Consider the following 55,847-nt stretch of genomic DNA (forward strand, 5'->3'; position numbering starts at 1 on the left):
GAGGTTCCGTTGCACGGCGGCCATGGATTTGAGGGTTCCCGCCTCGCCCAGAGTGTCGGCGGCGTGCCGGTAGCAGGCCAGGGCTTCGCGGTAGCGGTCCAGGGCCTTGTCCTGGGCGCCCGCATCTCGCTCCATATGGCCCAGGGCGCGGTGCACATGGCCCAAACCGGAAGGATCTGCCGCCGATTCATAAAGGTCCAGGGCCGACTGATAGAAGGAGCGGGCCCCCGCCCCATCACCCTCGCGCTGGGCCAGATGGGCCAGGCGGACCAGGATCGATCCCTGTTCGCGCTGGTCGCCGCCCTGGGCATAAAGTTGGCGGGCCTCCACATAGGCCTGGCGGGCTCCGTTGCCGTGGCCGGTTTCCGCTTCGATATCGCCCATGCGGGTCAGCGCGTCGGCCTCGCCCCGCCCGTCGCCGGTCTCGTGATAGAGCAGGCGGGCCCTGAGACAGCACTCCCTTGCCCGCTGTTTCTCACCCGAAAGCCACAGGGTTTCGGCCTCGTCGAGAACACGGTCGGCTTCGCTTCGGGTCATGGAAGTCCCCTTTTCGAAATTTGCGACACAAACAGCCTAAACTTCTATCGGAGCGCTACCAAATATTCCTTTGATGTAAGCGCGGGGGGGAATAAAAATCAGGTATGAGGTTGGCCCTTATCCTTGCTTTTGTCGTCCTGGTCGGCCCGCAGGCCGTGATTGCCGCCGACTGCACCCAGCCAGCGGCCCCCGGGGTGGATTGGCAGCGCTGTTACATGGACGGCCGCGATTTCACGCGGCACGACCTGAGCGGGGCGCGGCTGCGTGAAACCAGCTTCCAGCGGGCCAAGCTGGAAGGGGCTGTGTTGGTGAAGGCCGACGGCTATCGCGTGCGGTTTGTCAGCGCCGTTCTGAACGGCGCCCGTCTCGATGACGGTCTGTTTAGCGACGCTGATTTCACCAAGGCCGATCTTGGCGGCGCGTCCCTGGTCCGGGCCGATCTTCGCCGCGCGCGGTTCTTTCATGCCTCGCTGCGCGGTGCCGATCTGACCGGCGCCAAGACCTTGGGGGCGGAATTGTTGAATGCCGATTTGTCCGGAGCCCGCTGGACGGACGGAAAGACCATTTGCGCCGAGGGCTCCCTCGGTCAATGCAATTGAGGTTCAGGTCACGATGAAGAGCCCGGATTCCCTTGATGTCGCCGCCCATTGCGCCCGTGCGGCGCTGGCCATGATGGAGCGGAACAAGGTCCCGCCCCATCCCGAGAATTACGCCATCTGGTATTCCTATGTGGCGGGGCGCAATCCCGATCTGACGGCGGCCATCGACGCGATTTTGAACGCGGGCAAGAAATTCACCCAGAAAATCAATGACGAGCTTTACGAGCGCTTTGCCGTCTTTCCCCAAGACACCGCCGAACTGCGCGAGGTGGGCCAGCGGGTCGAGGAGGCGGTGGGGCGTGTGCTGGAATATCTCAGCAATGCCGGTCAGGGAACCGCCAATTACGGCGCCGCCCTGGAGGATTTCAGCGGCAAGCTGGCCAGTGGGCCTTCGGCTGGCGCGCTCAGCGAACTGATCTCGGGCATGCTGGCCGAGACCAAAGTGATGGCCGATCTGAACCGTCAGCTGGAACTGCGCCTGGAAAACTCCTCGGGCGAAGTGGCCCGGCTGCGCAATCAGTTGGACGATCTGAAGCGCGAGGCGTCCACCGACGCCCTGACCCAGCTGGCCAACCGCAAGCTGTTCGATCATTCCCTCAATCTGGCGGTGCTCGACGCCCAGGCCTCGGAAGCGCCTCTGTCGCTCCTGATGATCGACATCGACCATTTCAAGCAGTTCAACGACACCTATGGTCATCAACTGGGCGATCAGGTGCTCAAACTGGTGGCGCGGTCGCTGTCCGAAATCGCTCAGGCCAAGGATACCGCCGCCCGCTATGGCGGCGAGGAATTCGCCGTGATCCTGCCCGCCACGCCGTTGGAAAAGTCGATGGAAGTGGCCGAAGCCATCCGTAATCAGGTTTCCACCAAGCGGCTGACCAACCGCCGCACCGGCCAGGTCCTGGGTCAGGTGACCCTGTCCATCGGCGCCGCCCGGCTGAAAGATGCCGAGCCCGCCGATTCCCTGGTTCACCGTGCCGACGAGGCCATGTATCTGGCCAAGCGCGACGGCCGGAACCGGGTCAAGAACGAAATCGATCTGGAAAAGGCGGCCAGCGACGCCGGGAAATAGATGCGCCGCTGGACCCAAAGGGCCGTCCTCTGTATTACTGCTGGGGCACGCGGCCGGGTGGGGGCGCCGCGCTCACAGGTGAACTGTCCGAAATGATTCTGGAACGTCGCGTCATCGTCTTTCCCAGGGCCGATTTTCTCGATGCCATTCGCCGTTATGGCGAGCGGATCGGCAAGATGCTTCCCGATACGGCCCCGGATCTGCTCAGCTTCGACCCTGCCCAGGACATCGCGCTCACCATCCGTTTTCCGGCCGTGTTCGCGGGCGGTTCGGCCAAGGACTTCATCTTTTCGCGCGATGACGTGGGCCAGGCGCTCACCCTTTATTGCCGCGAGCGCAAGGTGCCGCTGCCCAAGAACTCGGCCAAGCAGATCGAGAAGTTCAAGGACGGCGCGGCGCTGACCATGCAGATCGGCGGCGCCGGTCTGCACATCATGGTCATCGACGACCAGGAAGTGATGCGCAACATCATCAAGAAGCTGCTGGGCAAGGCCAATCCCGCCCAGATCTCCGAGGCCAATGACGGTTTGACGGCGCTGGATATGCTGCGTTCGGGCGATGTGGACCCCGATGTCATCATCTGCGACCTGCATATGGAGAACATGGACGGCATCGAGTTCCTGCGGACTTTGCGGAACGAGAAGGGCAATCTCAACAGCCGCAAGCCCGTGCTGATCCTGACCGGCGACAAATCCGAACAGGCCCACGAGATCACCCGCCAGGTGGGGGCCTCCAAGGTGCTGACCAAGCCCATCGGCGCCGACGATCTCATCCGCCAGATCAATCTGGTGCGCGGCCATTTCGAGGCCGGGCGGCCTTAAGGCGTTTTTTCTGGAGGCGGCATGGGGATCTTCCGCTATTGCCGCCTGTCGTTGCGAAGCCTGCTGATCCTCATCGAGCAGTTCCCCGTCTTTTTGCGTCTGTCCTGGCTGTGCATGACGGTCAGCCTGCTGGGGGCGGCGGTGTCGTCGCGCCATGTCATGGCGGGCGGAATCACCGATCTTCTGGCGCGGGGCGTCTTCGTGGTGGCCTGGCTGCGTCTGGTGGGGCTGGGCGAGGTTCCGTCCAGCCGCCATTATTTCCGCCTCGGCCGCCGCGAGAGCTTCGGCGCCCTGGCCTGGGTGATGGCCGAGATATTCGTCACCTTTCCCGCCCAGGTGATCGCCGCATCCCTGGCCATCGCCACCGGCGTGCCCATCGCCGATTCGGTGATGGTGCTGGCGGGCCTGTCCAATCTGCTGTTGGGCGGGTTCTATCTGGTGCCCGCCGATGCGGCGCTGGAGCGCGCGGGCAAGTCCGGGGATCTGGGCTGGCGGGTTCCCGATCTGATGATCCGGGGCGGACTGGCCTTAGGGATGGCGGTGTTCATCTGCTGGCTGCCGCTCAATCTGTTGCAGGAGGGGGTGCGGCTGCTGCCCGAGATGGATCTGGCCGAGGGGCTCGCCTTGCGCGACGCCGCCATGGTGCCGGTGCGCTATTTGGGCATGGCGCTGACGGCGGGAACCCTGGCTCTGGCCTGGAACAGCCTGATGGCCGAGGAAACGGCGCAGGACTAGCCCGTAACCTATCTGGCCGCCCGCATATCGGCGATGCCTTCGCGGGCCAGGGCGTCGGCCCGTTCGTTTTCCGGGTGTCCGGCATGGCCCTTGACCCAGTGCCAGGACACTTTGTGCCGGGCGGCGGCCTCGTCCAGGGCTTTCCACAGATCGTCGTTCTTCACGGGCTTCTTATCGGCGGTCTTCCAGCCCCGCGCCTTCCAGCCGCGCAGCCATTCGGTCATGCCCTTCTTGACGTATTCGCTGTCGGTGTAAAGATCGATGGCGCAAGGCCGGGTCAGGGCGTTCAGGGCCGACAGCACCGCCATCATTTCCATGCGGTTGTTGGTGGTCTGGGGCTCGCCGCCCTTCAGTTCCTTCTCGATCCCCTTGAAGCGCAGAATGGCGCCCCAGCCGCCGGGACCGGGATTGCCGGAACAGGCGCCGTCGGTATAGATCTCGACGGTTTCGGGTTTAACGGCCGCTTCGCTCATTCGATACCGTACTGGCCGGGTCCGGTGACGCCCTGGTGAAAGCGAAGCTTGCGGTAATATTCCATGGGGTCCTTGCGCTTGACCATGGCGCCCGCGGGCGTGTTCAGCCAGTCATAGCTGCGCGTCAGCAAGAAGCGCATGGCCGCGCCGCGGGCCAGCAGCGGCAGGGCCTGCAACTCCTCATCCGACAGGGGGCGCACCTTGCGATAGCCGTTGAGCATCAGGCGCGCCTTGGTGGCGTTGAAGGCGCCGTCGTCCTCGAAGCACCAGGCGTTGAGGCAGATGGCAATGTCATAGGCCAGGATGTCGGTGCAGGCGAAGTAGAAATCGATGATTCCCGACAGCCTGTCTCCGATGAAAAAGACATTGTCGGGGAACAGGTCGGCATGGATCAGCCCCACCGGTAGAGTCTTGGGCCAATGGGATTCCAGATAGGCCAGTTCGTCCTCGATCATCTCTTCCAGGTCGGATTTGATCTCGGCGGCGCGCGGCCGGATGGCGTCGAACAACGGCCGCCAGCCCGCGACCGACAGATTATTGGCTCGGGTCAGGGGGAAGTCGGCACCGGCCCGATGCATGCTGGCCATGGCGGGGCCCAGTTCGGCGCAGTGGCCAAGCGTAATGCGTCGGCTCCACATGCCTTTGAGGAAGCTGACGATGGCGGCCGGGCGGCCGCACAAATTGCGCAGCGCCTTGCCGTCGCGCCCCTTGATGGGGGTGGGGCAGGCCAGGCCTTGGGCCGCCAGATGCTCCATCAGACCCAGGAAGAACGGCAGTTCTTCGGGGTTAACCCGCTTTTCATAGAGGGTGAGGATGTAGTTTCCCTGCTCGGTCTGCAGCAGATAATTGGTGTTCTCCACCCCTTCGGCGATGCCCTTGCACGACACCACCTGGCCGATATCGTATTCGGCGGCGAAGTCTTCCAATTCGTCGTCGGATACCTCGGTGTAGACGGCCATGCTCTCTCGACTTCGTGCTGGGGGAGAATTGGGCGGAAAGTACGATGTTTCCGCCCAAGACGCCAGAGGGCAGAGCCTATTCCGACAGGGCCTGGGGCAGTTTGAAGGTCACGGTCTCGGTGGTGACGCGGATTTCCTCGATGGTGACGTCGAAGCGCTCGCGCGCGGCGGCCACCACTTCCTCCACCAGGATTTCAGGGGCCGAGGCCCCGGCGGTGATGCCGAGGCGATCGACACCGTCCAGCAGGCTCCAATCCACCTCGGCGGCGCGCTGGACCAGGACGGAACGGGCGCATCCGGCGCGTGCCGCCACTTCCACGAGACGCGACGAGTTGGAGGAATTGGGCGAGCCGATGACCATCAGGGCCTCGCATTTAGGGGCGATGGTCTTGACCGCGGCCTGGCGGTTGGTGGTGGCGTAGCAGATATCCTCGCGCTTGGGCCCGACGATTTCGGGGAAGCGACGCTGCAGCACCTCGGTCACGGCCGCCGCGTCATCCACCGACAGGGTGGTCTGGGTGATATAGGCCAGCATGGAGGCGTTCTTGGGCGCCACCTTCTCCGCCTCTTCGGGCGTTCCCACCAGCAAGACGGTGCCATCGGGCACCTGGCCGATGGTGCCGATGACCTCGGGGTGGCCGGCATGGCCGATCATGATGATCTGGCGACCCATGGCGTGGTGCAGTTCGGCTTCGCGGTGGACCTTGGTCACCAGGGGACATGTGGCGTCCAGCGAGGTCAGGCCCCGGCGGTCGGCCTCGGCCGGAACCGTCTTGGGCACGCCGTGGGCCGAAAACACCACGGCGGCCTCGTCGGGGACCTCGTCCAGTTCCTCGACGAAGACGGCTCCCTTTTGGGCCAGGGACTCCACCACGAAGCGGTTATGAACGATTTCGTGCCGGACATAGACCGGCGCACCGTATTTCTCCAGGGCCCGCTCGACGATGTGAATGGCACGGTCGACGCCAGCGCAGAAACCGCGCGGGCTGGCCAGCACCAGGGTCAAGGGCCTCTTGGTAACGCTTGTGCTCACAGTATCGCTCTCCGCAATGGCTTTGACATGGGGTTGGCGGCTTGTATCAGCGCCCCGGCTTCACTACAGTCAGGGGCACCTTTACCAGATCATGTGGCTCTTAAGGAAGTTTGGCATGAACACCCCTCGCATCGCCCGCCTGCTGCTTTTCGTTCTGGCGGCTCCCCTGCTGCTTTCGGGGTGTGATTCCTGGAGCCGCGTCAAGGGCAGGACGCCGCCGCCCTGCCCGCCGGTTTACATCATGTCCGACGCCGCCAAGATGATCAAATACCGGGCCGGGAGCGGGCGCGACCTGACCGACGTTGAGATGGAAGGCGAAGTCGTCGCTTTCAAGGGCGACTGCGTCTATGACGCCAAGGGCGGTGAGGTTACGCTGCAACTGGGCTTCGAACTGCGGCGCGGCCCGGCGGCTGCCAGCCGCACCCTGGACGTCACCTATTTCGTCGCCGTGCCCAAATTCTATCCGGCGCCCGAGGCCAAGGGGGTGTTCACCTTCCCGGTAACCTTCCCCGATACGGTGGACCGGATCCGTGTCACCGATGACGAAGTGGTCATGCGTCTGCCGGTCAGGACCAAGGAACTCATTGATAATTATGAGGTCTATATCGGGTTCCAACTGACCCCCGAAGAGATGGAGTCGAACCGGCGCACCAAGCGCTAGGGGGCGTCGACTCTTCGTTGACTCCCTCGCCGGGCTGACTAAGATGTGCCCGCACAGATGATCCCCGTGGGAGAGACCGGCCTGAAATTCAGGTTGGCGCCGAAGGAGCAACCGCCCCTGGAAACTCTCAGGCAAAAGGACCGCGGGGGGATGAAACTCTGGAAAGCGTGCCGCAGGACCGGCTAAGGTCGGGCGGCCCACCGACGATGAAAGCCGCCTTGGCCTCTCTTTTGGCCGTGCGGTGAATCTTTCAGGTTCCCAGACAGAGGGGGGCAAGCCGGGCAAGGCCACAGCCATGTCCGGAGCCCTTCACATCCCGCGCGGGTAATCCGCGTAAGGAGGAACCCGGTGACCCAGTCTGATACCCCCTTACTGACCGTTCCCTTGGATGCCCTGCATCGCGAGCTGGGGGCCAAGATGGTGCCCTTCGCCGGTTACGCCATGCCGGTGCAATATCCCGCGGGCGTGCTGGCCGAACATCTGCACACCCGTTCGGCGGCCGCGCTGTTCGACGTCTCCCATATGGGCCAGGCCGAGATCAAGGGAGCCCGCGCGGTCGAACTGCTGGAGAGCCTGGTGCCGGGCGATATCCGGGCTTTGGGCCTGGGCAAGACCCGCTACAGCGTCTTCACCAATGACCATGGCGGTATTCTCGACGATTTGATGATCAGCAAGCTGGCCGAGGATCATCTGTTCCTGGTGATCAATGCCGCATGCAAGCATGCCGACTTCGCCCATCTGAAGGCCCATCTGGAGGGCAAGGTCGAACTGCGGATGATCGAGGACCGCTCGCTGCTGGCGCTGCAAGGTCCCGGCGCGGCCGCCGCCATGGCCACGTTGTGCCCCGAGGCCGGGGCCATGACCTTCATGACCATCGCCGAGGTCACCGTGGCCGGCATCAAGTGTCTGGCCACCCGCTCGGGCTATACGGGCGAGGACGGCTGGGAGATTTCCGTGGCCAATGCGGATGCGGAAAAGCTGGCCCGCGCCATCCTGGCCGCGCCGGGCGTCATGCCCGCCGGTCTGGGCGCGCGCGACTCGCTTCGCCTGGAAGCGGGCTTGTGCCTCTACGGTTCGGATATCGACACCACCACCACGCCGGTTCAGGCCAATATCGCCTGGATCATGAGCAAGCGCCGCAGGGCCGAGGGCGGCTTTCCCGGTGCCGCCGTGATTCAGAAGCAACTGGCCGAGGGCGCGCCCACCTTACGCGTCGGCATCCAGCCCGACGGCAAGGCTCCGGCCCGCGCCCATACCGAGATCACCGACGAGGCGGGCAACCGCCTGGGTGAGATCTGCTCGGGCGGCTTCGGTCCGTCGGCGGGCGGCCCGGTGGCCATGGGCTATGTGCCCGCCGCCTTCGCGGGCATCGGGACCAAGTTGAAGCTGGTGGTGCGTGGCAAGGCCATGGACGCCCATGTGGCGGCCCTGCCATTCGTGCCGCATCGTTATTTCAAAGGCTGAGGGGATCTTTCCAAATGAGCAGCAAGCGTTTCACCAAGGATCATGAGTGGATCGAGGTCGAGGGCGATATCGGCACCGTCGGCATCAGCGACTATGCCCAGCACGCTTTGGGCGACGTTGTCTTCGTCGAGGTTCCCGATGCGGGCCGCGATTTGGCCAAGGGCGCCGAGGCCGCCGTGGTGGAATCGGTGAAGGCCGCGTCCGAGGTCTATTCCCCGGTGTCGGGCATCGTGACCGCTGGCAATCAGGCCATCGTCGACCAGCCCGGCCTGGTCAACGAGGCCGCCGAGAGCACCGCCTGGTTCTTCAAGCTGAAGCTGACCAATCCGGGCGAGGTCGGCGACCTGATGGATCAGGCCGCCTACGACGCGTATCTCAAGACCCTGGAATAGGCTTTTCCTCATGCGCTACCTGCCGCTGACCGAGTCCGACCGCCGCGCCATGCTCGACGTGATCGGGGCCAAAAGCGTGGATGATCTGTTCCGCGATGTGCCCCCATCCGCCCGGCTGGCCGGGCCGCTGCCCCTTCCCTCCCATCAGGGAGAGATGGAGGTGGAGCGCGCCTTCACCCGCATGGCCGGCAAGAATCTGTCGGCGGGTTGCGCGCCCTTCTTCATCGGGGCCGGTGTTTATCGCCACCACATCCCGGCGGCGGTGGACCAGTTGTTGCTGCGCGGCGAGTTCCTGACCGCCTATACGCCCTACCAGCCCGAAGTGGCCCAGGGCACGCTGCAGATGCTGTTCGAGTTCCAAAGCCAGGTGGCGGCCATCACCGGCATGGATGTGGCCAATGCCTCCATGTATGACGGCGCCACGGCCACGGCCGAGGCCGCCGTCATGGCATGCCGCATCACCAAGCGGGCCAAGGTGATCGTTTCGGGGGGCGTACACCCCCATTATGCCGAGACGGTGGAAACCTCGCTCCGCTACACCGAGATGGAGGCCGATGTTCTGCCCCCCGATCCCTTGGGGATGGAGGACATGATCGGCCGGGTGGACAGCCAGACCGCCTGTGTCATCGTCCAAAATCCCGGTTTCTTCGGCACGGTGCGTGACCTGCGGCCGCTGGCGGCGCTCTGTCACGAGGTGGGGGCTTTGCTGGTGGTGATGGTGGCCGAGCCCACCAGCCTGGGTCTGATCGAGTCCCCCGGCGCCATGGGCGCCGATATCGTGGTCTGCGAGGGCCAAAGCCTGGGCATGGGCATGAATTTCGGCGGGCCGGGTCTGGGTCTGTTCGCCACGCGCGACAAATATGTGCGCCAGATGCCCGGCCGTCTGGTCGGCCAGACGGCGGATGTGGACGGCCGCCGGGGCTGGGTTTTGACGCTCTCGACGCGAGAGCAGCATATCCGCCGCGAGAAGGCGACCAGCAATATCTGCACCAATTCGGGGCTGTGCGCCCTGGCCTTTTCCATCCACCTGACCATGCTGGGCGGCAGCGGTTTCGGCCGCCTTGCCGAGTTGAACCATGTGGCGGCTACCCGGCTGGAGCAGAAGCTGCGCGCGGTGAAGGGTGTTAGGGTCCTGCCGCAAAGCTATTACAACGAATTCGCCATCCATCTGGGTGACGATGCCGATGCGGCGGCCGTGGTCGATGCCCTGGCCGACAAGGGGATTCTCGCGGGCGTTCCCGCCTCGCGCTTCTATCCCACCTGGCCGGAGTTGAAGCCGGTGCTGATCCTGGCCGCCACCGAAACCAATACCGAGGACGACATGGACAAGCTTGTCGCCGCCCTGAAGGAGGCTGTGTGATGAGCGAGACCATTTCCGGCAACCGCGCCCTGCAGATCGAAGAGAAGCTGATCTTCGAACTGGATAATCCCGGCTGTAATGCCGTCGACCTGCCCGAGCCCGCGCCGTTCGATCTGGAACGTCTGGGCGATGCGCCGCGCCGCGGCCGGGTGGCGTTGCCCGATCTGTCCGAGCCCCAGGTGGTGCGCCACTACACAAGGCTGTCGCAAAAGAATTACGGCATCGACACCGGCTTTTATCCGCTGGGCTCGTGCACCATGAAGCACAATCCGCGCCTGTCGGAGAAGGTGGCGCGCCTGTCCGGTCTGGCCGATCTGCACCCCTTGCAGCCGCAAAAGACCGTTCAGGGCGCGCTGGAGGTGATCGATTCCCTGGCCCATTGGCTGAAGGAATTGACCGGCATGCCCGCCGTGGCCATGAGCCCGGCGGCCGGAGCCCACGGCGAATGGTGCGGCCTGATGGCCATCCGTGCCGCGCACGAGGATAAGGGCGAGAATCATCGCCGCCGCGTCCTGGTCCCGGAAAGCGCCCACGGCACCAATCCGGCCTCGGCGGCCATGTGCGGCTTCACCGTCGATCCCATTCCGGCCCTCGAGAACGGCCGGGTGGATCTGGCGGCCCTGAAGGCCAAGCTGGGACCCGACGTGGCTGCCCTCATGCTGACCAATCCCAATACCTGCGGATTGTTCGAGACCGAGATCGTCGAGATCGCGGCGGCGGTGCATGGGGCGGGGGCCTATTTCTACTGCGACGGCGCCAATTTCAACGCCATCGTCGGCCGGGTGAAGGTCGCCGATCTCGGCATTGATGCCATGCATATCAACCTGCACAAGACCTTCGCCACGCCGCACGGCGGCGGCGGTCCCGGCGCGGGTCCCACCGTGCTGTCGCAGGCTCTGGCGGCCTATGTCCCGGTGCCTTACGTGGTGCACGGGCCGAAGGGGCTGGAACTGGTGGAAGGCAAGCGCGACGGTGCCAAGCCCTTCGGCCGGGTCAAGGGCTTCCACGGCCAGTTCGGGGTCTTCGTCCGCGCCCTGGCCTATATCCTGTCCATGGGTTCGGACGGACTGCGTCAGGCGTCGAGCGACGCGGTGCTGAACGCCAATTATCTACTGGCGTCCTTGAAGGACGATCTGTCGGCCTCCTTCGAGGGCCCTTGCATGCATGAGGCGCTGTTCGACGACCGCTTCCTCAAGGATAGCGGGGTGACCACGCTGGACTTCGCCAAGGCGATGATCGACGAGGGTTATCACCCCATGACCATGTACTTCCCGCTGGTGGTGCATGGCGCCCTGTTGATGGAACCCACCGAGACCGAGTCCAAGGAAACGCTGGACCAGTTCATCGCCGTGGTGAAGGGGCTGGCCGCCAAGGCAAAGGCGGGCGCGGCCGAGGAGTTCAAATCGGCTCCCCGGCTTACCCCCCGACGGCGTCTGGACGAGACCCTGGCGGCGCGCAGTCCGGTGCTGCGCTGGAAACCGGCGGCGGAGTAGCGCCAATGGTGACGGGGCGGGGGAGAGCGATCCTCGCGTCCCGTCACATTGCGCCTCGGAAACACACCAACGCTCACTTGCTCCCCGCCAACCTTTGGCCTAGGCTTCGAAGCTGGAATTAAAGGGGATGGGAATGTCGGAAAAGGACGATCTTGGTAAGTCCAGCGACATGTATGTCGCCTTCGCTTTTGCTGCGGCCGACGTTCTTGTGGAACTGGATTCCCAGGGCAACACCTTGTTCGCGGTCGGCGCCGCCATGGCGCTACTGGGGCGCGGCGCCAAGGCTCTGACCGGCCAGCCGCTCTCCAAGATCATTCATCCCGGCGACCATACCGCCCTATCCCAGGCCTTGAAGCAGATGACGGGCGGGGAAAGGGTGCGCAACGCCATCATCCGCATCCTGCGGCCCGACGGCAAAGGGGCCGAGGTATCGCTGTCGGGCTATCGCCATCCTAGCAAGCCCGACATGTTGATGGTGGCGCTGGGCCATCCGGGCGGCTTCCACGCCCATAAGGAGGACCGGGTCGGCGAGACCGGGTTGCTGGACAAGGACAGCTTCCAGGCCATGGCGGCCAGCCTGCTGGAAAGCGCCGCGCCTGACGACCCCTACCAACTGACTCTGGTCGAGTTGCCCAAGATCGACGCGCTTAGCGGCGATGCCGAGGCGCAGGAAGCCCTGAACACCGAATTGGGCAATCGACTGCGGGCCTTGTCGGTGGGCGGCGACGCGGTCGGCCAGTTGGACGAAGGCAAGTTCGGCGTTTTGCACTCGGCGGCGGTGTCGGCCGATTCCATCAGCCAGTCGGTGACCCAGGCCGCCGCCGTGGTTCTGCCCGATGCGGCGCCCATCCAGGCGACCTTGGCCACCTTGGTCCTCGACGTGGCCGATGTGCCGCCTGAGGAGGCCGCCCGCGCGCTCACCTATACACTGAACCGATTCGCCCTCGAGGCGGAGAACGGCGGCAATCTCGCCGATCTCATGAAGGATCTGCAGCCTCGTCTTTCGGCGACGGTCAAGCAGATGAACGATGTCCGCAACACCGTGACGGGCGGGGATTTCGACCTTTTGTTCCAGCCCATCGTCGATCTGTGGACCGGCGTGGTGCATCATTTCGAGTGTCTGGTGCGCTTCAAGGGCGAGGACAACAAGTCGCCCTACGAGACCGTGACCTTCGCCGAGGACACGGGCATGGTCGGCATGCTGGACATGGCGCTGCTGGAACGCGCCATCGCCTTCATGCGCTCTTCCGTCGCCAATAACGACTCCTTGAAATTCGCGGTCAACTTGTCGGGCTATTCCTTGTCTGATCCCACGGTGGTCCGCCGGTTGAAGGAAATTCTCACCACCACCACCGATCTCAGAAAGCGTCTGGTGTTCGAGATGACCGAATCCGCCCAGGTCCGCGACCTGAAGGCGGTTAACGACGTCATCCAGATCATCCGCAAGCAAGGCCACGAGGTCTGTTTGGACGATTTCGGCGCCGGTCATGCCGCCTTCCACTATCTGCGCGCCCTGAAAGTGGACAACGTCAAGATCGATGGCTCCTATATCAAGGACGCCATGCGCAGCAACGAGGACGTCTCGTTCATCAAGGCCATCGTCGGCCTGTGTACCGAATTGGGCGTCACCACCACCGCCGAATATGTGGAAGATGCCGAGACCGCCAATCTTCTGAAGCTTCTCAAGGTTCGCTTTGGCCAGGGCTGGTATTTCGGCAAGCCGCTGCGCCCGTCCTCGGATGACATCCGTACCGCCTGGCGGACTCCGACCCTGGGATGGAACAAGGGGCTGCTCCACTTTACCAAGGGATAGGGCCGCCATGGGGCGCGTGGTTGCTTTCCTCGCCCCATTGCTGATCCTTCTGGCGGCCTGCGCGCCCATGCGCGCCGATTACGCCAGGCCGCCTTCCTCCGCCTTCGACCGCCCCCTGGAAACCTCCCTGGGCAAGGCCTTTGCGGCCGAGCAGGCGGGGCGGCCCGGTCAAAGCGGCTTTCACCTGCTCAATAATGGGGTGGGGGCGTTGATGACGCGGGCGGCGCTGATTGACCGCGCCGAGCGCAGCATCGATTTCCAGACCTTCATCTTCGATGCCGACGAGGTGGGCGCTTTCATCCTCGATCGCCTGATCGCGGCGGCGCGGCGCGGCGTCAGGGTGCGCATTCTGCTCGACGATTATGAACTCGGCCTCGACGACGGGTTGCTGGCCCGCCTGGATGGCGAGCCCAATATGGAGGTGCGGATCTTCAATCCGTTTCCCGACCGGGCGCGCTGGACCCGTTCGGCCCAGATGCTGTGGAATCTGGACCGGCTGGGACGTCGCATGCACAACAAGGTGCTGGTCGCCGACGGGCAGTTGGCCTTGCTGGGCGGGCGCAATATCTCCAACCACTATTTCGAGGGGCCGTCCGAGTCCAATTTCCGCGACATCGAACTCCTGACCACGGGGGCTGTGGCAACCCAGGCGGCGGCCAGCTTCGATTCCTTCTGGGCCTCGCCCATGGTCGGCGAGGTGCGGGCCTTCGACAGGGAGCCCGATGCCGAGGCATTGGACACTCTGCTGTCCCTTTTGGCCGGGGCCAGCGGTCCGGCGGCGGAATATGCGCGAAGCCGCGACCAGTATCTTGCGCGGCTCACCAATCCTGCGCAGATGATCTGGGCTCCGGCCCAGGTGGTGGCCGAGCCCCCCGACCGCCTGCCCGAGGGCGCGGAAAAATCCTCGGCCGAGATCGCCCGCGCCAATGCCATCGTCCGGCAGGGGGCGAAACATCAGGTGGTCTACGAAAGCGCCTATTTCATTCCCGGCGATAAGGGCGTTCAGGTGCTGGGCGATCTGGTGCGGCGTGGTGTCGGCGTTACCGTTCTCACCAATAGCCTGGCGGCCACCGATGTGGTGGCGGTGCATGCCGCCTATTCCCTCTATCGCCCGGCCCTGTTGGAGGCTGGCGTGCGTCTGTTCGAATACCGGACCGATGCGCGGCGGCCCGAACCCGCTGGTCATCTCGTCCATCTCGGCCGTTCGGATTCCGGCCTGCATGCCAAGATCGTGGTCTATGACCGCGTCACGGTCTGGGTGGGCAGCGCCAATTTCGATCCGCGCTCGCGCCATCTCAATACCGAGATCGGAGTGATGATCCACAGCCCGGAACTGGCCGAAAAGCTGCTGGCCGGAATCGAGCGGGATTTCGATCCCGCTCATTCCTGGCGGCTGGAGGCCAATCCCGGAGCCGCCACCGGTCCGGTGGCCTGGGTGGGGGAAAGGGACGGCCATATGGTCCGCCTGGAGACCGAGCCCGACGGCGACCTCTGGCGGGGCATTCGGACCCTGTTCTATTCGGTCCTGCCGGGCATCGAGGAGCTTCTTTAGTTTCCCCGCGCGGCGCTTTCGGCTAAGCATGATCCATGTCCACGTCCCAGATCCTTCAGGGCGACATACCGGTCGGCAATTGGATCGACCGTTATGTCCCCGCCGCCCTGCGGCCCTATTTCCGCCTGATGCGCCTCGACCGGCCCATCGGCACCTGGCTGCTGCTGTTTCCCTGCTGGTGGAGCATCGCTTTGGCCTCGGAGCGCTGGCCCGATCTGTGGCTGATGGCGCTGTTCGCGGTGGGCGCGGTGGTGATGCGGGGCGCGGGCTGCACCTTCAACGACTGGGCCGACCGGGAGTTCGACGGCCGTGTGGCGCGCACCGCGTCCAGACCCATTCCCTCGGGCGCGGTCAGCCCCAATCAGGCCCTGGCCTTTCTGGGCCTGCAGCTGCTGACCGGTCTTGTGATTCTGATGCAACTCAATGATTTCGCCATCGCGGTGGGCATCGCCTCGCTGCTGCTGGTCTTTCCCTATCCCTTCATGAAGCGCATCACCTATTGGCCCCAGGCCTGGCTGGGCCTCACCTTCAATTGGGGCGCGCTCTTGGGCTGGGCGGCGGTGAGCGGCCATATGGGCCTGCCCGCGCTGTTGCTCTATGCCGCCGGGCCGTTCTGGACGCTGGGCTATGACACCATCTATGCCCATCAGGACAAGGAGGACGACGCCATGATAGGCGTGAAGTCCACGGCGCTTCGGCTGGGCGATGCCACGGTCAAATGGCTGTGGCTGTTCTATCCCGCCACGCTGGTCCTGATCGGCGCGGCCGGATGGGCTGCGGGACTGGGCTGGGCGTTCTGGCCGGGCCTCGCCCTGGCTGGCGGGCATCTGCTTTGGCAGATCAGGAACGTGGATATCAATGACGGCGCCGATTGCCTGGACAAGTTCAAGTCCAACCGCCATTTCGGCTGGCTGGTCCTGGCGGCCATCATGGCGGGGAAGGTGCTGTGACCCCCGTCTCCGCCAGCTATGAAGCCGCCAGCGCCTTCATTCAGGCCAATACCGAAGTGGCCAGCCCGCCCGCCTGTCCCGAGATCAAGCTGTGGACGGCCACCGAGGTGACGCCCTTGTGGGAGGCCACGGAAGAGGCGCTGCTGCGCGTCAATCTGCCGCCGCCCTATTGGGCCTTCTGCTGGGCGGGGGGCCAAGCCCTGACCCGGTGGGTGCTGGATCATCCCGAGATGGTCGAGGGCAAGCGTGTGCTGGATTTCGCAGCCGGTTCGGGGGTGACGGCGCTGGCCGCCGCCAAGCTGGGCGCCGCCAAGGTGGAAGCCGCCGAGATCGATCCCATGGCCTGTTACGCCATCCGCGCCAATGCCGAGCTTAACGGCGTCCAGGTCGATGTGCTGGCCGACGATGTGGTGGGCAGCCCGTGCCGCTGGGACGTGGTGATGGCGGGCGATGTCTGCTACGAGGCCCCCATGACCGCCCATATCTGGCCCTGGCTGGTGAGCCTCGCCGCCGAGGGCGCCATGGTGGTGATGGCCGATCCGGGCCGTGCCTATCTGCCCAAGACCGGCTTGCTGCGGGTCGGACACTATACGGTGATCACCAGCCTGGACCTGGAAGACAAGGCCCAGCGCGACGTGGGTATCTATAAGATCGTCGGCTGAGGCCTATTCCCCCACGTTCAGCAAAGCGCCCCTGACCCTCGCCCCATGCCAGGCCCACAGGAACAGGCCAGCGCCCAGGGTGAGGTAGAAGGCGTTGAGCGCCAGGGCCGAGGCCAGCAGGTCGAGGCGCATACTGCCGTCGAACACCACGGCGCGCATGCCTTCGAACACATGGGCGGGGGGCAGGGCCCAAGCCACGGGCTGCAGCCAATTGGGCAGGGTGCTGATGGGGTAATAGATCCCGGCCAGGGGCGCCATGGCGAAGATCATCACCCAGGCCAGGCTTTCCGCGCCCAGTCCGAAGCGCAGCACCAGGGCGGAGACTCCCAATCCCACCGCCCAGCCGCTGACCATCAGGCTGAACCAGAAGGCGACCAGCGGCAGGCCCAGCGTGAAGATGGAATAGTGGTAAAGCGGAATGGCCAGCAGGGCGGCGGGCAACACGCCGATCACCGTGCGGATCAGGCTCATGGTCAGCATGGAGATGACCAGTTCGTGGGGGCGAAGCGGGCTGACCGACAGATGCCCCAGATTGCGCGACCACATCTCTTCGAGAAAGGACAGCGCCACCCCCAGATTGCCGCGGAACATCACGTCCCACAACAGAACGGCGCCGATCAGGATGCCGCCCGCCTGGGCCACCCAACTGGAATGCTCGGCGAAGAAACGGTTGGTGAAGCCCCACATCACCATGTTGACGGCGGGCCAATAGGCCATTTCCAACAGGCGCGGCCACGAGCCTTTCATGATGTAGAGATGGCGCAGGCACACGGCCTGGATGCGGCGGAGTGCGAGAGAGGTCATCCCTCATCCCCCCTGCGGCGGTCGCGAGCGATGTCCAGGAACACTTCTTCCATGGTGGCGCGGCCAAAGCGCTCGATCAGCGCGGAGGGTGAGCCCTGGTCGACGATGCGGCCCTCTTTCATCATCAGCACGTGGTCGCACATGCGCTCGACCTCGGTCATGTTGTGGGACGCCAGGACGATGGTGGCCCCGGTGCGGTCGCGGTAGGCCTGGAAATAGCTGCGCACCCAATCGGCGGTGTCGGGATCCAGCGAGGCGGTGGGTTCGTCCAGCAGCAGAAGATCGGGCTTGTTGAGCAGGGCCTTGGCCAGGGCGACGCGGGTCTTTTGGCCCGCCGACAGCTTGCCCGCCGGGCGGTCGATGAAATCGCCCAGGTCCAGTTCCTCGGTCAGTTCCCCGATGCGGTCGGCCAGATGCTTCACGCCATAGAGGCCGCCATAGACCTTGAGGTTCTGACGCACGGTCAGGCGGTGAGGCAGGTCCACATAGGGGCTGGAAAAATTCATGCGCGGCAGGACGCGATAGCGGTGCCGCACCATGTCCTCGCCCAGGACGGTGATGGAGCCGGAGGTGGGCAGAAGCAAGCCCAGCAGCATGGAAAGCGTGGTGGTCTTGCCCGCCCCGTTGCCGCCAAGAAGCGCGGTGGTCGATCCGGCGGCGATGGCAAAGCTGATTCCGTCCACGGCCTTCACGGGGCCGAAGCTCTTGAAGAGGGATTGAACCTCGATGGCGCTCAAGCTCTGGGCCGCGCCCTGAGACCCCGTTTGCGGGGATCGCCCTGGACCAGGGATTCGATGTGGCGGCCCTGGAACAAGGTGATGCCCACCGAATGGCCGTATTCGATGCCCGCCTGATTGTCGCAGCGGCACAAGATGATGCGCGTCACGCCGATACGGCGCAGCGCCTCGGTCTTCTTGTCCTTCTCCTCGGTCAGCGAGGGGTCCCAGACCAGCTTGATCAGATCGGCGCCCAGGCGCTCGCGATCGACGAAGGGAAGCTGCGAATAGGTCAGGCCGTCGATGCAGATGCGATAGCCGCGGTCATGGGCGAAATCGCGCGCGAAGAGATAGCCGCCCAGATCGGCGAAGATGTCCACCTTCTGCAGCTCCAGCACGATGGTGCCGCGCATGCCCGCCTTGACGTTGTCGTCGAAGATCAGGAATTCGGGACTGAGGATGGTGGAGACGTTGAGGTTGATGCTGATATCGCCTTCCAGCGTGCGGTCGTCGTGCTTGTTCAGCATGGCCAGGACGCGGCGGTCCAGGGTCTCGGTCAATTGCTGGAACAGCCAAGGACTGGAATTGACGTTGACGCTGGGAAACAGGGTCTGGCGCAGATCGGCGATGGAGATGAACAATTCGTGGAAGACCGGGGTGGGGGGCGACTTGCCCACCACGGCGCAGACCGCCTGGCGGCGCATCAGATTGGCAAGGTCGGCCTGGCCCAGGGAGCTTTCCACCCGGTTCAGCAGTTCCGGCGTGAAGGGGCTTCCCTTGGGCTTTTGTGCCTGAAGCTTGGCGTCCTGGGCGGTTCTTTCGGTGGCGGCGCTGCGCTTGGCGTTCTCGTCCTGAACCAGCTTCTGGGCCAGGGCCAGCAGCATGTCGTATTCCTTGTCCAAGGAATACCATGTGCAGAACAGCGCCTGATGGGTGCGCTGCTCCTCCATCACCAGGGGGTCGTCGGAGAACAGGAAACGCAGCTTGACCACCGAGGCCTCGACCTCTTCCTGGGCCTGGATCTTGTAGATCACCATCAGATCGGCATTGGCCATGGTGAAGACCTGGGCCTGCATCAGCTTGACCAGATTTTCAAAGGTATTGCCGGCGATGCGGGTGTGATGCTCGCGCCGGTTCTGGGCCTGGAGTCCCGAAAGGTGCACATGCACCGCCCGGCGGTCGAGGCGGTGGCGCTCCAGCCGGTGGATATAGTCCAGCAGGAGGCTTTCCTGGCTGTTGGGGCGGGGCATGCCTCCCGTTGGCGGCGCGTTCATCATCAGCGCAGCGCCTTCAGGACGGGAAACAGGTCGAGCATGTCGTTGTCGCCGCATTCGGCGCGCGGGCGGCCGTTGATGGCGCCATGGCGCTGGGTGCACTGGTTAAGCGTGCAGGCCGAGGATTTTTCGCACTGGGCCATGGTGACGGCGGAGATCATGGAATCCAGGAAGCGGCCCTGGAACATGCGGATGCCCTGGGCCAGACCCCAGGAGACCGAGGTCTCGGAATCACAGCGTGACAGGATCACCCGGTCGAATCCCACCGGCCCCAGGGCGGCCAGCAGTTCGGCGGTCCTGATGTCGTCGAGCATGTCATTGCTCCACGCCACCTTGACGTAATCGGTGTCGTAAAGCTCGGCATCCACGAATTGCAAGGTGACCGGGCTCATGCCGTCGAGGACCGAGCGATGCCCCCGCGAACGCAGGAGGTCGCGAGCGCGGAAGAAACCGTCCAGATCGTTGAAGATATCGAGAAGCTGGAATTCCACCACCACACCGGCGCGGCCGCGCACCGAGGCCTCGAACTGCTGGAACACCGGGGTCTGCACGGTGGCCATATTGAGGTTGACGGAAAAAGCCGACGGCATCTTGCGAAAGCCCACATCCTGAAGCACCGACAGGACGCGCAGGTCGAGAACCTGTGACAGATGCTGGAACAGCCAGCGATTGGCCAAGATGTTGACGTCGGGGGCCAAGACCTTCTGCAAATCCATGATGGACATGAAGAATTCCTGGAAGGCCACCTCGGCGTGCATGTTCTCGTTGATGCGGATACAGGCCTGGCGCCGTACCACGCCCGCAATGTCCGTTGCGCCGATGCGTTCCAGGACACGGGTCAGGTTCTTGGCGTTGAGGGGCTGAACCTGCGGGGCGGCGCGTTGATCGGCCACCGCCTTCTTGGCGTCGATGACCATCTGCCCGCACAGCGAGAAGAACGAGTCGTAATCGGCTTCCAGGTCGTAATAGCTGACAAAGCGGTCACCGCCCTCGGGGGACTCGGCATAGGTCAGCGGATCGGTGGAGAACAGGGCGCGCAGCTTATAGACGATGGCGTCCAGATCGGAAAAGCGGGCATCCTTGCAAATCAGGATGATGTCCGAATTGGTCATCAGGAACATCTGGCCGCGATAGGCATCGACCATGGATTCAAACATGCGGAAGGCAATGCGGATGCGCCCCTCCTCCCGATTGGCCGGGAGGAGGCGGGACAAATGCAGGCGTAACGCCACCCGGCCCTCGCGGATCCTGCCCACACGTTCGGCAGCATCGTAGAGAAGGCTTTCGGGCGTGACGACTTCCTGCTGTCTTCCTCCGAACGCGCCTGCGTTCATTGTCACTCCGTCATCAGCGGACCGAATTTTACGAAAAGTCGGTCGCAACCCCCATTGTGATCGGCCATATATAAAGGCCCGGTTACCTGGGTGCAAAAAAGTATCATCGGCGAGGCCCCGGCCATAGTGGAAATGATAGACGATTCTTCGCACCATCCTCATCGCGTTCCGTCCGGGACCCGCGTCTACGCCATCGGCGACATTCACGGCCGTCTTGATCTGCTGGACGAGCTGCTGGCGCGCGTCTGTGATGATGCCGGAGAGTCTCCGGCTTCGCGGGTCGTCGTGGTCTTTCTCGGCGATCTGATCGATCGGGGGGCGCAGTCTTGCGCAGTGGTCGAGCGGGTGATCGACGGAGCCCCCGCCCAGGGGCCGCTGGCGGGGGCGCGCTATGTCTGCCTGCGCGGCAATCACGAAGATACCATGCTGCAATTCCTGGCCGATTTCTCGGTGGGGCCGCGCTGGTTCCGCAATGGCGGGCTGGAAGCCATCCGTTCCTATGTGGGCGAGGTGGATTCCAGGCTGGCTCTCGATTACCCCCGGCTGCAGAAGATGCTCTACCGGGCGCTTCCAACCCACCATCTGCGTTTTTTGTCCTCCATTCCCACTTGGCACGAGGAGGGGGATTATCTGTTCGTCCATGCCGGGGTGAGGCCGGGTGTTCCGCTGGACCGCCAGGACCCCTTCGATCTGATGTGGATCAGGGAGCCGTTTCTCGGCGCCACCGAGACTTTGGGCAAGATGGTGGTGCACGGCCACACGGTGGTGGCCGAGCCCGAAATGCGCCCCCACCGGATCGGCATCGATACCGGGGCCTACCGGACCGGGCGTTTGACGGCGCTTGTGCTCGAGGAAGACCGGCAGCGCTTCCTGTCGACGTGATTCGGCTTGCATGGCGGGCCCCGTTGGGTTAGCAGGCATCAAGCCACCCAAGGACCCGTAAATCCCATGACCGAACTTTCCGCCCTCGTCGAACGTGTTGAGAAGCTGCGCGGCACCATGGTTCTGTGCGTCGGTGACGCCATGCTGGACCGTTTCGTCTACGGTTCGGTAGAACGCATCTCGCCCGAGGCCCCCATTCCCGTTCTGTGCATCGAACGCGAAACCGCCATGCTGGGCGGGGCGGGCAATGTGGTGCGCAATCTGGTGGCGGTGGGCGCCGCGCCGGCCTTCGTGTCGGTGGTGGGCGACGATACGGCGGGCCGCGAGGTCACAAGGCTGGTGGGCGAGCATGGCGAGATCGACCCTTGCATCGTGGTCGAACCCGGCCGCCAGACCACCATCAAGACCCGCTTCTTCGCCTCGAACCAGCAATTGCTGCGCGCCGACCGCGAGTCGCGCAGCCCCGTGGGCGATTCCATCCGTGCCCAGCTTCTCCAGCGGGTCGAGCGGCTTTTGCCCAAGGCCGGGGTGATGGTTCTGTCCGATTACGGCAAGGGCGTTCTGGCCGAACCCATCGCCGCCGAACTGATCCGCCGGGCCAAGGCGGCGGGCAAGCAGGTCATCGTCGATCCCAAGGGCACCGACTACACCATCTATGCCGGGGCCACATTGGTGACGCCCAACCGCAAGGAACTGCACGAGGCCACCGGTCTATTGGTGGACACAGACGAGCAGGTGGTTGCCGCCGCCCGTCTGCTGATCGAGACCTGTGGTTTCGAGGCGGTGCTGGTCACCCGCAGCCAGGACGGCATGTCCCTGGTCCGGGCCGACGGCCAGATCAACCATCTTCCCGCCGAGGCCCGCGAGGTCTTCGACGTGTCGGGGGCCGGTGACACCGTGGTCGCCACCCTGGCCGCCGCCTTGGCGTCCGGGGCGACCTTGCCCGAGGCCGCCCATCTGGCCAATGTGGCCGCCGGAATCGTGGTCGGCAAGGTGGGCACCGCCGTGGCCTATGCGGAGGAACTGGTGGTGGCGCTCCATCACGAGGACCTGACCCTGGGCGAGGCCAAAATCGTGCCTGTCAACGCGGCGGCGGAAATCATCGACCGCTGGCGGCGCAAGGGTCAGAGCGTGGGCTTCACCAATGGCTGTTTCGATCTGCTCCATCCCGGCCACGTCTCCATCCTGGCCCAGGCCAAGGGAGCCTGCGACCGGCTGGTGGTGGGGCTGAATTCCGACGCCTCGGTCCAGCGGCTGAAAGGCCCGACCCGCCCGGTCCAGTCCGAGGCCTCGCGCGCCACCGTGCTGTCGTCGCTGGCCACCGTCGATCTGGTGGTGATCTTTGGTGAGGATACGCCGATGGAACTGATCGAGGCCTTGAAGCCCGACGTGCTGGTCAAGGGCGCCGACTACACCATCGACAAGGTGGTGGGCGCCGATCTGGTGCAGTCCTGGGGCGGCAAGGTGGTGCTGGCCGAACTGGTCAACGGCCAGAGCACCACCAACACCATCAAGAAGATGAACGGCAATTGAGATGGCTGATTTAAGCCTAACCCAACTGGGTCAGTCCACGGCTCTGCCCGACAATCCGGACAAAGCCGTGCTGGAGACGGTGCCCAACCCCCATCCCGGCACGCTGTATCTGGTGCGCTTTACCGCACCCGAGTTCACCTCGCTGTGCCCCATCACCGGCCAGCCCGACTTTGCCCAGCTGGTCATCGACTACGCGCCCGAAGGCGCCCTGGTGGAAAGCAAGTCGTTGAAGCTGTTCCTGGGCAGTTTCCGCAACCACGGGGCTTTCCACGAGGATTGCACCATCGCCATCGCCAAACGGCTGGTGGCGGCCTGCGCGCCCAAATGGCTGCGCATCGGCGGCTACTGGTATCCCAGGGGCGGTATCCCCATCGACGTCTTCTGGCAGACCGGCCCTTCTCCCGAAGGCCTGTGGCTGCCCGATCAGGGCGTGGCGGGCTATCGCGGCCGGGGGTAGTCATTCCCGAGAACTGCTGTTCTTGAGGTTGCGGTGAGAGAGCCACAGAGACACAGAGACACAGAGAAGGCACAGAGAAACAAAACTATTTCTCTTTTCCTCTGTGTCTCTGTGTCTCTGTGGCTCTGTGGTGAATTCCCCGGTTCCACCCCATGAGCGCCGACGTCAAAGCCCTGATCCGCGCCAAAGCGCTTGAGCTTGGCTTCTCCGACGTCGGTTTCGCCCGCGCGCAAGGCTTGGCCCAGTGGAAAGCCGATCTTGACGCCTATCTGGCGGAGGGGCGTCACGGCACCATGGACTGGATGGCCGAGACCGCCGCGCGCCGCGCCGATCCTCAGATCCTCTGGCCCGAGGCCCGTTCGGTCATCGTGTTGGGCACCAATTACGCCCCTGCCGGGGATGCGCTGAAGCTTACCCGCATGCCTGAACGCGGCAATATCAGCGTCTATGCCCGCAATCGGGATTATCACGATCTGCTCAAGCGCCGCCTTAAGGCCCTGGGCCGCTGGATGGCCGAGACCTGGGACTGCCAGTTGAAGGTCTTCGTCGATACCGCGCCCGTGATGGAAAAGCCTCTGGCGGCCCAGACCGCGCTGGGTTGGCGCGGACGCCACACCAATATCGTGTCGCGCCGCTTCGGGTCCTGGCTGTTCCTGGGCGAGGTCTTCACCACGCTGGAGATCGCGCCCGATCTGCCCGAAGCCGATCATTGCGGCTCGTGCCGGGCCTGCGTCGATGCCTGTCCGACCCAGGCGCTGGACGGCGAGGGGCGCATCGATGCCAGGCGCTGCATCTCCTACCTCACCATCGAGAGCAAGGCACCGGTGCCCGAGGACCTGCGGCCAGGATTGGGCAACCGCCTTTATGGCTGTGACGACTGCATGGCGGCCTGCCCCTGGAACAAGTTCGCGCCGCCGACCACCGAGCGGGACTTTCTGCCGCGGGTGGAACTGACCGCGCCGAAACTGGCCGATCTGGTGCTGCTGGACGAGGAGGGGTTCCGCGAAGTCTTCACGGCCTCTCCGGTGAAGCGGGCTGGCTATGAACGGTTCATGGCCGGGGTGCTGATGGCCATCGCCAATGGCGGACAGGTGGGGCTTCTAAACGAGGCTGAGCGGCGGCAGAATGATCTGTCGCCGCTGATCCGCGATGCGGCCCGCTGGGCCGTCTTACTCCTCCGCGGCCAGGACCCGGGCAAGCTGTGACAGGGCCTCCTGGTGGCGCTCGTTGGTGATGGAGGTGAAGTTGCGGGCTAGTTCCAGACACATGCGCTGGCGGGCCGAAAGATCGCTGCCCCGGCGGTTTTCCAGTCCTTCATAGAAGAACCCGACCGGAACGCCCAACACCTGGGCGATTTCGAACAGGCGTCCCGCCGAGATGCGATTGATGCCGCGCTCGTATTTATGGGCCTGTTGGTAGGTGACGCCGATCAGGTCGGCCATCTGCTGTTGTGAGAGGCCCAGCATGATGCGCCGCTCTCGTATGCGGCCTCCCACATGCTTGTCCGTGTCATTGGCCCGGTTGGCGGGGCGGGCGGGTTTCGCCGTTGCGCGTGTCGGCATGGTGTTTGGTTGGTCTCTGATTTGGCCTCTACCAAGTAGCGGCCGCTTTGCTGTGTCAGGCATGGCTACCTTCCCCCGTGCATAATCGGAAATGGTTAGGCAAGCAACCCGAAACTGGAAGTATATCGGAAAGCCGAAATCAGTATTTATCGGGATATAGAGATGGGCTTTTCTTTACTGCGTATATTTCTGCGTATTTTGCGCAACCGGGGCGTTTGATCATTTCGGTTGAAGATGTTGCCCCATGCGGTTCCCGACCAAGCCATCTCCTGAATCACATATGGAGACTGCCCCTGGCCCGCACTAGATGCCGAAAACTGATTAGTGCTTAGGATATAGTCTGGGGGATTGGAAGAGTGCGCGCAGCGCGTGGCGCGGCTCCGGCGTCGGGTTTCGGACGGTAATCCGTGCGGGGCTCTAAACGCTGAGATCGACGCCGCGTCCCGAAGCCGCCGAAGGGTTGGGCGACAGGACTTCATATTGGGTATTGCCGGATTTGCCCGACAAGGCCGAGGCGCGGCTGGCGGCATCGGCATAGGCCGTGTTGCCATAGGCCGCGCTTCCGGCCACCGTGGAGGAACTGCCCGAGCCCGAGGCCGCCGCATCCTGGGCCTGAGCCAAAGCCTGGGTCAGGAAGGCGGAGGAGGGGCGCGGCGTATTGTCTTGGGCGCTTTGCTGGCGGCCGGTGTCCTGGGCCTGGCGACGTTGCTCGGACGCCGTTTCGGCGGCCTGGCGTTGCTGGGTGGAGGATTGCTCCTCGACCCCTGCATTGACGCGTGGGTCGAGCTGGTTGCTGACCCCCTGGGTGGCCGCCACGGCACCGGCGCGCGCCGCCCTGATCGCGTCGATCACATTCGCCGTGCTGCCCGAGCCGGTGATGGCGCCGATGGACAAGGGGTTCACTCCGCCAGAAACGTTAAGAAATTGATAATACGCCGGGTCCCGGGAATATTGCAATCAGGTGGAATCCCGGTATTCGTCGGGACAATTCCCTGAACGCCCGTCATCTGCGATGATTGGGGGGATGCATGATCGAGGACGATGCCATGACCGAACAGCCCGATGACGCGGCGGAGACCTTGCCAGCCAACAACCGGACGGCGCTGCGTCTGGTCGCGCGGGCGGCCCGCAAGGCGGCCCTGGCCACCAGCCTGGACGGGCGGCCCTATGTCTCGCTGGTGACGCTGGCCTTCGACCACGACCTGTCGCCCATTTTTCTGTTGTCGCGGCTGGCCGATCACACCCGCAACCTTCTGGTCGATGCGCGCGCGGCGGTGCTGCTGGACGGCACCGACGGTCATGCCAATCCCCAGACCGGGCCGCGGGTCACCCTGACGGGCAGTGTGGCCGAGGATCATGATCCCCGTCTGCGCCGCCGCTTTCTGGCCCGCCATCCCGCCGCCTCGCTCTATGCCGGGTTCGGCGATTTCGCCATCTGGCGCATGACCCTCGAGAGGGCGCATTTCGTCGGCGGTTTCGGACGTGCCGTCTGGTTCGACGCGCCGCTGGTCGCCGAGGAGGATGCGGCTTTCATGGCCCGCTCTGAGGAAACCCTGCTGGCCGAGATCAACGCGGCCCAGGAGCCTTTGCTGGCCGCTCTGGCGGCGGCGGCCGGGGACGAAGCCGGGGCGGGCTGGCGGCTCAGCGGACTTGACCCCGACGGTTGTGAGCTCGAGGCCGGGGAACGCACGCTCCGCCTGGCCTTCGCGCGGGCGCCCGGCGAAGCGAATTCGCCGCTCTCCTGCCTGCAAAGCCTTGTGGCAAGCCAACCAAAGTGATGCCAGTCCTGGCGGAACTTGGATCGCTTTTGCGGCGTCATTCTTTAACAATGAATGAATTTTTCCCACCAAGAGCATTGCTCGCGAGGCGTCGGGCGGCTATCTTCGCGTCCTCTTTCGCGGCGGCGGCGCAAATACCAAAGAAGCGCCTGACCGGCGGCCGGTCCAAGGAAGGCCCGATCGTTCCGGGGGTATCGTCCCCCGTGCGGCGGGAGGATCGGATCCTCCGGTCTACAACGGAGTAGGATGGAAATGACCAAGAGCGGTATTCCTGGCGGAACCACCATGAACGCCAAATTGCTGGCGTGGGTCGACGAGATGGCGCATCTGTGCCGCCCGTCGGGCATCCACATCTGCGACGGTTCCCAGAAGGAATACGATGCCCTGTGCGAGATGATGGTCGCCGGCGGCACCATGATCAAGCTGAACGAGAAGCTGCGTCCTGGCTCCTATCTCTGCCGCTCGGACCCCGGCGATGTGGCGCGTGTCGAGGACCGCACCTTCATTTGTTCGCACAATAAGAACGACGCCGGCCCCACCAACAACTGGGTCGAGCCGCGCGAGATGAAGGCCCGCATGTCCAAGCTGTATGACGGCTGCATGAAGGGCCGCACCATGTATGTGGTGCCGTTCTCCATGGGTCCTCTGGGCTCGGACATCGCCCATATCGGCGTGCAGATCACCGATTCCGCCTATGCCGCCGCCAATATGCGCATCATGACCCGCATGGGCCAGCCGGTGCTGGACATTCTGGGCAACGACGGTGATTTCGTGCAGTGCCTGCACTCGGTGGGCAAGCCCTTGGCCGAGGGCGAGAAGGATGTTGCCTGGCCGTGCAATCCCGACAACATCACCATCGCTCATTTCCCCGAGGACCGGCAGATCTGGTCGTTCGGTTCCGGCTATGGCGGCAATGCCCTGCTGGGCAAGAAGTGTTTCGCGCTGCGCATCGCTTCGGCCATGGCCCGCGATGAGGGCTGGCTGGCCGAGCACATGCTGATCGTCGGCGTGGAAAGCCCCAAGGGCGAGAAGACCTATGTGGCCGCCGCCTTCCCCTCGGCTTGCGGCAAGACCAACTTCGCCATGCTGGTTCCGCCCAAGGGCTTCGACGGCTGGAAGATCTACACCGTCGGCGACGACATCGCCTGGATCAAGCCCGGCCCTGATGGCCGCTTCTACGCCATCAACCCTGAGGCCGGTTTCTTCGGCGTGGCTCCCGGCACCGGTGCCGCCACCAATCCCAGCGCCATCGCGGCTTGCGCCAAGAACTCCATCTTCACCAACGTGGCCATGACCGATGACGGCGACGTGTGGTGGGAAGGCCTCACCGACGAGCCCCCGGCTCATCTGATCGACTGGAAGGGTAACGACTGGACCCCGGCGTCGACCACTCCGGCCGCCCATCCCAATTCCCGCTTCACCGCGCCGGTCGGCCAGTGCCCCAGCGTTGATCCCGATTGGGAGAATCCGGCGGGCGTGCCCATCTCGGCCTTCATCGTCGGCGGCCGTCTGTCCAAGAACGCGCCTTTGGTGGTCCAGAGCTTCAACTGGGCCCACGGCGTCTATATGGGCGCCACCATGGGGTCGGAGGCTACCGCCGCCGCCGTCGGCCAGGCCGCCATCCGCCGCGATCCCTTCGCCATGCTGCCGTTCTGCGGCTACAACATGGCCGATTACTTCAACCACTGGCTCAATATGGGCCGCGCCGTAAAGAACCCGCCGCCCATCTTCCGGGTGAACTGGTTCCGCCGCGACGAGAACAACAAGTTCATGTGGCCGGGCTATGGCCAGAACATGCGCGTTCTGAAGTGGATCGTCGACCGCGTGGCGGGCAAGGCCAAGGCCGTCGAGTCGCCTATCGGTCTCGTGCCCCAGTACGAGGACATGGACTGGAACGGTCTCGACTATCCGCGCGACAAGTTCAAGGAACTGATGCGCATCGACCGCGATGCCGGTGTCGCCGACGCCCGCAGCCAGGAAGAGCTGTTCGACAAGTTCTTCGACCGCGTGCCGAAGGAAATGCTGTTCGAGCGTGAACTGCTGAAGTCGCGTCTGTGGCGTGCTCCCGCCGTGTGGGAGATGGCCAGCGAGAAGATCTGACCGGTCTTTTGCGCACAAGACTGAAAACCCCCGCCCGGGACCGGGCGGGGGTTTTTTCGTGTCCGGTTCCGAAAAAACTGGGTCGGCCTATTCCGAAACTTTGCCGTCTGGCGTATTGGTCTGGGGCGCCTTGGCCGTATAGGGCGAGATGGCCTGGCCCATATTGCGCATCTGCAGGTAATCGTTGCCCGACCAGGAGTGGAAGCGCAACGTGCCGTCGGGGCTGAACATCAGACCGGCTTCGCCGCTTTTCACGTTCCAGCCGCCCCAGATATGCGACGCCATCGGGATGAAGTTGACCGGCCGCGTGTGCGAGCTTTGCGCCACATAGGTCAGCATGCGCGAACCGTCGGGCAGGGTCTCGTCACGATCGGGCGAACCCAACAGGGCGACCGCCTCGGCCAGGGTCGACTTGCCGCTTTGCAATTGGGTCAGAGACTCGGGGCTGGCACCCGAGCATCCCGCCAGCACCGCCGCCGCCGCCACTGTCCAGAACCGCCGCATGATCATCTCCCCGGAAAAATCAGCCTCAATATGGCGTAAGCGGGCGGACAGGGCAATCGCGTGGAACGGGTTGCATGGCGGATGCAATATCGTCGCCCTTGACTTGCGGCAGGCGGCGACCCAAGCATGGGGGCTTGGCCTTTCCCGTCTGGGGTGTTCCTCGCCATGAAGCTGCGCTATTCCACCACCTCGCCCTATGCCCGCAAGTGCTGGGTGGTTGCCGCCGAGACGGGGTTGGAGCCCCGCCTTGAATTCGTTCTGACCAATGCCTGGTCGCCCGATACCGATCTGCCCAAGGACAATCCCCTGGGCAAGGTCCCGGCCCTGATCACCGAAGGGGGCGAGGCGCTGTTCGATTCTCCGGTCATCTGCGAATACCTGGATTCGCTCCATGATGGGCAGAAGCTGTTTCCCGCCACGGGTGGCGCGCGCTGGGAACAGTTGCGCCTGGCCGCCCTGGCCGACGGTATCCTGGACGCCGCGCTGGTCAAGCGCCTGGAGGCCACCATGCGGCCCGAGGACAAGCGCTGGAGCGACTGGACCGACCGCCAGAGCCGCGCCATCGCCCGCGCTCTGGACGTGATGGAGGAGGAATGCGCCGGTTGGGGCCGCGACTTCCTGATCGGCCAGATCGGCGCCGCGGTGGCCTTGGGCTATCTCGATTACCGCTTCGCCGCCGAGGATTGGCGCGCGGGCCGTCCCAAGCTTGCCGGGTGGTATGCCGAGACGGCGAAGCGCCCCTCCATGGTCAAGTCCGAACCCAGGGACTGAAACCCATGTCCGCCGCCGAATCCGTTATCGCCCATCTGGGTCTGCAACCCCATCCCGAAGGCGGGCACTACGCCGAGACTTGGCGTCATGTGCCCGAGGGTGGCGGACGAGGGGCGGGGACGGCCATCTATTATCTGTTGAAGGCGGGAGAGCGTTCCCATTGGCACCGGGTCGACGCCACCGAAATCTGGCATTACCATGCGGGTGATCCGCTGAGGCTGCTGCTGTCTGCGGACGGATGTGGGACGCAAGGCGTGGTGCTGGGCCCCGACATCCTTGCCGGGCAGCGGCCCCAGGTGATCGTGCCGCCCGGATGCTGGCAGGCGGCGGTGCCCATGGGGGAGTGGACCCTGGTCGGCTGCACCGTGTCGCCCGCCTTCGATTTCGCCGGTTTTGAAATGGCCCCCAAGGGATGGAGCCCGGGACAATGACCATGCGTTTGCTTGCCGCCGCCTTTTCCCTGTCGCTGTTGGCCGCCTGCGCCGGTACGGACAGCGTCAGCAACCGTTTGCCGCCCGGCTTTGTCTCCAACGCCGCCGAGATCGTCGCCAACACCGATTGGGCCGCGCCGGAAGAGGTGCGGGTCACCATCGCCGATCACGCCTTCAAGCCGTCCGATTTGGTCTTTCACCGCGACCGGGCCACCCGGCTGGTGCTGGTCAACGCCACGGATTCCGATCACGGCCTCAGGGCGCGGTCCTTCTTCGCCGATATCGCGGTGGAAAGCGTTCGCGGCGGCGGCCAGACCACCAAGGGGCCCTGGATCGAATATCTTTCCATCCCGGCTGGCGAGACCAAGGAATTGTGGTTCGTTCCCGCCCGCTTCGGCGCCTATTCCTTCGAATGCAATGGCGTCGGCCACCCGTCCCTGGGCGAGCGCGGCGTGATCGACGTGGTGCGCTGAGATGATGACCAAGGTGGCCGCCCTGATCTTCGACGTGGACGGCACCCTGGCCGAGACCGAGGAGGCGCATCGCTACGCCTTCAACCGCGCCTTTTCCGAGGCCGGGCTGAGTTGGACCTGGAACCAGCCCCTCTATCGCCAGCTTCTGAAGGTTTCTGGCGGCAAGGAGAGAATCCTGGCCTTCGCGCCCGACGCCTCGCCCGAACTGGTGGCGGCGCTGCACAACCGCAAGAACCAGATTTATACCAAGATGGTGGCCAGCGGGCAGGTGTCATTCCGTCCCGGCGTGGAATCCCTGATCTCCTCGGCCCGCGCCCAGGGCCTGAAACTGGCCATCGCCACCACCGCCGCGCGGGTCAATGTGGAGGCGCTGCTGGGCGCGCGCAAAGCCTTCTTCCACACCATCGCCTGCGCCGAGGACGTGCGGAAGAAAAAGCCCGACCCGGAAGTCTACGCCCTGGTCTTGAAGCGCCTGGATCTGCCCGCCGATATGTGCCTGGTGTTGGAAGATTCCGCCAACGGCGTGACGGCGGCCACCGCCCTCGGCCTCAAGGTGGTGGTGACTCCCAGCCTTTACACCAAGGGTCAGGATTTCAAGGCGGCCGCGGCGGTGCTGCCCGATTTCGGCGGCATCACCCTGGCCCGGCTGATCGAACTCAAAGGGTGAATCTCACCTCGGAATTTGCCGATATTCACCCGGCATTAGGAACTTTCGCGCCATAAACGAGATCGGCGCCGCCCGGTTCCTTTGTCTCTCGCGCCGGAGCTGCGGCGGCCCCATATGTGCGAAGGTGTTTTTTGCGAGAAGGGCTCGACCCGCGCGGTGAAATCCGCGCCGACACGCTGAAAGAATTCCATCATGGCCGAATCCGTCGACATCTTGTTCATCAATCCCGGCGACCGCAAGCAGATCTACCAGGATCTGGGTGACGAGTTCTGCGGTATCGAACCCCCGGTCTTCGCCGGCCTGTTCGCCACCTATGCCCGGCAGAAGGGCGCGTCGGTGGCCATCTACGACACACCCGCCATGATGGTCCCCGCCGCCGAAGCGGCCAGGGTGGCGGTGGAGGAATACGCGCCAAAGCTGGTGGTGGTTCCGGTCTATGGCTTCCAACCCTCGGCCTCGACCCAGAACATGGGCTCGGCGGGCAAGATCGCCCGGCTGATCAAGGAGGCCAATGCCGATATTCCGGTGTTGTTCACCGGCACCCATCCGGCGGCCCTGCCCCGGCGCACCATGCTGGAAGAGGCGGTGGACTTCGTCTGCGACCTGGAGGGTCCGGTCACCATCTGGAAAACGCTTCAGGCCATCAAGGCGGGCCAGGACAGCTTCGCCAATGTCCCCAGCCTGTGGTGGCGCGATTCGGAAGGGCGCATTCAGGCCCCCGCCGAGCGCGAGCCGCTGGTCACCGACCTGGATGGCGAGATGCCCGGCATCGCCTGGGATTTGCTGCCCATGGACCGCTACCGCGCCCATAACTGGCACTGCTTCACCCATATCAACGAGCGCCAGCCCTACGCCTCCATGCACACCTCGCTGGGCTGCCCTTATCATTGCAGCTTCTGCTGCATCAACGCCCCTTTCGGCAAGCCCAGCTACCGGCTGTGGAGCCCCCAGGTGGTGGTATCCGAGATCGACTTCCTGGTGGAGCGCTACGGCGTCAAGAACATCAAGTTCGTCGACGAGATGTTCGTGTTGAACAAGCGCCATGTGGCCGGGATCTGCGATCTGCTGGCGACGCGCGACTATGACGTCAACATCTGGGCCTATGGCCGCGTCGACACCATGCATGACGAGTTGCTGGATAAGTTGAAGGCTGGCGGCGTCAACTGGATCTGCCTGGGCATCGAAAGCGCCAGCGACTATGTGCGCGACGGCGCGGAGAAGGTCTTCACCAACCAGGACGTCATCGACACGGTGCGCCGCATCCAGTCGGCGGGAATCCACATCATCGGCAATTACGTCTTCGGCCTGCCCGATGACACCATCCCGCGCATGCAGCAGACCATGGATCTGGCCCAGGAACTGAACTGCGAATTCGCCAATTTCTACTCGGCCATGGCCTATCCGGGTTCCAAGCTTTACGACATGGCGGTGGAAAAGAATCTGCCCTTGCCGCGCGAATGGCATCACTTCTCCCAGCATGGCTACGAGACCCTGCCCCTGGCCAATGATGCCCTGAGCGCCGCCGATATCCTCGGCTTCCGCGACAAGGCCTGGATGGACTATTTCACCAACCCCAAATATCTGGACATGGTGCGCGATGTGTTCGGCCAGGAAGTGGTCGACCATGTGGGCCGCATGACCCAGGTGCCGATGAAGCGCAAGATCCTGGGCCAGTGATGACGGCGCCCAAGCCGCCGGTCTTTCGGGTGGCGTTCTCCACGCCCTGGTTCGCCATCGAGGAGAGCGTGCCCGAGACTCCGGGCGATTTGCCCCATTACCGGCTGACCGCCTCGGATGGGGCGATCTGCATGCCCTTCACCCCCGAAGGCGACGTGCTGCTGGTGCGTCAGTACCGGCACGCCCTGGGGCGCCATACCCTGGAAGTGCCGTCGGGCGGACTGGATGGAGACGAGGGCTGCGCCGCCGCGGCCATCCGCGAGATCGCCGAGGAGACCGCCCATGCGGTCGCCGACGTGCGCCTGCTGGGCATCGCGCGGCCACAGCTCAACCGCAACACCCAGCGGGAGTTCTTCATGCTGGCCTTCGATGCGATGCCCATCGCGGGCGCCGAACCCGAGGCGGGTATGGAACTGGTGCGCATGACGCGGTTGGAACTGGCACAGGCCATCCGTACCGGCGTGATGGAACAGCCAGCGGCCATCGGGTTCATCGGGCTGGCATCGGTCAAGCTGGGCCTCGACATCCTGTCGGCGCCCATGGACGAGATCAAGGCACGGGCGAGGGCCCTGCCGCAGGGAGGGAAGGCAGATGAAGGTTGAGGTACAAAAGACCCCGCTGGACGGCGTGCTGCTGATCACGCCGCCCACCATCTTCGAGGATTTCCGGGGCCATTACATCGAGACCTACAACCGCGAGCTCTACAATGCGGCCGGGATCACCGTGGATTTCGTCCAAGACGACATCTCGGTGTCCCAGCACAACGTGCTGCGCGGCATCCATGGCGATGGCGGCACCTGGAAGCTGGTGTCGTGCCTGCATGGCCGTTTCTATCTGGCGGTGGTCAACAACGATCCCGACTCGCCCCAATACCGCAAATGGACGGGCTTCACCCTGTCCGACACCAACCGGCATCAGGTACTGATTCCGCCGAAATTCGGCAATGGCCATCTGGTCTTGAGTGACTGGGCCATCTTTCACTACAAGCAGAACAGCCAATACGACCGCTCGTCCCAGTTCACCATTTTGTGGAACGATCCGGCCTATGGCATCTGGTGGCCGCGCACCGACCCCATCTTGTCGCGCCGCGACCAGGGTCTGGACTGACGGATCCGCGAAGGGAGAATCGGGGTGGAAAAGAAGCGCGCGCTGATCACCGGGGTCACCGGCATGGTGGGGTCCCATATGGTGGACTTCCTGCTGGAGAACACCGACTGGGATATCTGGGGGGCGTGCCGCTGGCGCAGTCCGCTGGACAATCTGCGGCACCTGATGGGTCGCATCAATGCGCGCGACCGCCTGTTCCTCACCGATTTCGAACTGCGCGACACCATCTCCATGATCCGCATGGTCGAGGAGGTGAAGCCCGATTACGTCTTCCACCTGGCGGCCCAGTCCTATCCCAAGACCAGCTTCACCGCGCCCTTGGACACGCTGGACACCAATATCATGGGGACCGCCCGTCTGTTGGAGGCGTTGCGTCCCTTAGGCGATGGGCCGGTGATCCATGTCTGCGCCTCGTCCGAGGTGTTCGGCCGGGTTCCCGCCGAAAAACTGCCCATCGACGAGGAATGCACCTTCCACCCCGCGTCCCCCTATGCCATCTCCAAGGTGGGGACCGATCTGGTCGGGCGCTATTACGCCGAGGCCTATGGCATGCGGGTGATGACCACGCGCATGTTCACCCATACCGGTCCCCGGCGCGGCGATGTCTTCGCCGAATCCACCTTCGCCAAGCAGATCGCCATGATCGAGGCGGGAATCATTCCCCCGGTGGTCAAGACCGGCAATCTCAAATCCATGCGCACCTGGGCCGATGTGCGCGACGCGGTCAGGGCCTATTACCTGCTGGTCACCAAGGACCCTCAGCCCGGCGCCTATTACAATATCGGCGGCACCTTCTCGTGCACGGTAGAAGACATGCTGCATCATCTGCTGTCGCTATCGACCGTCAAGGATATCCGGGTCGAGACCGATCCCGGCCGGGTGCGGCCCATCGACGCCGATCTTCAAGTGCCCAACACCGCCAAGTTCAGGGCTCATACCGGCTGGGAGCCGGTCATCGCTTTCGAGAAGACCATGGCCGATTTGCTGGAATACTGGCGCGACGCCATCCGCTCGGGCCGGGTCTATCCCAACCGATGAGCATGGACGATCTTTCCGCCATCGTCCTGGCCGGGGGCAAGGGCACCCGCATCGCCGGGCTGTATCCCGACATTCCAAAGCCGATGATCCCCGCCGCTGGCCGTCCCTTTCTCCATTGGGTGACCGAGTGGCTGGTGCGTCGTGGCGTCAGTGACGTGGTGCTGTCACTGGGTCATAAGGCCGAGGTGATCGAGGACTGGGCCGCCCGCCGCAATGCCGAATTGAAGGGGAGGGCGCGGCTTGCCTGCCTGCGCGAGTCCCGCCCGCTGGGCACCGGCGGCGCGGTGATCGCCTGCCTGGATTCGTGCCGGGACTGGGTGTTGGTGATGAACGGCGATTCCCTGCTGGACGCCGGTATCGGCCCGCTGTTTCACCGGGTGCAAGAGGCAGGTCTGGACGGGGCGATCATCGGCGTCGACGTGCCCGACGCCTCGCGCTTTGGTTCGTTGACGGTTGGCGGTGATGGACTGCTGCGCGGTTTTGCCGAAAAGCGGCCGGGGGCGGGGTTGATCAATGGGGGTGTTTACATCTTCAGGAAGTCTATATTTGACGGATTTCAAAGAAATGAAGTGATGAGTATGGAGAGTGACATCTTTCCGGCTTTACTTGCGGCAAGCGCCTCCATAGTTGTTGATGTGTGTACTGGATCATTTCTTGATATCGGAACGCCTGAATCTGTCGTTCTTGCCGATGAATTCGTTAATATTCTGTTTTAATGGGGTAAGAGTTTATTAACGCTCTCGTTCTATCATTTATGTCTGCATCTTGATGTTTGTCATCCCCGATACGGAGTTGATGCGGTTTCGAGCGGGGTGGGGTTGCGATCGATGTCTTTCGTGGTGACGAAAACGCCGTTCCGCGTGTCGTTCTTCGGGGGAGGGACCGACTATCCGGCCTGGTATCTGGCCAATGGCGGGGCCGTTCTGTCCTCGGCCATCCGCCAGTACTGCTACATCACCTGCCGCTATTTCCCACCCTATTTTCCGCACATGCACCGCATCGTCTGGTCGCATATCGAGGTGGTGCAGTCCATCGGCGAGATCCTGCATCCAGCGGTGCGTGCCGCTTTGCCGGTTTATGGCTTCAATGATGATCGCGGGGTGGAGATCCATCACCAGGGCGATCTTCCGGCCCGCACCGGCATCGGTTCCAGTTCCTCCTTCGCGGTAGGCTTGATTCAGGCCCTGAAGACCATGCGGGGCGAGGCCATCGGCAAGCACGATTTGGCCCTGGCCGCCATCGACCTGGAGCGCAATATCCTGGGCGAGGCGGGGGGCTATCAGGATCAGGTGGCGGCGGCCTATGGCGGGCTCAACATCATCCGCTTCAATACCGACGGCTCCATCCGGGTCGAGCCGCTGGGTCTTTCGGCCGAGCGCAAGGCGGCGCTGGAAGGCCGTCTCATGCTGTTCTACACCGGCATGAACCGTTTCTCCGCCGAACTGGCCAAGAAGATCGTCGGCAATATGGACGCCAAGAACGAGCGGCTGCTTCGCATGCACGCCATGGTCGACGAGGCGGCGGCCATTCTGCGTCACGGCGATCTGGACGATTTCGGCCGCATGCTGGACGAGACCTGGCGTCTGAAGCGTGGCCTGGAAAGCGGCATCACCACCTCGGCGGTGGATGAGGTCTATGAAAAGGCCATGGCGGCCGGGGCGCTCGGCGGCAAGCTGCTGGGCGCGGGCGGGGCCGGTTTCATGGTGTTCTACGTGCCCGAGGGCGCCGCCGCCGCGGTGCGCCGCGCCCTGGGGCCGCTGATCAATGTGCCGTTCGAGATCGACGAGGAAGGCGCCCGCGCCATCGAGGATGGGCGGGGATAGAGCGCCGAGGAGGCTTGGAGCCCAGATGAGTGTCGTGAAAAGGACCCCGTTTCCGCTTCGCCTCCCCAATGACCGCCTCGAAGCGGTGCATGGGTCGCTGGATGCCGCCTTTGCCGCCCATGACTATGTCTATGTCGCCCGTTTCGGGGCTGAACGACCCGAATTGCGCGGCGCGGCGCTGATCTTATTGGGCAACCGGCTGGGTGGCGAGATCGTCCTGGACCGCCATGGCGTGCACAGCGCCTTTGCCTGTCTCTACCGCGCCTATGGCGCCTGGCGCGATGGCGACGAGGCCGCGGCCGAACGCTGGGTCGCCGAAGGTCTCGAACTGGGCGACGAGACCGGGAAGCTGGAACGTCTTCGGGCGCTGATGGCGCGCCAATCCTTCCGTGTGGTCTTCCATTCCGATTTCGGCCGTCCCGAACGGTTGTTCGGCTTCTTCGAAGTGCCGGGGGTGGAGATGATCCTTACCTCGCATATGCTGGGCGACGAGCGGACCACCCTGCCCATGGGCGAGCCCCTGTCCAGCCGCGTGCCGCCCGGCCTGCCGGTGGATCTGGTCCTGATCGACGACTTCAAGATGATGCCCGTGGGGTTGCGCGATTTCGGCGCGCCCGTGGTGGTCAATCCCCATGACCACGAATGGTATTACGAGATGCTCGACGAGGTGATGCCCGAGGTGGATCTGGTGGTCAATCTCAGCACCTGGGAAGAGGTGGAACTGAACCGCGCCTTTGGTGTCCAGGGCACCACCTTCTTCTATCCCCTGTCGCTGAAGGTTCCCCAGGTGAGCGGCCTCAAAAAGGCCTTCGACGACAGGCGCGAAAGGGAATGCGACATCGTCTTCACCGGCGGCGTGACCCACGACTTCTACCGCGACAAGCGCCAGCGCATCGTTTCCCTGGCCCGCCTCGATCCCAAATTCGAGGTTCGCGTGGTGGAGGGTTATCTGGAATACAGCCAATTCTATGGTCTGCTGTCCAATTCCCGCTTTACCATCAACAGTGTGCGCGCCACCAATTCACTGAGCATCCGGCCCTTCGAGTCCCTGGCCCATGGCGCCTTGCAGCTGGTCGAGGAAGAAAGCGGCGTGCCTTACATCTTCAGCGAGGACTTCGCCTGCTTTCCCCGCTACCGGCTGGAACATTCGGTGGCCGATATCGAGACCCATCTCAATAATTACGACGCCATCCTGGCCGAGTTCCTGCCCCAGGCGGAACGGCTGGAAGCGGAATTGAACGATATGATGCCCGATGCCGAGAATCTTCGGGCCCAGCGCTTCCTGCGCCACCTGTTCTTCATGACCGAGGTGGAGATGGGCGGCGTGCGCAAGGCGAATCAGCCTCTGGCCGAGCCGGTCGAGCGTGACTGGGTGGGAATCAACGAGCCCTGGCTGCTGGCCCAACGGCCCGATCAGGCCAAGCGCGTCTTTGATCAGGCCCGTTCGCCCTACTGGGTGCGCCGGGCCATCGCGGCCACTGCCGCCTTCAAGAACGATTGGATGGAGGCGTTCTACCGGACCGTCACCGAGGGGCTTGCGCAATTTCCCGATTCGCTGGGGCTGGAATATACGCGGGCCATGTGTTTGCGCCTGGGCGGTTTTCCCGAGACGGCGGAAAAGTCGTTGCGCAGGGTGGTGGACGGCGGTCTCAGCCTCAGGGCCAACGAAAGCTTTCCCCGGCAGCTTGACCGCCTTAACGGCTTTTACTGGCTGGCCGATGCCAAGGTCCGCGACCGCTGCCCCGCGCTGGAGCCTCTGGCGCCCGAGGCGACGGTCTGGCGCAGCTATGCCCTCAACCATCTCGCCGACATGGCCCTCGACCGGGCCCGCGCTCTTAAGGAAAGCGAGGCGGTGACGGAATATGTCCGCGCCGCAGCCCTTGCCGACCGTTCACTCTCCATGTTCGCAAACAATGAAGGTGCCCAGCGGCTTTATATCCGCGCCGCCTTTGGCCTGGCCGATAACGGCGTGGAGGAGTGGTTCGCGGTGTTCGGCGACAATCTGGCCACCGCCATCGACAACGACTATACCGCGCTTCACGATCTGTCGCCCCTGGCCATCCACCTGTACATGTCGCGCGGCCGGATCGCCGAGGCCCAGGGAGTCATCGACCGGTTGGGAGTCTTCCTCAAACGCACCGTCGTGACGCCGGACCTGTGCCCCGAGGCGATCGCCTTGGCCCGGCGGTATGGATTACCTCTGCGCGGCGTGGATCTCGCTGCCGCCGCCTGACTTGCAACACCACCACCCGGCCGCCAGAATCGCGGTGGACGTCCAAGGAGAAGCCATGAGTCCCCAGACCCTTCGCTACGGAACCGCTGAAATCGCTTCCCATTTCGGGGTGGCGCCCTCCGATCTGCCGCCCCAGGTGGTGACGCTGATCGAGGCCGCCGACTTTTCCCATCACCGCTTTGAAGGCGAGGAGCGCGACCGGCTGATCCTGCGCATCCTGCGCGAGTTGGAGCGCCCGCTGGAGGCGGCCGGAGCGCATCGCCACGCGCGCTGGGAAGCGGGGTGGAGCGAGAACCTGGAGGCCTTCCGCAGCTCGGGCTTCGACCTTGCCGCCCTGGTGCCGCGTTTCGTGCGCCGGGGCGAGCCGGTCCGCATGCAGGGCGACTACATCCAGCCGCACTCGCCCGATTTCGACGTGGATTATATCCGGGTGTTGGTCAGCTGGATCTATTGCCGCTATTTCGCCGACGCGACCGAGATCCATGAATTCGGCTGCGGCACCGCCCAGAATCTGGTGCCCGCCGCCCGTCTGTTTCCCGGCCGCCCGCTGTTCGGCTACGACTGGGCCTCGGCCAGCCGTGAGATCATCGCCGAGATGGCCAAGCATCACGGCTTCAACATCCAGGGCCGGGTGCTCGACATGTTCAAGCCCGGTGACGAGGTGAGGCTGGGCGACGGCGCCGGGGTGATCACCATCGGCTCGCTGGAGCAGCTGGGCACCGAGTTCAACGCCTTCCTCGATTTCCTGCTGGCGCAAAAGCCCCGCATCGTCGCCAATCTCGATTGCTTCAACGAATTGCACGATTCCGAGCGTCTGCCCGACGTTCTGGCCGAGCGTTATGACCGCAAGCGCAACTACCTCTATGGCTGGGTCACCCGCCTGCGCGAATTGGAGGCCCAGGGACGGGTTGAAATCCTGGATTTCCGGCGCACCTATGGAAGTCTGTTCCATGACGGCCACAGCTTCGTGGTGTGGAGGCCGAAATGACCGCCAAGCGCCGGGTCTATTTCAACGAATTCAACTTGTTGATGGGCAACACCACCTATCTGCCCCTGGTGTCGGGCCTGCTCAAGGCCTATGCCCTGACCCGCCCGGCCCTGGTGGATTCCTATGAGTTCATGCCCTTCCACTTTCACATCGAGGCGCCCGGCCCCATCGTGGACCGGCATCAAGACCCGTTCGTCGCCGCCTTTTCCCTGTCCTTGTGGAACGAGCAGCTAAGTCTGGACGTGGCCCGCAAGGTCAAGGCGCGCTTTCCCCAATGCGTCATCGTCATGGGCGGCGCCCAGGTGCCGCACCGGCCGGAAAGCTTCTTTGCCGCCCATCCTTTCCTGGACGTGGCGGTGAGGGGCGAGGGCGAGGAGGCCTTCGCCGATATCCTGGAACGTCTGGCAGAGGGGCGGCGCGACATGGACGGGCTGCCCGGTATTTCCTGGCGCACGCCCGAAGGTGAGGTCCGGATCGACCATTCGGAACGTCCCTTCCAGCGGGACCTGGATGCCTATCCCTCGCCCTATCTGACCGGCTTGTTCGACGACCTTTTCGTCAATCATCCCGACAAGAATTTCCAGGCCATCATCGAGACCAATCGCGGCTGTCCCTTTCACTGCACCTTCTGCTACTGGGGCAAGGGCGGGCTTAGCCGCAAATACCGCTATACCAGCCTGGAACGGACCTTCGGCGAGATCGAGTGGATGGCGGCGCACGGCATCCGTTATCTGTTCAATGCCGATTCCAATTTCGGCATGCACCGCCGCGATATCGAGATCGCGCAAAAGATCGTCGAGACCAAGCAGGCCAAGGGTTTCCCCGAGGCCTTCCGGTCCTGCTACGGCAAGAATACGGACGAGAAGATCCTGGAAATCGGCCGCTTGCTGCACAAGCACGGGCTGGAGAAAGGCATCACCATCAGCTACCAGAGCATCTCCCCCGAGGTGCAAAAGAACATCAAACGCGACAACATCAAACTGTCGGTGGCCGAGGGGCTTCAGCGCGCCTTCAACGAGGCGGGCGTGCCGGTCTATACCGAGCTGATCCTGGCCCTTCCCGGCGAGACGGCCGAAAGCTGGGTCAAGGGCATCGACACGGTGCTGGAGGCCGGGCTGAAGAACCAGCTTTACCTCTATATCTGCCAGGTGCTGCCCAATACCGAACTGGCCGATCCCGATTACATGGCCCAGTTCGGCATCCGCACCCACCGGGTCAAGGCCCTGCCGGTGCACGGCAGCGTGACCGATCCCGATTGGGTGACCGAGTTCGAGGAGATTCTGATCTCCACCAACACCATGTCGGTGGAGGACTGGCGGCGCATGCTGGCCTTCTCCTGGGCGGTGATGCTGCTGTTCAGCCTGAAGGCCGGGTTCTTCGTGATGCTTTGGCTGTCGGCGCGCCTGGGCGTGTCCTATTCCGCCTTCCCCCTGTGGCTGGCCGACCGCTCCTATGATGGCGGGCGCACGCCCTTGTTCGCCGACATCATCGCCGGTTTCTGGGCCAAGACCGACGACCTGCTGGCGGGCGGCGGACGCGGCACCGAGGTGGAGGGAACCGGCGGCATCTATTGGGAAGAGGAAGAGGCCGCCTGGCTGAAACTTGCCAAGGACCCGGCGCGGGGCTTCGCCGAAATGGGCGAATTGCTGGCCGAGTTCCTGAGCGGGCGCGGAGTCGCGTTCGACCCAGAGGAACTGGCCGAGGTGGTGCGCTATCAGAGTCTGGCGGTGCCGACCCTGAACACCGTGACCACGGGCGGAGCCCATGACTTCGTCTTCAACCTGCCCCAGTGGTTCGAACACTTCTTCGACGCCGCCCGCCCCGCTCTCGAGCGCAGCGGCGGCCGCCTGAAGGTCGAGCCCGTGGACTATGCCGGCGATCTGCCGCGCCTGGCCCGCGAAGTGCTGCTGTGGGGCCGCAAGAGCGGACGTCTGCTCAATCAGACGGGAGTGTGAGCGCCGCAAAAGAAAAGGCCCGCCGGAGTGATCCGGCGGGCCTCTTTTTGTCTGTCAGGCTCAGCCCTTGGCGAAGCCGACCAGGGAGTCGATGATCTGCTGGGCTCCGATGCCATACCAGTTGTGCAGGGCGTCGCGGCCGCCATAAGTGTAGCAGTAGCCCTTCTCCACCGGCAGGCCCAGACGCTTCAGCGGCACGGTCGCACCGGCATCGGCCAGGACTTCGGCGACGGCGCTGCCCATGCCGCCCGGCAGGAAGTGCTCCTCCAGGGTGGCGACCTTCTTGGCGCCCTTGACGGCGGCAAGCAGGGCCTGGGCGTTGACCGGCAGGCGATAGAGATCGACCACACCGGCGTCGATGCCCTTCTTGGCCAGAACCTCGGCGGTCTCCAGCGCGGCATGGGTCATGATGCCGGTACCCACCAGCATGATGTCCTTGCCGGGCCGCAGCACTTCGAGGCCGGGGCGGAAGTCGTGACCGGCCTTGTACAGGTCGGGCAGGGTCTGGCGGTCGAGGCGGACATAGTTGATCCGCCGTTCCTTGATGGAACGTTCGGCCACGTCGGCGGCCATCACGCTGTCCGAGACGCTGTCGATCTCGATGGTCGGGAAGGCACGCATCACGGCGATGTCTTCCAGCATGTGATGGGTGGGGCCCGAATCCTGGTAGCCGAAGCCCGCGCCCACGCCGACCAGGGTCAGCGGAATCTTCATCATGCAATTGTTGACGCGAACCTGTTCCAGGCAGCGCAGGGTGATGAAGGGGGCGATGGCGTAGGCGAAGACCTTCTTGCCCGCCATGGCGAGGCCCGAGCCCACCACGATGGCGTTCTGCTCGGCGATGCCAGCATTGATGAACTGGTTGGGCAGGTCCAGGCGGATCTTGTCCAGGGCCGGTGCGCCCATATCCGCCGAGATGATGATCACGTCACGGTCCTGGCGGGCGATCTCGTAGACCCGGGTCCAGAAGGCGTCGCGTTGGGGGAGATTTGAGGTAACGGCGCTCATCGGAGGAAGCTCCTTTCCAGGTCGGCCCTAGCCTTTTCAACCATGGCTCCGGTGGGAGCGGCTCCGTGCCAGATGGGTTCGTTGGACATGCACTCGATACCCTTGCCCTTGACGGTGTCGGCGATGATCACCATGGGCTTGGTCGAGCGGCGCGAGCGGGCATAGGCCAGCACGTTCATCAGCTCGTCGGTGTCGTGGCCGTTGATGCGCTCGACAGCAAAGCCGAACGAGGCCCACTTGTCGCCCAGGGGCTCGAGGCGGATCAGGTTCTCGGTGAAATCGGTCGTGCACAGATAATTGCGGTCGACGATGGTCACCAGATTGTTCAGCTGGTGATGGCCGACGAACATGGCGGTTTCCCAGATGGAGCCCTCGTAGAGCTCGCCGTCGCCCAGCAGGGTGACCACCAGATGGTTCTTGCGGTCCATGCGCGCCGCCAGGGCCAGACCGGCGGCCGAGCCGAAGCCCAGGCCCAGCGAACCGGCCGTGGTCTCGACACCGGGGACGGTGTGCTGCAGATGGACGCCGAAAATGCCTTCAGCCTGGGCGAACTTCTCCAGTTCCTTGGGGTCGAAGAAGCCGACATCGGCCAGGATGGCGTAGAGCGCCGGGCTGGCCTGTCCCTTGGACAGGATGAAGCGGTCGCGGCCCTCCCACTTGGGGTCCGTCGGATCGACGCGGAGGATGCCGCCGTGATAGAGGGCGACCAGAATCTCGATGCAGGACATGCAGGAGGTTACGTGACCAGTCCGGGCCTTGATGCAGGTCTCGAGGGTCATTCGCCTCAGCTTCTCGGATTTCTCCACGAGATCGGGGGCGCGGCTGTTTGAGCCGGCAGGGGTCTTGGACATGGTCCGGAATTCTCCTTCTGAGAACGAATAGCGGTTCCCGCGGGGCTGCACCCTGTGGGGGCGGCGCGACTGCGACCGACTTCGCCCTAGTTACGCATCGGGCTGCTTTACATTTCCTTACCCGGTATAAAAAATCCTGGGCTTAAGGCAGGGGTGGCGCCGCGTCCCGGCGCAGGCGGCCGGACAGGCCCGCCATGACGGCGGTCCCCACCGCAACCAGCCCGGCTTCCAGCCCTAAGGTTCCCGCCACGCCCAGCCCGGCGGCCAGGGTTCCCGCCGCCAGCCCGCCCAGGGCATCCATGCCGAAACGAAGCGCGGTGAAATAAGAGATCACCCGTCCGCGAATGGCGTCGGGGGCCATGGATTGCAGCAAGGAATTGGTGGAGACATTGACCGAGCTGATCCCCAGCCCGATGCAGAACGCCGCCGCCAGGGCGGGTTCCAGACGGGGGCTCAGCCCCAGGCCGCCCAATCCCAGCGCCGCGAAGACCCAGCCCATCACCACCAGGCGGACGAGCTGGTCCAGGTTGTGGCGGGTGGCCACCAGCATGGTGGCGGCCAGGGCTCCGCCGCCCGTTGCGCCCAGCAGCCAGCCCAGGGTGCGGGCATCGCCTCCGAAACTCTCCTTGGCCAGGATGGGCATGAGGACCACATAGGCCGAGCCCGCCAGATTCAACCCTGCCACGCTGAGCAGCAGGGTGCGGATGGTCCGGTTGGTCCAGGCGAAAGCCAATCCTTGCCGGAAGGCCTCGCCCAGTCCGCCAGGGGCGGTTGCGGGGGGCTGGGGCGGCTGGCGCCAGACGGCGAAGGCCACCCCCAGAAAGGAGGCGGCATTAATGGCGAAGCACCAGGATTCCGAGGTGAAGGCCAGGATCAGCCCGGCCAGGGGCGGGCCAATGAAACGGGCGGAATTGAACAGCGAGGCGTTGAGCGCGATAGCGGACCTCAGCAAGGCGCGGTCCTCGACCATGCCGCCCAGCATGGATTGGCGCAGCGGCGTATCGAAACTGTTCAGCACCCCGAACAGCGCCGCCAGGACCACCAGATGGGCGGGCGTCACCATGCCCAGCGCGGTCATGGCCGCCAACAAGGACGCCTGGGCGATCATCAACGCCTGAACCGTCAGGAACAGGCGGCGGCGGTCGAAGCGGTCGATGAACAGCCCGGCCAGGGGCGAGATCACCAGTTGCGGCGCCTGGGACAAAAAGGCGGTGACGCCCAGCAACACCGCCGAGCCGGTCAGGCGATAGACCAGCCAGCTCATGGCCACACTTTGCACCCAGGTGCCCAGGATGGAGAGCGCCTGGCCCGCGAAGAAGCTGCGGAACCGGGGGGCCTTGAGGGCGGCGAGGGCTTTAATAGCCGCCACGATCCGCTTGGGGCGCGGGCGCGATGTCCTTATAGGTGGCGGCCAGGGCCGACAATCCCCGCGCCAGCACCATGGTGTCGATGCCCACCGCGACGAAGGTCGCTCCGGCAGCCAGATATTTGCGCGCCAGAGTCTCGTCGGCGGCGAGGATGCCGCTGGGTACCCCCAGGTGGTTCAAGGTCGCCAGGGCCTTCTCGATCTCGGCCTGAACTTCCGGGTGCGACGGCGCTCCCAGATGGCCCAGCGAGGCGGCCAGATCGGCGGGGCCGATGAAGATGCCATCGACCCCATCCGTGGTGGCGATGGCTTCCAGATTGCGCAATCCGGTGACCGTCTCGATCTGCAGCAGCAGGCACAGTTCGTCCGACGCGGTCTTGAGATAGTCGCCGACGCGGCCCCAGCGTGACGCGCGCGCCAGGGCGGCGCCCACGCCCCGCACGCCCCGGGGCGGGTAATGCATGGCGGCGACAGTGGCGGCGGCCTGTTCCGGCGTATCGATCATGGGGACCAGCAGGGTCTGGGCGCCGATGTCCAGCAACTGCTTGATCAGCGCCGTATCACCGATCACCGGGCGCACAATGGGGTGGCTGGGATAAGGTGCGACCGCCTGCAACTGGGCCAGCAGCAGCGGCACGTCGTTGGGGGCATGCTCTCCATCGATCAGCAGCCAGTCGAACCCGGCACCCGCGCAGATTTCCGCCGTATAGGGATTGGCGAGACCGACCCACAGGCCGATCTGCTTGCGGCCTTCGGCCAGGGCGCGCTTGAAGGGGTTCTGGGGCAGTTGCATGACTGTCTCCTCCGACCAGTTCGTCATCCCAGATAGCGCTTCGCGCTTCCGGGATGACGAAAAGAAAAGGGTTAAACGAACCGGCAGGCGATGGCGCCCAGCGGGCCGTAATCCACATGGAAGGTGTCGCCCGCCCTGGCCGGGACCGGGCGGGTGAAGGACCCGGCCAGCACCACTTGGCCCGGCTCCAGCGCGATGCCGTGGGGCGCGAACTTCTTGGCCAGCCAGGAAATGCCATGCGCCGGGTGATTGAGCACACCGGCGGCCACGCCGGTCTCCTCGATGACGCCGTTCCTGTACATGATGGCCGCCACCCAGCGCAGATCCACATCCATGGGCTTGATCGGACGTCCGCCCATGACGATGCCCGCATTGGCGGCGTTGTCGGAGATGGTGTCGAAGACCTTGCGCGGGCGCTTGGTTTCGGGATCGAGGCGATGGCAGCGGGCGTCGATGATCTCCAGCGACGGGATGACGTAATCGGTAGCGGAGAGCACCTGGGTCAGCGTCACGTCGGGGCCTTCCAGCCGGTCCTTCAGGATGAAGGCCAGTTCCACCTCGACCATGGGGACGATGAAGCGCGCCATGGGAATGTCGGTGCCTTCGCCGAACACCATGTCGTCGAGCAGCGTGCCGTAATCGGGCTCGTCGATCTGCGACGATTGCTGCATGGCGCGCGAGGTCAGGCCGATCTTGTGGCCCACCACTTTGCGGCCCTCGGCAATCTTGGTCTTCACCCAGGCGCTTTGGATGGCATAGGCATCGCTCATGCCCATTTCGGGATGGTCGAGGGAAATCTGGCCGCATTGATGGCGGGTCTGCTCTGCCTGGTGCAGGCGGGCGGCGGCGGCGGCGATCTGGTCGGACGTGAGAGCCATGGGTCAAGCCTTCTTGAAACGGGCGTGGACGTTGTTCTTCTTGAATGTGCCACCCTCGTCGAACTCGTAGAGCTCCATGGAGAGCGCGAAATATCCCGACTCATACAGGGGCGCGAAGTGGTCCGTCATCATGGCGAACAGGTCTTCGCAGGTCTTTTTCTTTTCGGCCTCGGTCCGTCCCGCGCCGATCTTCAGCGTGCAGTGGACAAAGCCGTAATCTTCCTGGTCATCGGCCATGACATAGTCGGAAAGCTCGATGGCGCGGGCCCGGATGCCGCCGATGGGGAAAACGCCGCCTTGGCCGATCAGGACCTGATTGACCTTCTTCAGCATTCCCCGGATATCGGCGCGGTCCTTGATGTTGTCGGTGTACTCGGCGATGAAGTGGGGCATGGAATCCTCCCGCAAGGCGTGACCGGCACGGCACCGCAAGCCGTGCCGGTCTTTTGGACTCGGTCAGGCGGCCACGGGGAAGACCGCGTTCACCTGGCCGGTTCCGGCCGCCTCGAAATAGGGCGTGACGATCTCGACACCGCGGTCGTACTTGTCCCAGCCCAGGGCGCCAAGCAGCATGGCGGTGTCATGCATCAGGCCCTCGCCGTGGCAGGTCTTGGCGTAGAGCGGCAGCATGTCGGTGAATTCCTTGAAGCGGCCTTCCTTCCACAGGTCCAGAGCCCGCAGATCCACCTGCTTGTAGAACTCGTTGGAGATGGTGAAGAAGTGATCCATGGTCTTCAACGCGGTGTTCGGGTGGATCGCATGGGACAGCGAGCCCGAGGCGACAATGGCGAAATTGCCGTCCATGCGGCGGATGGCTTCGCGGATGGCCTCGCCCACCTTGGCCGATTCCATGTGGTCATGGACAGTGCACAGACAGGCCACCGACACGACCTTGAAGCCGTATTCCTTGGCGCCCATCAGCCACATGGGGATCAGGGTGCCGTATTCCAGTTCCAGGCTGGCAATGTGGTGCGAGCGCACGGTGACGCCCTTTTCCTCGGTGGCGATCTTGGCGATCAGATCGCTCATCTCGGGGTTGCCCTCGTGCTCATAGGGCATGTCGGCCAGCAGATGGGGGAATTCGTTGGAGGTGAACACACCCTTGAAATGGGCGTTGCCATTGATGTGATAGGCGTTGTTCACCAGCCAGTGGGTGTCGAGCACGATGACCGTATCGACACCCAGTTCCTTCATGCGCTTGCCCATGGCGCGATGGCCGTCCACGGCCGACTGGCGGCAGCCCTTGAACGGGCCGTCCTGCTCGGACAGATACATGGTGGGGACGTGAGCGACCTTCGCGGCGAAAACAAGATTACCCATTTCGAACTCTCCTCTCTCGTTTGAAACACAGCCCTGAACTGACTTTTCTTGAGGTCACACACCCCAGCGCGGGATGTGATGGTTCCCCTTGGAGACGCAGACGTTTTTCACTTCCAGAAACGCCTCGTAGGAATAGTGACCGCCCTCGCGGCCGGTCCCCGAACCCTTGATGCCGCCGAAGGGCTGGCGCAGGTCGCGGACATTCTGGGAATTGACGAAGACCAGACCGGCCTCGATGCCTTCGGCCATGCGGATGGCCTTGGCGCCGTTCTCGGTCCACACATAGGAGGCCAGGCCGTAGGTGGTGGCATTGGCGATCTTCAGCGCCTCGGCCTCATCCTTGAACCGGATGACGCAGGCCACAGGCCCGAAGATCTCCTCCTGGGCGACGCGCCAGGAATTGTCCACATCGGCCAGGACGGTGGGCTTCACGAAATTGCCGTTCTTCAGGTGAGCGGGCAGGCCCTCGGGCTCGCCCAGGCCACCGGCGACGACGCGTGCCCCTTCCTTGATGCCCAGTTCGATATAGCCGGTCACCTTCTTCCAGTGGTCCCGCGTGATCATGGGGCCCACATTGGTGGCCTCATCGAGGGGATCGCCCACCACCACCTTCTTGGTGCGCTCGGCCAGGGCCGCGACGAAGCGGTCGTAGATGCCGTCCTGGACCAGGATGCGGGTGCCGTTGGTGCAGCTTTCGCCGTTATTGCCGTAGACGGCGACGATGGCGGCATCCACGGCGCGCTCGAAATCGCAATCGTCGAAGACGATGTTGGGCGACTTGCCGCCCAGTTCCATGGAGTACTTCTTCAGCCCGCCGCTCTGGATGATGCGGTTGCCGGTGGCGGTGGAGCCGGTGAAGGACACGCCGCGCACATCCGGGTGCTTGACCAGGGCTTCACCCACCGCCGAGCCATAGCCGTGGACGATGTTGAACACACCGGCGGGAATGCCCGCCTCCAGGATCAGCTGTCCCAGGCGGTCGGCCGACAGCGGCGACAATTCGCTCATCTTCAAGACGGCGGTGTTGCCGAAGGCCAGGCACGGCGCCGTCTTCCAGGTCGCCGTCATGAAGGGCACGTTCCACGGCGAGATCAGGCCCACCACGCCCACCGGCTGATAGATGGTGTAGTTCAGGTGGTCGTTGGTGGGATAGGTCTCGCCGTCCACATGTTGGCAGGTGTCGGCGAAGAAGTAGAAATTGTCGGCGGCGCGCGGCACCAGCATCTTCTTGGTGCGCCAGTAGGATTGTCCCGTGTCCAGGCTTTCCAGCTTGGCGATCTCGTCCACATGCTGGTTGATCAGGTCGCCCACCTTGCGCAGCAGCTTGGCGCGCTGGGCAGGCGCCAGACCCGCCCATTTGGGGAAGGCTTCCTTGGCGGCCGCCACGGCCCTAGCCACCTCGGCCTCGCCACCGGCGGCGATCTGGCAGATCACCTCATTGGTGGCGGGGTTGAGATTGGCGATGGTGGAGGCGCTCTCCACATGCTTGCCGTTGATGAGATGCTTGATCATCGCGTTCAGCTCCGCTGGAAATAGGTTTCGTCGTCGACGATGAAATTGGTCAGGCGTCCGACGCCCTCGACCTCGGTCACCACCTCGTCGCCGGGCTTGACGTCGACGATGCCGTCGGGCGTGCCGGTCAGGATCAGGTCGCCGGGCGAAAGGGTCATGAAGGAGGACAGGTATTCGATCAGGGCGGGCACCCCGAACACCATGTCGCGGGTGTTGCCGGACTGGACCTTGGCCCCGTTCACATAGGTGGATATGTCGAGATTCATGGGATCGGCCACGTCGTCCCTGTCCACCATCCACGGCCCCAGCACGGTGCAGCCGTCACGGTTCTTGGTCCGCAGATTGGGGCGGTAGTAATTTTCCAGGAAATTGCGGATGGCATAGTCGTTGGCCACGGTGTAGCCCGCCACGAAGTCATAGGCGTCCGCCGCCTTGACGTCGCGGGCGGTGCGGCCGATGACCACCGCCAGCTCGCATTCGTAATGCATGAAACCGGCCTCGGCGGGCTTACGCGTCACGGCGCGGTGACCGATGAAGGTGCCCGGCCCCTTGATGAAGGCCAGGGGCTTCTCCGGCGCCTTGAAGGCCAGTTCCTTGGCGTGGTCGGCATAGTTGATGGCCAGCGCGAAACTGGTGCCGGGCGACACGGGCGGCAGCCACACCACCTTGTCTTCGGCCACTCGGCGTCCGTCGGCCAGGATCACCGTGTCGCCCTCGACCTGGGCGTCGTGAATGGCGCCGTTATAGGCTACGCGTGCGCGCTTCATGCTGCGCCCTCCTCGATGGTGCATTCCAGGGCGCCCAGGCCCTCGATCTCGATGCGCACATGGTCACCGCGTCCGGCAGTGGGCACCGCGCCGACCGGATAGCCCAGCGTCAGCACATCGCCTTGCCCCAGGTTCATGAAGGCGGTGACATCGGCCACCAGTTGCGGCGCCGGGCGAACAAGACTGTCCAGGCGGCGCTCGGCTTTCAGCTCGCCGTTGACGAAGGTCTTGATCACCAGATTATGCGGATCGGCGATCTCGGCCTTGTCCACCACCCAGGGGCCGACGGGGCAGGCGCCGTCGAAGCACTTTTCCTGCACTGGCGGGCGATAGACGCTGTCATTGGGCACCGAGAGGTCGAGCACGATGGTGTAGCCGCCCACTGTGTCCAAAGCCGTCTCGGGATTGGCTCTTGCGGTCTGGCGCTTGAAGACGAGGCCCACCGAGGCACCCAGTTCCACCCGCTCGGCATAGGCGGGCAGGCGCACCCGTCCGCCATGGCCCAGATGGGTGTTCTTGGGCTTGAAATAGAGCACCGGCACGGTGGGCGGGGCCTTGTACGGGTCGGCGTTCAGCCGCTCGCCGAAGCGCTCCATGGTGGAGACCTCGTTTAAGAGCGGGCCGTAGATCCAGCCCGTCACAGCCGGAGCGAAGGAGCCCTCGGCAATGGCCAGTCTGCGGCCGCCCAGATCCAGGCTGGTTCCGTCGGGAGTGACGGCTCCGCTGGTGGGGGCGGAGGCGCCGGGAAGGTTGATGCGTGCGATTCGCATGGTGGAGTTTCCTTATGCCTCAGCCTGTGACGTGGACCAGCCACAGGGCCAGCGGCGGGAAGAACACCAGGACCAGGATGCGGATGAAGTCCGAAGCCAGGAAGGGCAGCACACCCATCGCGGTCTCCTTCAAGGGCACGTCCTTGGCGATCTTGTTGATGACGTAGAGATTCATGCCCACCGGCGGATGGACCAGGCCGATCTCGACCACCATCAGGGCGACGATGCCGAACCAGATGGACTTGTCCTCGATGCTCATGCCGTAGAAATCCAGGCCCAGCACCACCGGATAGAAGATCGGGATGGTGAGCAGGATCATGGCGAGAGAGTCCATGACACAACCCAGCAGCACATAGATGGCGATGATGGTGAACAGCACGCCCACGGGCGGCATGCCGCTGTTCTTCACCCAATTAGCCAGTTCGGTGGGCATCTGGGTGAGCGCCAGGGCCGAGTTCAGAAGATCGGCGCCGATCAGCACCATGAAGATCATGGCGGTGGCGATGGCGGTGCCGAAGATGCTCTGCTTCAGGTCCTTGAAGCGCATGCCGCCCGAGACCACGGCAATGATGCCGCAGGCCGCCGCGCCGATGGAGGCGGCTTCGGTGGGATTGGCCCAGCCGCCATAGATGCCGACGATCACCACCAGGAAGACCAGCAGCACGGGCAGGATGCCCACCTGTGCCTTCAGCATCTCCTTGATCGAGACCCGCTCGCTGGCGGGACCCGCCTTGGGATCGAAGGTGACGATGATGCGGATCACCGCCATATAGCCCAGCGCCGCGACGATGCCGGGAATGACGGCGGCCACGAACAGCTTGCCGATGCTTTCCTGGGTCAGCACGGCATAGATCACCAGGGGAACCGAGGGCGGGATCAGGATGCCCAGCGTGCCGCCCGCCGCCAGGGTGCCGGTGGCGAGGCGTCCGGAATAGTTCCGGCGCGTCAGTTCGGGCAGGGCCACCTGACCCATGGTGGCGGCGGTGGCGAGCGACGAGCCGCAGATGGCCCCGAAGGCGGCACAGGCTGCGGTGGCGGCATAGGCCAGTCCGCCCCGGAAATGGCCGATCAGGGTGCCCGCGGCATGGAACAGCGCCTTGGACAGCCCGCCATGGGTGGCGAACTGGCCCATCAGGATGAACAGCGGAATCACTGCCAGGTCGTAATTGGACAGCCGGGCGTAGACCAGATTGTTGAGCGTGAACAGCAGCGCGTTCAACTCGCCGTGGTTCAGCACCATGTAGATGCCGGTGGCGGCCAGGAACATGGCGACGCCGATATGGATGCGCACCACCAGCATCAAGAGCAGAATGCCGAAGGCGACGAGGCCCAGCGTGGTGCCGCTCATGACGGTGTCTCCAGTCCAACGGTGAATTCGACGATGGTGCGGTAGATGGCGCAGATGCCGGTCAGTGCCAGACTGGGCACCATCAGCATGACGGGTATCCACAGAGGCACGGCCAGCAGGGGCGATACCTCGCCGGTATCCTGACCGTCCAGGGCCTGGAAGCCGGTGCGCCAGGCCAGCACCGCCAGGACCAGGGCCAACAGGGAATCGCCCACCGCGTCGAAGCGGCGCTTCACCTTGGGCCGGAAACCTTCGGTGAAGAACTCGACGCGCAGGTGATCGCCCCGAAGCGTGCACAGTGGGATGAAGGCGGCTGCGGCGATGGCGTTGCCCATCTGCATCATTTCCACGTCGCCGTTGACGGGCTGGAAGCCCAGCTTGCGGCTGATGATGGAGATCAGCGACATGATCACCATGGCGATCAGGGTGGCTCCACCCGTCCAGGCCATAGCCTCGGCGGCGCGGTTTAGCCACCAGTCGATGACGTCGTGAGCCCTCCGCTCGGCCGGCGGATAGAGAAGTTCCGTCATGGGACGATTCCTTTAAGCGCGAGTGCGGGCGGGTGTCAGTTCTGGGCCGGGAAGTACTTGGCCGACAGCGCGCGGGCGCCCGAGGCCAGAGCCTGACCGTCCAGCTTGCGGGCGCCGACGTCCTTGACCCATTCGTCTTCCACCGGCTTGGCCGCGTCGCGCATGGCCTGATAGGCGGCAGGTTCAAGATTGCTGACCACGGTGCCGGGGATGGTGGCGGCGTATTTCAGGTTGGAGGCGGTGACGTCGTCCCAGACCTTGCCAAAGGCCTCCACCAGAACGGGGCCGGAATTGCGGTCGATGACCGCCTTCAGATCAGCGGGCAGCGAGTCGTACTTGGCCTTGTTCATCAGCACCGACAGGACGGTGGCCACCGGGAAGGGACGGCCAGCGGGCGGAGCGATATGGTACTTGGTGACCTCGTCGATCTTGGTGGGTCGCATCAGTTCCCACGGCAGCAGGCCGCCATCGACCACGCCCTTGGCGATGGCGTCGGCCACCTGGGATGGCGGCATGGAAACCGGAACGCCGCCCAGAGACTGCAGGGTCTTGGCGGCCAGACGGGTGGGGGTGCGCAGCTTGAGGCCCTTGACCTCGGCCAGGCTCTTCACGTCGGTCGCGGCGGTGTGGAACAGCCCGCCGCCATCGATATGCACCGCCAGCACCTTATAGGCGGCGAATTCGTCCTTGGCGTACTGGTTGTAGTAGTCCCAGGTCATGCGGCTGCCATCCAGGGCATTGGCCACCATGAAGGGCAATTCCAGGGCCTCGATGGCCGGGAAACGGCCCGCGGAGTATCCGGGCGCCGTCCACACGATGTCGGCCACGCCGTTCCTCACCTGATCCACCAGTTGCGACGGCGTGCCACCCAACTGCATGGCGGGGAAGATCTGACACTTGATGCGGTTGTTGGACTCGGCGGCGACCTTATCGCACCACGGGCCGATCACCTGGGCATGCGCAGGGGCCACTGGCGGCAGGAAATGGGCGAATTTCAGAATGACCTCGTCTGCGGCCCGAACAGCCGGGGCCGAAGCCATGGCGCCAAGGGCCAGGACGGCAAGGCTGAGGACGGTTTTCTTGATACGCATGGTTTCCTCCGTGTTGGCGATGCGCGGTCGGGTCCTTTGCCCTGGCCGTCGTATTAGTTAACATGTGCTATGTAGTTAACATGTTAGCGAATACGATGTCACTATGATGTTAGTGAGTCAATGGTCGAGTTGGGTTGACCTGGAGGAATTGCGGCGCGACCATGGTCCCCGGCCACGTTCGGGGGAACAGACGTTGAGCACCGAGATTTTTCATCCCAATCTGCCGCTGCTGCTGGCCCAGGCCCGTGAAGAGATCATTTCGCGCTTCCGGCCCATCCTCAATCACTTCGGGGTGACCGAGCAGCAATGGCGCATCCTGCGCGTTCTGCGCCATTCCGAGCCCCTGGAGCCGCGCCAAATCTGCGAGATATGCCTGTTTTTGAGCCCCAGCCTGACCGGCGTCCTGGCCCGCATGGAAGAGATGGATCTGGTCAGGAAGGAAAGGGTGGAAAGCGATCATCGCCGGGTGATGGTCCATATGACCGACAAAAGCCGGGCCCTGGTGGACGCCGCCATTCCCCTGATCACCGAGCAGTACCGCTTTATCGAAGACGTCATTGGCGCCAAGCAGACGGCCGAGCTATACGATGTGCTGACGAAACTGACGGCGCTGCACGGTGCCGCCATTCCCCTGGTCAAACTGCCGCCCAAGTGAGCTCCCATGTTTCCTGACAATCTTCTGGCGGTCTTCGACCGCACCGATGTGATCTTCGAGCATGGCGAGGGGGCATGGCTGACCGCCGCTGATGGCCGCCGCTTCCTGGATTTCGGCGCGGGCGTGGCGGTGAATGCTTTGGGCCATGCCCATCCCCGACTGGTGGCGGCCCTGGGCGAGCAGGCGGGCAAGCTGTGGCATTGCTCCAATCTCTACCGGGTGCCGGGGCAGGAGCGGGTGGCCCAGCGGCTGGTCGATGCGTCCTTCGCCGACAC

General features: G+C 64.1%; 58 protein-coding genes and 1 riboswitch (2 of these 59 cut by a window edge). Of the genes, 34 read left to right on the plus strand and 24 right to left on the minus strand.

What is annotated here, in order from left to right; translation table 11 throughout:
• Positions 1–537 carry the 5' portion of a tetratricopeptide repeat protein gene (locus CCC_RS07560; protein ID WP_009868817.1) on the minus strand. Its footprint begins 231 nt before the window's first position, so 537 of the gene's 768 nt are visible here — the first part of the coding sequence; it begins with the start codon at positions 535–537; the stop codon falls past the left edge of the window.
• 104 nt (positions 538–641) lie between these two features.
• Here CCC_RS07560 and CCC_RS07565 point away from each other — a divergent pair, with 104 nt between their 5' ends.
• From CCC_RS07565 to CCC_RS07580, 4 genes are all read left to right on the plus strand, one after another.
• The gene (locus CCC_RS07565) at positions 642–1,136 is read left to right on the plus strand and encodes a pentapeptide repeat-containing protein (RefSeq protein WP_009868816.1); all 495 of its coding nucleotides are present in this window, start codon (positions 642–644) and stop codon (positions 1,134–1,136) included.
• 13 nt (positions 1,137–1,149) lie between these two features.
• Positions 1,150–2,208 carry a GGDEF domain-containing protein gene (locus tag CCC_RS07570; protein WP_009868815.1) on the plus strand — a complete coding sequence of 353 codons (1,059 nt, stop codon included), beginning with the start codon at positions 1,150–1,152 and terminating at the stop codon, positions 2,206–2,208.
• A 92-nt stretch (positions 2,209–2,300) separates the two neighbouring features.
• On the plus strand, positions 2,301–3,029 hold the full coding sequence (locus CCC_RS07575; protein WP_009868814.1) for a response regulator: 729 nt from the start codon (positions 2,301–2,303) through the stop codon (positions 3,027–3,029).
• Between the two features lie 21 nt (positions 3,030–3,050).
• Entirely contained in the window at positions 3,051–3,764 is a 714-nt protein-coding gene (locus tag CCC_RS07580) for a hypothetical protein (protein WP_009868813.1), read from the plus strand.
• An 8-nt stretch (positions 3,765–3,772) separates the two neighbouring features.
• Here CCC_RS07580 and rnhA read toward each other — a convergent pair whose 3' ends face one another.
• From rnhA to ispH, 3 genes are all read right to left on the minus strand, one after another.
• Positions 3,773–4,237 carry a ribonuclease HI gene (gene rnhA, locus CCC_RS07585; protein ID WP_009868812.1) on the minus strand — a complete coding sequence of 155 codons (465 nt, stop codon included), beginning with the start codon at positions 4,235–4,237 and terminating at the stop codon, positions 3,773–3,775.
• Complete coding sequence (locus CCC_RS07590) at positions 4,234–5,196, minus strand: homoserine kinase (RefSeq protein ID WP_041040647.1); 963 nt, start codon at positions 5,194–5,196, stop codon at positions 4,234–4,236. Before CCC_RS07590 ends, rnhA begins: the two co-directional genes overlap by 4 nt.
• Before the next feature lie 76 nt (positions 5,197–5,272).
• Positions 5,273–6,229: a 4-hydroxy-3-methylbut-2-enyl diphosphate reductase gene (gene ispH / locus CCC_RS07595; protein WP_041040649.1), complete on the minus strand. Its 957-nt coding sequence runs from the start codon at positions 6,227–6,229 to the stop codon at positions 5,273–5,275.
• A gap of 115 nt (positions 6,230–6,344) precedes the next feature.
• Between ispH and CCC_RS07600 the strand changes: the two genes are divergently transcribed.
• The 9 genes from CCC_RS07600 (at position 6,345) to CCC_RS07640 (ending at position 16,576) form a co-directional block, all read left to right on the plus strand.
• Positions 6,345–6,890, plus strand: coding sequence for a hypothetical protein (locus CCC_RS07600; RefSeq protein ID WP_009868809.1), 546 nt, complete (start codon positions 6,345–6,347; stop codon positions 6,888–6,890).
• Positions 6,891–6,947: 57 nt separating this feature from the next.
• Positions 6,948–7,043, plus strand: a riboswitch (glycine riboswitch).
• Between the two features lie 195 nt (positions 7,044–7,238).
• Positions 7,239–8,354 carry a glycine cleavage system aminomethyltransferase GcvT gene (gene gcvT / locus CCC_RS07605; RefSeq protein ID WP_009868808.1) on the plus strand — a complete coding sequence of 372 codons (1,116 nt, stop codon included), beginning with the start codon at positions 7,239–7,241 and terminating at the stop codon, positions 8,352–8,354.
• Positions 8,355–8,368: 14 nt separating this feature from the next.
• Positions 8,369–8,746, plus strand: a complete 378-nt coding sequence (gcvH, locus tag CCC_RS07610; protein ID WP_009868807.1) for a glycine cleavage system protein GcvH — start codon at positions 8,369–8,371, stop codon at positions 8,744–8,746.
• Between the two features lie 10 nt (positions 8,747–8,756).
• Positions 8,757–10,106: an aminomethyl-transferring glycine dehydrogenase subunit GcvPA gene (gcvPA, locus tag CCC_RS07615; protein WP_041040652.1), complete on the plus strand. Its 1,350-nt coding sequence runs from the start codon at positions 8,757–8,759 to the stop codon at positions 10,104–10,106.
• A complete protein-coding gene (gcvPB, locus tag CCC_RS07620) occupies positions 10,106–11,599 on the plus strand; it encodes an aminomethyl-transferring glycine dehydrogenase subunit GcvPB (RefSeq protein ID WP_041040654.1) in 1,494 nt (497 codons plus the stop codon). Before gcvPA ends, gcvPB begins: the two co-directional genes overlap by 1 nt.
• 133 nt (positions 11,600–11,732) lie before the next feature.
• The gene (locus tag CCC_RS07625) at positions 11,733–13,412 is read left to right on the plus strand and encodes a sensor domain-containing phosphodiesterase (RefSeq protein ID WP_009869344.1); all 1,680 of its coding nucleotides are present in this window, start codon (positions 11,733–11,735) and stop codon (positions 13,410–13,412) included.
• 7 nt (positions 13,413–13,419) lie between these two features.
• Positions 13,420–14,964, plus strand: coding sequence for a phospholipase D-like domain-containing protein (locus tag CCC_RS07630; RefSeq protein WP_009869343.1), 1,545 nt, complete (start codon positions 13,420–13,422; stop codon positions 14,962–14,964).
• Between the two features lie 35 nt (positions 14,965–14,999).
• Positions 15,000–15,914: a 4-hydroxybenzoate octaprenyltransferase gene (ubiA, locus tag CCC_RS07635; RefSeq protein WP_009869342.1), complete on the plus strand. Its 915-nt coding sequence runs from the start codon at positions 15,000–15,002 to the stop codon at positions 15,912–15,914.
• Entirely contained in the window at positions 15,911–16,576 is a 666-nt protein-coding gene (locus CCC_RS07640) for a class I SAM-dependent methyltransferase (protein ID WP_009869341.1), read from the plus strand. The genes ubiA and CCC_RS07640 overlap by 4 nt, the downstream gene beginning before the upstream one ends.
• A gap of 3 nt (positions 16,577–16,579) precedes the next feature.
• On the opposite strand, the gene CCC_RS07645 is transcribed toward CCC_RS07640, so the two are convergent.
• The 4 genes from CCC_RS07645 to CCC_RS07660 are packed head-to-tail and all read right to left on the minus strand — an operon-like array spanning position 16,580 to position 20,704.
• The gene (locus CCC_RS07645; protein ID WP_009869340.1) at positions 16,580–17,380 is read right to left on the minus strand and encodes an ABC transporter permease; all 801 of its coding nucleotides are present in this window, start codon (positions 17,378–17,380) and stop codon (positions 16,580–16,582) included.
• Positions 17,377–18,117, minus strand: coding sequence for an ABC transporter ATP-binding protein (locus tag CCC_RS07650; protein ID WP_009869339.1), 741 nt, complete (start codon positions 18,115–18,117; stop codon positions 17,377–17,379). Before CCC_RS07650 ends, CCC_RS07645 begins: the two co-directional genes overlap by 4 nt.
• On the minus strand, positions 18,114–19,346 hold the full coding sequence (locus CCC_RS07655) for an EAL domain-containing protein (protein ID WP_009869338.1): 1,233 nt from the start codon (positions 19,344–19,346) through the stop codon (positions 18,114–18,116). Before CCC_RS07655 ends, CCC_RS07650 begins: the two co-directional genes overlap by 4 nt.
• Before the next feature lie 26 nt (positions 19,347–19,372).
• Entirely contained in the window at positions 19,373–20,704 is a 1,332-nt protein-coding gene (locus CCC_RS07660) for a hypothetical protein (RefSeq protein ID WP_009869337.1), read from the minus strand.
• Between the two features lie 132 nt (positions 20,705–20,836).
• On the opposite strand from CCC_RS07660, the gene CCC_RS07665 reads away from it, so the two are divergent.
• The 4 genes from CCC_RS07665 (at position 20,837) to queG (ending at position 24,781) form a co-directional block, all read left to right on the plus strand.
• The gene (locus CCC_RS07665) at positions 20,837–21,586 is read left to right on the plus strand and encodes a metallophosphoesterase family protein (protein WP_169746882.1); all 750 of its coding nucleotides are present in this window, start codon (positions 20,837–20,839) and stop codon (positions 21,584–21,586) included.
• Positions 21,587–21,652: 66 nt separating this feature from the next.
• Complete coding sequence (rfaE1, locus tag CCC_RS07670) at positions 21,653–23,119, plus strand: D-glycero-beta-D-manno-heptose-7-phosphate kinase (protein WP_009869335.1); 1,467 nt, start codon at positions 21,653–21,655, stop codon at positions 23,117–23,119.
• 1 nt (position 23,120) lies between these two features.
• Positions 23,121–23,576 carry a preQ(1) synthase gene (gene queF / locus CCC_RS07675; RefSeq protein WP_009869334.1) on the plus strand — a complete coding sequence of 152 codons (456 nt, stop codon included), beginning with the start codon at positions 23,121–23,123 and terminating at the stop codon, positions 23,574–23,576.
• A gap of 152 nt (positions 23,577–23,728) precedes the next feature.
• Positions 23,729–24,781, plus strand: a complete 1,053-nt coding sequence (gene queG / locus CCC_RS07680; protein WP_009869333.1) for a tRNA epoxyqueuosine(34) reductase QueG — start codon at positions 23,729–23,731, stop codon at positions 24,779–24,781.
• Here queG and CCC_RS07685 read toward each other — a convergent pair.
• Positions 24,746–25,138, minus strand: a complete 393-nt coding sequence (locus CCC_RS07685; protein ID WP_041040663.1) for a helix-turn-helix domain-containing protein — start codon at positions 25,136–25,138, stop codon at positions 24,746–24,748. The two genes, queG and CCC_RS07685, sit on opposite strands and share 36 nt — an antisense overlap.
• A 417-nt stretch (positions 25,139–25,555) precedes the next feature.
• A complete protein-coding gene (locus CCC_RS07690) occupies positions 25,556–26,032 on the minus strand; it encodes a hypothetical protein (RefSeq protein ID WP_041040665.1) in 477 nt (158 codons plus the stop codon).
• Between the two features lie 134 nt (positions 26,033–26,166).
• Here CCC_RS07690 and CCC_RS07695 point away from each other — a divergent pair, with 134 nt between their 5' ends.
• Both CCC_RS07695 and CCC_RS07700 read left to right on the plus strand, forming a co-directional pair.
• The gene (locus CCC_RS07695) at positions 26,167–26,916 is read left to right on the plus strand and encodes a HugZ family pyridoxamine 5'-phosphate oxidase (RefSeq protein ID WP_009869330.1); all 750 of its coding nucleotides are present in this window, start codon (positions 26,167–26,169) and stop codon (positions 26,914–26,916) included.
• A 246-nt stretch (positions 26,917–27,162) separates the two neighbouring features.
• Complete coding sequence (locus CCC_RS07700; protein WP_009869329.1) at positions 27,163–29,016, plus strand: phosphoenolpyruvate carboxykinase (GTP); 1,854 nt, start codon at positions 27,163–27,165, stop codon at positions 29,014–29,016.
• Between the two features lie 87 nt (positions 29,017–29,103).
• Here CCC_RS07700 and CCC_RS07705 read toward each other — a convergent pair whose 3' ends face one another.
• Positions 29,104–29,520, minus strand: coding sequence for a hypothetical protein (locus tag CCC_RS07705; protein ID WP_236686333.1), 417 nt, complete (start codon positions 29,518–29,520; stop codon positions 29,104–29,106).
• A 126-nt stretch (positions 29,521–29,646) separates the two neighbouring features.
• Between CCC_RS07705 and CCC_RS07710 the strand changes: the two genes are divergently transcribed.
• From CCC_RS07710 to CCC_RS07770, 13 genes are all read left to right on the plus strand, one after another.
• Positions 29,647–30,291, plus strand: a complete 645-nt coding sequence (locus CCC_RS07710; protein ID WP_236686334.1) for a glutathione S-transferase N-terminal domain-containing protein — start codon at positions 29,647–29,649, stop codon at positions 30,289–30,291.
• A 5-nt stretch (positions 30,292–30,296) separates the two neighbouring features.
• Positions 30,297–30,722, plus strand: coding sequence for a cupin domain-containing protein (locus CCC_RS07715; RefSeq protein WP_009869326.1), 426 nt, complete (start codon positions 30,297–30,299; stop codon positions 30,720–30,722).
• Positions 30,719–31,195 carry a cupredoxin domain-containing protein gene (locus CCC_RS07720; RefSeq protein WP_009869325.1) on the plus strand — a complete coding sequence of 159 codons (477 nt, stop codon included), beginning with the start codon at positions 30,719–30,721 and terminating at the stop codon, positions 31,193–31,195. Before CCC_RS07715 ends, CCC_RS07720 begins: the two co-directional genes overlap by 4 nt.
• Before the next feature lies 1 nt (position 31,196).
• Positions 31,197–31,862 (plus strand): HAD-IA family hydrolase, encoded by a 666-nt coding sequence (locus CCC_RS07725; RefSeq protein WP_009869324.1) that lies wholly within the window; start codon positions 31,197–31,199, stop codon positions 31,860–31,862.
• A 192-nt stretch (positions 31,863–32,054) separates the two neighbouring features.
• Entirely contained in the window at positions 32,055–33,539 is a 1,485-nt protein-coding gene (locus CCC_RS07730; protein WP_009869771.1) for a B12-binding domain-containing radical SAM protein, read from the plus strand.
• The gene (locus CCC_RS21130) at positions 33,539–34,141 is read left to right on the plus strand and encodes an NUDIX domain-containing protein (protein ID WP_009869770.1); all 603 of its coding nucleotides are present in this window, start codon (positions 33,539–33,541) and stop codon (positions 34,139–34,141) included. The genes CCC_RS07730 and CCC_RS21130 overlap by 1 nt, the downstream gene beginning before the upstream one ends.
• Complete coding sequence (locus tag CCC_RS07740; protein ID WP_009869769.1) at positions 34,131–34,646, plus strand: dTDP-4-dehydrorhamnose 3,5-epimerase family protein; 516 nt, start codon at positions 34,131–34,133, stop codon at positions 34,644–34,646. Before CCC_RS21130 ends, CCC_RS07740 begins: the two co-directional genes overlap by 11 nt.
• Positions 34,647–34,670: 24 nt before the next feature.
• Positions 34,671–35,684 carry a GDP-mannose 4,6-dehydratase gene (locus tag CCC_RS07745; protein WP_009869768.1) on the plus strand — a complete coding sequence of 338 codons (1,014 nt, stop codon included), beginning with the start codon at positions 34,671–34,673 and terminating at the stop codon, positions 35,682–35,684.
• A 2-nt stretch (positions 35,685–35,686) separates the two neighbouring features.
• Positions 35,687–36,400, plus strand: coding sequence for a nucleotidyltransferase family protein (locus CCC_RS07750; RefSeq protein WP_041040669.1), 714 nt, complete (start codon positions 35,687–35,689; stop codon positions 36,398–36,400).
• Positions 36,401–36,511: 111 nt separating this feature from the next.
• Positions 36,512–37,507, plus strand: coding sequence for a GHMP family kinase ATP-binding protein (locus tag CCC_RS07755; protein WP_009869766.1), 996 nt, complete (start codon positions 36,512–36,514; stop codon positions 37,505–37,507).
• A 25-nt stretch (positions 37,508–37,532) separates the two neighbouring features.
• On the plus strand, positions 37,533–39,740 hold the full coding sequence (locus CCC_RS07760) for a glycosyltransferase family protein (protein ID WP_041040671.1): 2,208 nt from the start codon (positions 37,533–37,535) through the stop codon (positions 39,738–39,740).
• 55 nt (positions 39,741–39,795) lie between these two features.
• Complete coding sequence (locus CCC_RS07765) at positions 39,796–40,728, plus strand: class I SAM-dependent methyltransferase (protein ID WP_009869764.1); 933 nt, start codon at positions 39,796–39,798, stop codon at positions 40,726–40,728.
• Positions 40,725–42,683, plus strand: coding sequence for a B12-binding domain-containing radical SAM protein (locus CCC_RS07770; protein WP_152619736.1), 1,959 nt, complete (start codon positions 40,725–40,727; stop codon positions 42,681–42,683). The genes CCC_RS07765 and CCC_RS07770 overlap by 4 nt, the downstream gene beginning before the upstream one ends.
• A gap of 60 nt (positions 42,684–42,743) precedes the next feature.
• Here the strand turns inward: CCC_RS07770 and CCC_RS07775 are convergent, their stop codons facing one another.
• The 13 genes from CCC_RS07775 to CCC_RS07835 all read right to left on the minus strand — a co-directional run bounded on the left by CCC_RS07775 (position 42,744) and on the right by CCC_RS07835 (position 54,917).
• A complete protein-coding gene (locus CCC_RS07775; RefSeq protein ID WP_009869761.1) occupies positions 42,744–43,691 on the minus strand; it encodes a transketolase family protein in 948 nt (315 codons plus the stop codon).
• Complete coding sequence (locus CCC_RS07780; RefSeq protein ID WP_041040675.1) at positions 43,688–44,542, minus strand: transketolase; 855 nt, start codon at positions 44,540–44,542, stop codon at positions 43,688–43,690. The genes CCC_RS07775 and CCC_RS07780 overlap by 4 nt, the downstream gene beginning before the upstream one ends.
• A gap of 142 nt (positions 44,543–44,684) precedes the next feature.
• Positions 44,685–45,911 carry an MFS transporter gene (locus CCC_RS07785; protein ID WP_009869759.1) on the minus strand — a complete coding sequence of 409 codons (1,227 nt, stop codon included), beginning with the start codon at positions 45,909–45,911 and terminating at the stop codon, positions 44,685–44,687.
• Positions 45,898–46,701, minus strand: a complete 804-nt coding sequence (hpaI, locus tag CCC_RS07790; RefSeq protein ID WP_009869758.1) for a 4-hydroxy-2-oxoheptanedioate aldolase — start codon at positions 46,699–46,701, stop codon at positions 45,898–45,900. The genes CCC_RS07785 and hpaI overlap by 14 nt, the downstream gene beginning before the upstream one ends.
• A 71-nt stretch (positions 46,702–46,772) precedes the next feature.
• On the minus strand, positions 46,773–47,579 hold the full coding sequence (hpaH, locus tag CCC_RS07795) for a 2-oxo-hept-4-ene-1,7-dioate hydratase (RefSeq protein ID WP_009869757.1): 807 nt from the start codon (positions 47,577–47,579) through the stop codon (positions 46,773–46,775).
• A 3-nt stretch (positions 47,580–47,582) separates the two neighbouring features.
• The gene (locus CCC_RS07800) at positions 47,583–47,972 is read right to left on the minus strand and encodes a 5-carboxymethyl-2-hydroxymuconate Delta-isomerase (protein ID WP_009869756.1); all 390 of its coding nucleotides are present in this window, start codon (positions 47,970–47,972) and stop codon (positions 47,583–47,585) included.
• A 63-nt stretch (positions 47,973–48,035) separates the two neighbouring features.
• Entirely contained in the window at positions 48,036–48,899 is an 864-nt protein-coding gene (gene hpaD / locus CCC_RS07805) for a 3,4-dihydroxyphenylacetate 2,3-dioxygenase (protein ID WP_009869755.1), read from the minus strand.
• 54 nt (positions 48,900–48,953) lie between these two features.
• A complete protein-coding gene (hpaE, locus tag CCC_RS07810) occupies positions 48,954–50,411 on the minus strand; it encodes a 5-carboxymethyl-2-hydroxymuconate semialdehyde dehydrogenase (RefSeq protein ID WP_009869754.1) in 1,458 nt (485 codons plus the stop codon).
• Between the two features lie 5 nt (positions 50,412–50,416).
• Positions 50,417–51,178: a fumarylacetoacetate hydrolase family protein gene (locus tag CCC_RS07815; protein WP_009869753.1), complete on the minus strand. Its 762-nt coding sequence runs from the start codon at positions 51,176–51,178 to the stop codon at positions 50,417–50,419.
• Positions 51,175–51,948, minus strand: a complete 774-nt coding sequence (locus tag CCC_RS07820; protein WP_009869752.1) for a fumarylacetoacetate hydrolase family protein — start codon at positions 51,946–51,948, stop codon at positions 51,175–51,177. Before CCC_RS07820 ends, CCC_RS07815 begins: the two co-directional genes overlap by 4 nt.
• A 19-nt stretch (positions 51,949–51,967) precedes the next feature.
• The gene (locus CCC_RS07825) at positions 51,968–53,296 is read right to left on the minus strand and encodes a TRAP transporter large permease (protein WP_009869751.1); all 1,329 of its coding nucleotides are present in this window, start codon (positions 53,294–53,296) and stop codon (positions 51,968–51,970) included.
• On the minus strand, positions 53,293–53,826 hold the full coding sequence (locus CCC_RS07830; RefSeq protein WP_009869750.1) for a TRAP transporter small permease: 534 nt from the start codon (positions 53,824–53,826) through the stop codon (positions 53,293–53,295). Before CCC_RS07830 ends, CCC_RS07825 begins: the two co-directional genes overlap by 4 nt.
• Before the next feature lie 35 nt (positions 53,827–53,861).
• Positions 53,862–54,917, minus strand: coding sequence for a TRAP transporter substrate-binding protein (locus CCC_RS07835; protein ID WP_009869749.1), 1,056 nt, complete (start codon positions 54,915–54,917; stop codon positions 53,862–53,864).
• A 193-nt stretch (positions 54,918–55,110) separates the two neighbouring features.
• Between CCC_RS07835 and hpaR the strand changes: the two genes are divergently transcribed.
• Both hpaR and CCC_RS07845 read left to right on the plus strand, forming a co-directional pair.
• Positions 55,111–55,572, plus strand: coding sequence for a homoprotocatechuate degradation operon regulator HpaR (hpaR, locus tag CCC_RS07840; RefSeq protein ID WP_009869748.1), 462 nt, complete (start codon positions 55,111–55,113; stop codon positions 55,570–55,572).
• 6 nt (positions 55,573–55,578) lie between these two features.
• A protein-coding gene (locus tag CCC_RS07845) for an aspartate aminotransferase family protein (protein WP_009869747.1) crosses the window boundary here: on the plus strand, positions 55,579–55,847 show its 5' end (the start). Its footprint extends 904 nt past the window's final position; 269 of the gene's 1,173 nt are visible here — the first part of the coding sequence; the start codon lies at positions 55,579–55,581; the stop codon falls past the right edge of the window.

It is taken from the genome of Paramagnetospirillum magnetotacticum MS-1, assembly GCF_000829825.1.
In the GTDB taxonomy this organism is placed as follows: domain Bacteria; phylum Pseudomonadota; class Alphaproteobacteria; order Rhodospirillales; family Magnetospirillaceae; genus Phaeospirillum; species Phaeospirillum magnetotacticum.

Bases quoted from the DNA above. Each gene is read 5' to 3' on its own strand.
- hpaI (WP_009869758.1), bottom strand. From the start codon at position 46,701: ATGCAACTGCCCCAGAACCCCTTCAAGCGCGCCCTGGCCGAAGGCCGC.
- CCC_RS07630 (WP_009869343.1), top strand. From the start codon at position 13,420: ATGGGGCGCGTGGTTGCTTTCCTCGCCCCATTGCTGATCCTTCTGGCG.
- hpaE (WP_009869754.1), bottom strand. From the start codon at position 50,411: ATGATCAAGCATCTCATCAACGGCAAGCATGTGGAGAGCGCCTCCACC.
- CCC_RS07700 (WP_009869329.1), top strand. From the start codon at position 27,163: ATGGAAATGACCAAGAGCGGTATTCCTGGCGGAACCACCATGAACGCC.
- CCC_RS07775 (WP_009869761.1), bottom strand. From the start codon at position 43,691: ATGAGCGCCGTTACCTCAAATCTCCCCCAACGCGACGCCTTCTGGACC.
- CCC_RS07820 (WP_009869752.1), bottom strand. From the start codon at position 51,948: ATGCGAATCGCACGCATCAACCTTCCCGGCGCCTCCGCCCCCACCAGC.
- hpaH (WP_009869757.1), bottom strand. From the start codon at position 47,579: ATGGCTCTCACGTCCGACCAGATCGCCGCCGCCGCCGCCCGCCTGCAC.
- CCC_RS07705 (WP_236686333.1), bottom strand. From the start codon at position 29,520: ATGCGGCGGTTCTGGACAGTGGCGGCGGCGGCGGTGCTGGCGGGATGC.
- CCC_RS07740 (WP_009869769.1), top strand. From the start codon at position 34,131: ATGAAGGTTGAGGTACAAAAGACCCCGCTGGACGGCGTGCTGCTGATC.
- CCC_RS07770 (WP_152619736.1), top strand. From the start codon at position 40,725: ATGACCGCCAAGCGCCGGGTCTATTTCAACGAATTCAACTTGTTGATG.
- CCC_RS07565 (WP_009868816.1), top strand. From the start codon at position 642: ATGAGGTTGGCCCTTATCCTTGCTTTTGTCGTCCTGGTCGGCCCGCAG.
- CCC_RS07800 (WP_009869756.1), bottom strand. From the start codon at position 47,972: ATGCCCCACTTCATCGCCGAGTACACCGACAACATCAAGGACCGCGCC.
- CCC_RS07780 (WP_041040675.1), bottom strand. From the start codon at position 44,542: ATGTCCAAGACCCCTGCCGGCTCAAACAGCCGCGCCCCCGATCTCGTG.
- CCC_RS07655 (WP_009869338.1), bottom strand. From the start codon at position 19,346: ATGCCCCGCCCCAACAGCCAGGAAAGCCTCCTGCTGGACTATATCCAC.
- CCC_RS07645 (WP_009869340.1), bottom strand. From the start codon at position 17,380: ATGACCTCTCTCGCACTCCGCCGCATCCAGGCCGTGTGCCTGCGCCAT.
- CCC_RS07750 (WP_041040669.1), top strand. From the start codon at position 35,687: ATGGACGATCTTTCCGCCATCGTCCTGGCCGGGGGCAAGGGCACCCGC.
- CCC_RS07570 (WP_009868815.1), top strand. From the start codon at position 1,150: ATGAAGAGCCCGGATTCCCTTGATGTCGCCGCCCATTGCGCCCGTGCG.
- queG (WP_009869333.1), top strand. From the start codon at position 23,729: ATGAGCGCCGACGTCAAAGCCCTGATCCGCGCCAAAGCGCTTGAGCTT.
- rfaE1 (WP_009869335.1), top strand. From the start codon at position 21,653: ATGACCGAACTTTCCGCCCTCGTCGAACGTGTTGAGAAGCTGCGCGGC.
- CCC_RS07835 (WP_009869749.1), bottom strand. From the start codon at position 54,917: ATGCGTATCAAGAAAACCGTCCTCAGCCTTGCCGTCCTGGCCCTTGGC.
- gcvPA (WP_041040652.1), top strand. From the start codon at position 8,757: ATGCGCTACCTGCCGCTGACCGAGTCCGACCGCCGCGCCATGCTCGAC.
- CCC_RS07765 (WP_009869764.1), top strand. From the start codon at position 39,796: ATGAGTCCCCAGACCCTTCGCTACGGAACCGCTGAAATCGCTTCCCAT.
- hpaD (WP_009869755.1), bottom strand. From the start codon at position 48,899: ATGGGTAATCTTGTTTTCGCCGCGAAGGTCGCTCACGTCCCCACCATG.
- CCC_RS07660 (WP_009869337.1), bottom strand. From the start codon at position 20,704: ATGAACGCAGGCGCGTTCGGAGGAAGACAGCAGGAAGTCGTCACGCCC.
- CCC_RS07725 (WP_009869324.1), top strand. From the start codon at position 31,197: ATGATGACCAAGGTGGCCGCCCTGATCTTCGACGTGGACGGCACCCTG.
- CCC_RS07730 (WP_009869771.1), top strand. From the start codon at position 32,055: ATGGCCGAATCCGTCGACATCTTGTTCATCAATCCCGGCGACCGCAAG.
- CCC_RS07710 (WP_236686334.1), top strand. From the start codon at position 29,647: ATGGGGGCTTGGCCTTTCCCGTCTGGGGTGTTCCTCGCCATGAAGCTG.
- CCC_RS07685 (WP_041040663.1), bottom strand. From the start codon at position 25,138: ATGCCGACACGCGCAACGGCGAAACCCGCCCGCCCCGCCAACCGGGCC.
- queF (WP_009869334.1), top strand. From the start codon at position 23,121: ATGGCTGATTTAAGCCTAACCCAACTGGGTCAGTCCACGGCTCTGCCC.
- CCC_RS21130 (WP_009869770.1), top strand. From the start codon at position 33,539: ATGACGGCGCCCAAGCCGCCGGTCTTTCGGGTGGCGTTCTCCACGCCC.
- CCC_RS07665 (WP_169746882.1), top strand. From the start codon at position 20,837: ATGATAGACGATTCTTCGCACCATCCTCATCGCGTTCCGTCCGGGACC.
- CCC_RS07760 (WP_041040671.1), top strand. From the start codon at position 37,533: ATGAGTGTCGTGAAAAGGACCCCGTTTCCGCTTCGCCTCCCCAATGAC.
- ubiA (WP_009869342.1), top strand. From the start codon at position 15,000: ATGTCCACGTCCCAGATCCTTCAGGGCGACATACCGGTCGGCAATTGG.
- CCC_RS07830 (WP_009869750.1), bottom strand. From the start codon at position 53,826: ATGACGGAACTTCTCTATCCGCCGGCCGAGCGGAGGGCTCACGACGTC.
- rnhA (WP_009868812.1), bottom strand. From the start codon at position 4,237: ATGAGCGAAGCGGCCGTTAAACCCGAAACCGTCGAGATCTATACCGAC.
- CCC_RS07695 (WP_009869330.1), top strand. From the start codon at position 26,167: ATGATCGAGGACGATGCCATGACCGAACAGCCCGATGACGCGGCGGAG.
- CCC_RS07755 (WP_009869766.1), top strand. From the start codon at position 36,512: ATGTCTTTCGTGGTGACGAAAACGCCGTTCCGCGTGTCGTTCTTCGGG.
- gcvH (WP_009868807.1), top strand. From the start codon at position 8,369: ATGAGCAGCAAGCGTTTCACCAAGGATCATGAGTGGATCGAGGTCGAG.
- CCC_RS07600 (WP_009868809.1), top strand. From the start codon at position 6,345: ATGAACACCCCTCGCATCGCCCGCCTGCTGCTTTTCGTTCTGGCGGCT.
- CCC_RS07575 (WP_009868814.1), top strand. From the start codon at position 2,301: ATGATTCTGGAACGTCGCGTCATCGTCTTTCCCAGGGCCGATTTTCTC.
- CCC_RS07590 (WP_041040647.1), bottom strand. From the start codon at position 5,196: ATGGCCGTCTACACCGAGGTATCCGACGACGAATTGGAAGACTTCGCC.
- CCC_RS07625 (WP_009869344.1), top strand. From the start codon at position 11,733: ATGTCGGAAAAGGACGATCTTGGTAAGTCCAGCGACATGTATGTCGCC.
- CCC_RS07580 (WP_009868813.1), top strand. From the start codon at position 3,051: ATGGGGATCTTCCGCTATTGCCGCCTGTCGTTGCGAAGCCTGCTGATC.
- CCC_RS07715 (WP_009869326.1), top strand. From the start codon at position 30,297: ATGTCCGCCGCCGAATCCGTTATCGCCCATCTGGGTCTGCAACCCCAT.
- CCC_RS07825 (WP_009869751.1), bottom strand. From the start codon at position 53,296: ATGAGCGGCACCACGCTGGGCCTCGTCGCCTTCGGCATTCTGCTCTTG.
- CCC_RS07720 (WP_009869325.1), top strand. From the start codon at position 30,719: ATGACCATGCGTTTGCTTGCCGCCGCCTTTTCCCTGTCGCTGTTGGCC.
- gcvPB (WP_041040654.1), top strand. From the start codon at position 10,106: ATGAGCGAGACCATTTCCGGCAACCGCGCCCTGCAGATCGAAGAGAAG.
- CCC_RS07815 (WP_009869753.1), bottom strand. From the start codon at position 51,178: ATGAAGCGCGCACGCGTAGCCTATAACGGCGCCATTCACGACGCCCAG.